The following is a 42,389-nucleotide window of genomic DNA, read 5'->3' as shown; positions in this document are numbered from 1 at the left end:
ATTAAATACAATTATACTATAATCCTTTTTAACTATATTTTTCAATGAGAAATTATCAGATTTAAAGTTTTTAACAAGATTTTTTAATAAATCTGTATGTAAAATACGATTTATGGATTATAATATACTGGTATAATAATCTTTATGTTTTTATAAATAGACTATACTATAATAGAAAGGAAACTTCAATGAATATTACAGGAATAATAGCAGAATATAATCCATTTCACAATGGACATAGATATCATATTGAAAAGACAAGATCTGCAACTAAATGCGATGGAATAATAGCAGTACTGAGCGGAAATTTTGTCCAAAGAGGTACTCCATCCATTATAGACAAATGGACTAAAACCAATCTGGCACTTTTAAACGGTGTGGACTTAGTCATAGAACTTCCTGTACTTTACAGTTTATCTTCTGCAGAATTTTTTGCATTTGGTGCTGTAAGTCTTCTTGAAAATCTTGGTGTAGTAAAAAAACTGTGCTTTGGAAGTGAATGTGACAATATTCAGCTTTTAAAATCAATAGGTAAGATATTGTGTCAGGAACCTGATGAATTCAAGCATGCTCTAAAAAAGAATTTATTCTCAGGAATATCCTATCCTCAGGCTAGAAGCAGGGCATTAATCGAATTTTTACACAACAGAAACGATCCCGACTTCAAAGATTATGATCTGAAAAAAATACTGTCTTCTCCCAACAACATTCTTGCAGTAGAATACTGCAAAAGCTTATCAAAAATGGGAAGCAGCATTGTTCCTCTATGTATAAAAAGAGTTGGCAGTTCCTATGATAATTTAGAGATACAGAACAATTTTTCCAGTGCATCTTCTATAAGAAATTTTATAAAAAAGAAGGGTAATTTCGATGATTTAAAAAATAATTTACCTTCCAGTACATTCTCTATTTTAAAAAAGCTGCAGAATTCAGGATATAATTTCACTTTTGAGGATTCTCTAGTGCCCTATTTAAAATACAAGAACTTTTTCTATAATAAAAAGTTAAAAGAGCTTCCCGATGTATCTGAAGGTATTGAAAATAGAATATTCAATGCCATAAAAAATAATTTCTCCTACCAGAGTATTATAGAGGCATCCAAAACCAAAAGATACACTTACAGCAGAATAAGCAGAATATTGTGTCAATTCTTTTTGGGATTTGAAAATTTGGATACAGGAATCTTGAGAAAAAATACTTGCCCCTATGCAAGAATACTTGGTTTTAATGATACAGGCAAAAAAATTCTCAGAGAAGTCAAAAAAAAATCTCACCTTCCCATCTATATAAAAATTCCTCAAAAAACAAGTAAAATTCTAAGACTGGATATATTAGCTACTAATGCCTACAGTCTTTTAAACAAAAACGCACCTTTTAATAGCGATTATATTAAAAGTCCCATTATATATAATAGATAAAACTTAGAATAAGCATCCTACTTTATAAATATAATTTACTAAGGCACAGATCTTAGGTAAAAGTTTTTAGAAAGTAGGTAACTGCTGTTGATTGTTTTATTTTATCTTTTAATATTTACAATACTGTTTATTTTATGTGTTTCCATAAAAAATACAAATATTTTAATTACTATAGTGTGCACTATTTTAATAGGACAGATTATATTAGCCCCTAAAATATGTATAGACGGAGTGATATCTGGTGCTTTATTATTTTTTTATAAAGTATTTCCATCTCTATTTTCCTTTTTGGTTGTATCAAATATAATTTTGTCCTATGATGGGGTATACATATACTCTAGAGTAATAGGTAAACTTCTCTGCAGACCCCTTAAGCTTCCTGTTAATTGCAGTTTTGTATTGATAATAAGCATGCTCTGCGGATATCCTCTAGGTGCAAAATATGCCTGCGAATTATACGAAAAAAATTTAATAGATCTTTCCACCTGTGAAAGGCTTTTAAATATAGCTTCCAATGCCAGTCCTCTATTTGTACTGGGTTCCGTTGGCATATCGATGTTTAATAACTCCACTATTGGATACACACTATTATTATCTAATTTATTGTCATGTATATTCATGGGATTTTTAATGCCCTCTAAAAAAACATATAGAGCTCCCCTTCAGGAAAAAAGGCATATATATGTTCACGAAAATATTGGAAAATCACTTAAAAATAGTATTGAAAATGCTATAAAAAACTGTATGTCTATAGGAGGATTTGTTATCATATTCTCCGTAGTAAATAATATTTTAAAAAGTAATTTTTTATTTAATTCATTAATACATTGGGTTTCAAAATTCACAGGAATTTCTTATGACATAATAGAAGGAACTTTTCTCGGAACAATAGAGATGACCAATGGATGCAATTTGATATCCTCTTCTACTGCTTCACTCACTTTAAAAATCATTATTGTAAGCTTTTTATTTACTTTTAGCGGTGCCTCAATTATATCACAGGTTTATTCTTTTACTTATAAATTCAAAATATCCATGAAAAAATATGTCATCGGCAAAATATTTCAGGGAATTATATGTTCTGTACTGAGTTTTTCAATTTACACTTTATTTTTCAATAGATTATCAGAGGAAACATTTTTACCTTATTACAAAATCACGGGAGATTTAAGCGGTATACTTATATTCACTCTAACTCTACTTATACTTCCCTGGCTGCTGTTTAAAATGGTGAAACTATTTCATATCCCTTAATTCCTTTATATTTGCTCTTATGGAACTGGTTTTCAAATCTATATTGCCCTCTACATCATTTAAAAGTTTTTGAAATTCCAGTTTTAAATTTGTAAGCAGTTCATTACTTTTATCTGTTATCTCATTGTCTAACTGGCTCAACATTTCATCTGCATAATCTCTGGCTCCCAACCTTATAGCTTTGGCATTTTTCTGTGCAGATGAAATTATCTCCTGTGCTCTGATATTCGCTTCTTTGGTGATGTCATGATTCTCTATCTGTCTTCTCAGTAAATTTAAATTTTCTTTCTTTATATTATCTGCTTCCTGCACAGCCTCAGTTAAAATTCTATCCTTTTCTTCAACTATCCACTGTGCTTTTTTTAATTCACCAGGAAGGCAATTGACTATCTTGTCCAATATTTCTTGAATCTCTTTCTTATTTACCATAACCTTTCCCGTCATAGGAACTTTAGCGGAAGTATCCATAATTTCTTGAAGATATTCCAACAGCTTAATAGTATCCATAACTTTCTCCTCCCAAAGCTAATTAATAATTTTTATACATTCCATTAATTTTTTCTATAATATCAGGTATTATTTCTTCGGGAACCAGACCTTTAATGCATCCACCAAACATAGCAACCTGTTTTACCGATGAGGAGCTTAAAAACGAATTCATGGCACTGGACATCATAAATACAGTTTCTATATCTGGATCAAGTTTTTTATTCATCACTGACATTTGAAATTCATACTCAAAATCCGATACTGCTCTAAGCCCCTTCACTATAACTTTAATATGCTTTTTTTTCATAAAATCTATCAATAACCCACTAAAGCTTTCAACTCTTACATTAGGTATGTTTTTCACTACCTTTTTAATCAATTCAACTCTCTCATCTACATTAAAAAGTCCCTTTTTTTCAGGATTAATAAGTACTCCAACTACTACCTCATCAAATACCTTAGCTGATCTATTTATTATATCTAAATGTCCATTCGTTATAGGATCAAAACTTCCTGGGCATATTGCTGTGTTCATTTTAATTAATCCTCCTTGTATTTATAAAAACATAGAGTTGTGTTGCCATATTTTCTGTGATCTGTCAAAATTATATTGCTGGTTCCAATATATATTTTCTCACTGGTATCAATTTTGGTAACTATAATTCCATCTGGAATCAATAGATTTTCCCTTTCAATTATCTTCACTGACGGTGGAATCATATTCTTTTTATAGGGAGGATCAATAAATATTATATCAAATGCCTCTCTTTTTATACCCAATTCCTCAAGAGCCTTATAAGAATCCATATTCATAGCACTACACCTGGATAAAAACTTTAAATTTTCTATATTTTTTTCGAGACTAGAAAATGTATCACTGTCCCTGTCAACTAAAAAACACTTACTAGCTCCTCTGCTTACAGCTTCAAGTCCAAGGCTTCCTGTTCCTGCAAACAGATCCAACACAGTAGAACCATAAATTCTACTTTGAATTATGTTAAACATGGATTCCTTAACTCTATCCAAAGTAGGTCTTGTAGTATCATATCCATTTGGGGACAATATTTTTCTTCCTCTAGCAAGGCCTGAAATTATCCTCATAGACTTTCCTCCTATTTTAACTTTTTCATATACGTTATTTATTCTCTAATATTTTAACATATATATTTGCATTATTCAAAATCCACTTATATATTTGCCACGAGTTAATTAAAACTTATAAATTTTGATGTTCTCTTTAATTTTTTTTGTATTTCTTCTTTAATTCTTACATCCTCTGGATCTGTGCTTTTCAAGAGCCTTTTAGCCTCTAAATTGGCCTTTTTAAATATTTCTAAGTCTTCCACTAAATTTGACAAAATCAGCTCATCTTCTCCATGCTGCCTAAATCCGAAGATTTCACCTGCTCCTCTCAGTTTCAGATCCTGTTCTGAAATGTAGAATCCATCATTGCTGCACTTCATTATCTCCATTCTCTTCCTTATTATATCATTTTTAATATCTGCAATTAAAATACAATAGGCTTTATCCTCACCTCGTCCAACCCTTCCTCTAAGTTGATGAAGCTGTGCAAGCCCAAATCTTTCTGCATTTTCAACTATCATCACTGTGGCATTTGGTACATTTATCCCCACTTCTATAACAGTAGTGGATACCATTACTTTAATTTCACCTCTTTTAAACCTATCCATTATATCTTCTTTATCTTTAGAAGACATTTTTCCATGGAGCATCTCAATTTGGACATTCTTAAAATATTTTTCTTTAAGTTCCCTGTAGACATCCTCTACCGAGCTCAAATTTAACTGTTCATTTTCCTCCACCAGCGGACATACCACATACACTTGTTTACCTTTTTTTATTTCATCAAGGGCAAATCTATATACATTATCTCTGGAGTTTTTATCTCTATAATAGGTAGCTATTTTTTTTCTTCCCGGTGGGAGTTCATCTATGGTAGATACATCTAAATCCCCATATAAATACAAGCTCAGAGTTCTTGGAATAGGTGTAGCTGTCATAATGAGTACATCAACATTTTCCCCTTTGTTGGTAAGCTTGCTCCTCTGCATAACTCCAAACCTATGCTGTTCATCCGTAACTACCATCCCTAAGTTTTTAAATTGTACATCTTCCTGAATCAAAGCATGAGTACCTATCAATATATCTATTTTTCCCAGCTTCAGCTCCTGCTTTATCCCTTCCTTGTTTTTAGCAGTAGTACTCCCACAAAGTAATTTCACATTCACGCTGAATTTTTCTAAAAGTTTTTTAGCTTCTATATAGTGCTGAGTAGCCAGTATCTCGGTTGGAGCCATCAAAACCGCCTGGTACCCATTTTTTACCACATTAAAAATGGCTATGAGACCCACTATAGTCTTTCCACTTCCCACATCTCCCTGCAGTAATCTGTTCATTGGAACCTGTCTTTTTTCATCTATCAATATCTCTCTCATGACCTTTTTTTGAGCTCCAGTAAGTTCGTAGGGAATCATCTTTTTTAGCTTTATCAATTCCGGAGAAATTTTAAAGGCTATGCCTCTTTCATTGATAAAGCTATATTTGAGCATTAATATCTTCAAGGAATATATAAAAAGTTCTTGAAATTTAAGTCTTCTTTTGCTCTGGTTTAACTCCTTCAAATTAGCAGGATTATGTATTATTCGTATCGCCCTGTCTAGACTGTAAAATTTATATTTGTCAATTATCCATCCAGGGAGATTTTCCTCTATTTTTACTCCACGAAGTACCTCGGATATAAGCTTCATAAATGTATTATTTGTTATTCCTGATTTCAAAGGATATATTGGTATTATTTTTTCTTCTGTTTTATCCAATTTATGATCATTTACCATAACAGGATTTGTCATGTAACTTTGTCCTTTAAATTTCTGAACTTTTCCCATTATCCTATACTCATTATTCACTCTAAATTTATTTTTTATATAAGGCTGATTAAACCATCTCCCTTTAAAAACTGTGTTTTTGTTTTGAAATACTATAGTGGAAATAATCTTTCCGCTTTTAGTTCTGATATCCCTGCATATGTTTTTAACCCTACAGTCTATTATAACCTTTCCAACATTTTCATCCTTTAAATCTGAACAGCTAGAAATCACCTCATAATCTCTCGGAAAATACAAAAGTAAATCCAGTATATTGAATATAAAACATTTATTTAGAACTCCAGCCGTTACATCTCCAACTCCCTTTATACACTTTACATCATCATATGCATTCATAAATTTTCACCTACTTTTTCACTTAAAATATTATACTATATCTGAGCGAATTAAAAGTAACTAATAAAAGCCTATTCAAATAAAAAAAGCCCAAAGGCTTTTTTTACTCAACAGACACTATGAAATAATAAAGAGGCTGTTTCCCATTGTAGCACTGTATATCCATATCTTCATATTTTTTTTCAAGTTTCTTTATAAAGTCATTTACTTCCTCCTCATTACATCCATCGCCATAATATATGCTTATGAGTTCGCTATTTCCCCCTGTCATCTCATCTATTATGTCACCACATACCTGGAATTTATCCTTTCCAACCTGTTTTATACTGCCTTCGATAAGTCCCAATATATCTCCCTGTCTTATATCTTTTCCATCCACTTCCGTATCTCTAACTGCATAAGTCACTTGCCCCGTAGCCACTGTAGTTATAGCTTTCTCCATGGCACTTATATTTTCATCTAAATCCATATCTGAATTAAATGCTGTTATTGCAGTAATTCCTTGAGGTATAGTTTTAGTTGATATTACTTTTACTAATTTATCTGACAGCTCCGCAGCTTGATTAGCTGCCATAATTACATTTTTATTGTTGGGCAATACAAATATATTTTCTGCATTTATTTTTTCTATACAATTTAATATATCTTCAGTACTCGGGTTCATAGTCTGACCACCTTCTATCACGTAGTCTACTCCCAGATCCTTAAATATACCATTGATACCTTCTCCTATGGATACTGAAATAAAGGCGTATTTTTTTCGTTCAGTTTGATTTTCTCCACTCTCATGAGCTTTTTCTTCAGAAGAATCTTCTTTAAAATCATCTATATTTAAAATATGTCTATGCTGTTCTCTCATATTATCTATTTTTATTTTGGACAATTCCCCCAATTTAACCGCCTTCGATAGAACCCATCCCGGATCATTGGTGTGTATGTGAACTTTTATTATATCCTCGTCTTTCACTACCACCATGGAATCTCCTATTTTCTTCAATTCTTTTCTAAAATTCTCTATATCCGGCACCTGAGAATGAATCAGAAATTCTGTACAATATCCATATTTTATATTCTGTTCCCCTAAATTCTTAGCTGCAGGTTGAATTTTTGCGTTGTCGGCTTCTTTTAAATGCAGTTTTTCCATATGATCTTTTAAAGCCTCATACATTCCCTGAAGTATAATCAAAAGTCCCATGCCGCCGGCATCTACTACTTTTGCTTTTTTTAACACAGGAAGCATATCAGGAGTTTTGTCAAGCACAGTTTTACTGTAATCACACACTTCTTCCAAAAGCTCAGTTATATCTTTTTTATCAGACTTTACGGCACTTTCACCTGCAGCTTTTATAATAGTCAATATAGTACCTTCCGTAGGACGCATAACTGCTTTATAGGCAAATCTTGCTCCTTCTTCCAGTGCACTTCCAAGTTCCGATGAATCCACCTGTTTTTTGCCTTCAATTCCATTAGCTATACCTCTGAATATCTGTGAAAGTATAACTCCGGAATTTCCCCTGGCTCCCATAAGTGCACCCTTGGCCAGCTGTTTTCCTATTGCATCTATGGATTTCTCACCTGCATCGGCTATCTCCAACACTGCATTTCTAAGTGTCATAGACATATTTGTACCCGTGTCTCCATCAGGTACTGGAAATACATTTAGTGAATTTACAAAATTCTTCTGTTCCTCTAGTTTATTACTGGCATTTACAACCATATTGTAAAAAATCTGCCCGTCTATATTTAAGTATCCCATTTTTACAAATTACCTCCCTAGACCCTAACACCTTGAACGTTTACCGTAATAGTTGAGACCTTAAGTCCTGTGTAGTTCTCTATATTGTATTTTATCTTCTGTATTATATTATTTGCAATTACAGATATCTTTGTTCCATATTCCACAATTATGTGTAATTCTATAATCAATTCATTATTTTTAGAACGAACCTTTACTCCCTTACTTAAATTTTCACTTTTTATTAATTTCCAAAAACCATCTTTGGCGCTTTTAGAAGCCATTCCCACTACGCCATAGCATTCCATAGTAGATAATCCAGCTATATTGGCAACCACTTCTTCCGAATAATCTATATACCCGTTTTCCTCAACAATACTGCCTATCATACAAAAACCTCCTCATTCAATATCATATTCTATAATACCATAAAGACATTTTATTATTCAAGTTACATCAAAATTTTTCCAAGTCAATCTCTAATTTAAATATAGGGGTTCAGATTTGATATTTATGCTTTGAACTTTAACTTAGCCTTGCATATACCACACCTTCTGTGGTAAAATAATTTATGTTTGAGTTGTATAAAACTCTTAAGGGAGGTGTTTTACAGTGTCAAAAAAATGTGAAATATGTGGTAAATCCGTTGTATTTGGTGTACAGTACAGTCATTCACATCGCCAATCTAAAAGAACCTGGTCTCCAAATATAAGAAAAATTAAAGCCATAGTCAATGGCACACCAAAAACTATACATGTTTGTTCGAGATGTCTTCGTTCCGGAAAGGTTCAACGTGCCATATAAAAATAAAAATGCAGTTGTTTAGTTACAATTGCATTTTTGTGTTTATATGATTATTTTTTCTTGGTAAAAAACTTTATAATTGCAGACAGGACACCTGGAAGCTTAAATGCAATAATTTTCATTAAATTACCTCCTTATTTATGACGTTCTATTAGATACCATCCACAATAAATCAATCCTGCACCTGCAGCTATTATCCATCCCCATATAGGGATAATAACTGTCAGTAGAAATCCTACACCTATAGATAAAGCCACTAATCCAATTTTTCTTTTTGTTCTTCTTCTGAATCCTCTTTTTTTCACGTTATTATCCCTTAAAAATTGCTCTACACTATTATATGCATAAAGATGTAATATTGTTACCACTTTTTTTAATATCATCATCAATTGTGCATTGGATAATCAATCTCTACTCTTCATTAAAAGTAATTTACCGCTGTCAAATATTATACTCACACTTCTATTTAAAAATTCATTCGATATCGTTCTTCCATCCCCCAACTTCAGATCGTAATTGTCAAGCTTATACCTCGCACCTATTATACTCAAATTTCTAACTATATCACAGTAGGCATGAAGGGAAAATGTTTCTCCCTCTCTGCCTTTTATTGTAACGGGTTTACTTATTAGTTCAATAGTATTGTGCTCATCTTTTATAAAAGCTCTAATTCCCTTTGAATTACACTTTAAAAGCATTCCCAGATTACCCAAAAGATGATCTACCCTGCTTCCCGTAACTCCAAGCAGCACTATTTCATCTGCTCTCAGACTCAGAGCCTTATCAATTACAATTTCAGTATCTGTACAGTTTTTAGCCTTAGGATATTTTTCTATAATACAGTTCTTTTCCCTGAAAAATTTTAGAGGCTCTTCATCTATAGAATCGAAATCTCCCATAAGATACATGGGTACAATATTATATCTGTAAAGACAATTTGCGCCACTGTCGGCACATATTAAAATTGAATCTCCATAAAGTTCCTCTTTAATTAATTTTTCGGAAGGAGCATTTCCCCCTGACACTATAACTACCCTCATACTAAATTCCCTCTCTCAGCATCTTTATATTGTCCTCTATCTTTCCATCTTTAAATACAGCAGAACCAGCCACTATTACATTTGCTCCATTTTTCACTGCACTACCTATATTATGCTTTGAAATACCTCCATCCACCTCTATCATCAGATTCTCATTGTATTTATAACTTAAATTTTTAACTTCCTCTATTTTTCTTGAACAGTAATCTATGTATTTTTGCCCTCCAAATCCAGGGTTTACAGACATTATAAGAACCATATCTAAATCAGGTATCAGATATTTTATGTTATCTACCAATGTAGCGGGATTTAATGCCACTGCAGCTTTTACGCCTAGACTTCTTATATAATTTAAAGTTCTATCCAGATGGTTGTCAGCTTCAAAATGAACCGTTATGATATCTGCCCCAGCTTTTACAAAACTCTCTATGTACCTTGCAGGCTCCTTTATCATCAAATGTACATCAAAAGGCAATTTAGTGTATTTCCGTACACTTTGTATAACAGGTACTCCAAAACTTATATTTGGTACAAAACTTCCATCCATAACATCTATATGGATTAAATCTGCTCCATATTTATCCAGAGATTTTATCTCTTCCCCCAATTTTGAAAAATCTGCCGATAATATGGAAGGTGCTATTTTTATCATTGTGTATTATCTCCTTTTCAATAATTAAGCGTAATTAGCCATCAATATCTCTCCCGGGAAGAAACTTCCTTTAAAACCTTAATATAAAAATCATATCTTTCTCTACTTATGGTCCCTTTTTCCACAGCAGCTTTAATAGCACATTTAGGTTCTCTATAGTGAATACATCCCGTAAATTTACACTCTCCTATAAAACCCATAAATTCAGGGAAACAATATTGAAGTTTTTCTATAGGTATATCACTTGTATCCAGTGAAGAAAACCCTGGAGTATCTACCACAAAACCTCCCTCAAGTTCTATCAATTGACTGTACCTTGTAGTATGTTTCCCTTTATTTAATTTTTTACTTATTTTACCCGTTTCCATGAGTTTTTCCCCACAGAGAGAATTTAAAATAGTAGATTTTCCTACGCCTGAGGGTCCGCATAAAACCGTAACATTTCCCCGGAGTTTTTCTCTTATGGTATCAATGCCATATCCTTCTTTTGCTTTTAACTGCAGTACTTCATAACCTATACTGCTTATTCTATCTATAATCTCTATTTCTCCACTTTCCTTAGGCAAATCCATTTTATTAAAGCATACAATTACTTCTAAATTACTGTACTCACAGCTTATGAGGATTCTGTTTAATAGATCTTCATTTATTTTAGGATGATTGAACGCAAAAATCACTAATACTTGAGTTATATTCGCTACTGTAGGACGTTTTAGCTGACTTATTCTAGGGTAAATTTTATCAATAACCCCCTGGTTCTTTTCAACATTTATATTAACATTATCTCCGACCATAGGGGAAAGTCCATCATACCTGAACTTTCCCCTAGCCCTGCATTCAATTACCCCATATTCAGTTTTTATATAATAGAATCCTCCTATACCCTTTACTATAATTCCCCTCATAATTCCTCCTAATTCACATTTAACGCTGTTTCATCCTGTGTTTTATTTTCCCGAATTATTGGAATTTGAGTTGTTGCCCTCTCCTGAATTACCGCCTCCAGTATTGCCATTTTGTTGTCCGCCACCATTTTGCTGTCCATCGCCATTTTGCTGTCCACTGGTATTTTGTCCGCTGCTGTTTTCATTACCATTATTTCCTCCATTATTTCCATCTTGAGGTATCTGATTACTACCCTGTTCTCCTTCAGGCTGCTTATATACATAATAAGTTAAAGTTACAGTAGTGCCTTCTTTAACCTGACGTGAAGCTCCTATGCTCTGATTTGTAATACCCAGGTTTTCTTGAGTCTTATCAGATGTTTCCACCGGGTTCTCAGCAACCCTTAATCCTGCATTCTGCATTATGGCTCTTGCCTCACTTATGCTTTTTCCTGAAACATCCGGAACCGTTACATATTTTGCTTCTGGTCCCTTGCTGACCACAAGATTTACTTTTGACCCATCTTTTACTTTAGAGTCTGCCTCCGGATCCTGACTTATAACCTGACCCTGGGATACGGTATCACTGTATTTGTAAGATATATCCCCAACATCTAATCCACTGCTGGTAATAATACTTTTGGCAGTACTTAAATCAATGCCAACTACATTTGGAACCCCCATAGTATCAGTACCTCCACTTATGATTACCCTTACATCTGAATTTGCTTTTACTTTTGTACCAACTTTAGGAAAACATTCAAGTACTGTGCCTTCAGGTTTATCACTTTTTTCCTTAGCTCCAACTACAAAATTGAGTTTTTTACTTTCCACTAATTTTTTGGCTTCAGCCTGTTTCATTCCAATTATATTGGGGACTGCAACCTCCGCAGAAGTCCTGTTGAAAGCAAAGTATCCTGAAACTGCACCTATTACTGTCACCAACACAAATAATGCTATTATAAGTATAGTCTTCTTTTTCTTTGGATCCAGGGTGGGTTTATTTTTTTTATCCTCAGGTTCACCTTCATAATCATTATCACTATAACCTTCTTCATCCTTATAATTGTCATTTACATCTACAGGATCCATTATCCGCGTCATATCATCATTTAGATCATCTTCTATTAAATTTAATTTCTGGTTATTTTCTATCTTTTTTAAATCCACAAGCATATCTTCCATAGTCTGATATCTTTTTATAGGCTCTTTTTCTACAGCCTTCAAAATCAATTTATTTAAACTTTCCGGTACATTTTCATTTAGTTTAATTGGAGGAACCACAGGTTCCTGTATATGCTTCAGTGCTATGGATACGGGGCTCTCCGCATCATAGGGCACCCGTCCTGTAACCATTTCATACATAACTATTCCCATAGAATAGATATCCGTCCTAAAATCTACAAAACTTCCCCTTGCCTGCTCAGGAGAAAAATAATGTGCGGATCCCATTATCTTATTTGAATTGGTTATAGTAACTGAATTAGAAGCTTTCGCAATTCCGAAATCCGTTACCTTTACTATCCCATCCTCTGTTACAAGAATATTATGAGGCTTTATATCTCTATGTATAATATTATTCTTATGTGCACATTTGAGGGCTTTGGCTATCTGAATAGCTATTTCTACCGATCTTTCCGGTGGTATCCTGACCTCTTCCTTTATTATCTGTTTCAGTGTCTTTCCTGAAACATATTCCATGACTATATAATTTATGTCATCCTGGGTACCTACATCATATATATTAACTATATTATTATCCGACAGACTTGCTGCTGCCGTAGCTTCTCTCTTAAATTTTTCGACAAACTCCTTATCACTGGAAAATTGTTCTTTAAGAACTTTCACAGCCACATTTCTATTTAATAGGTGATCTTTAGCCTTATAAACGACTGCCATTCCACCTTCTCCTATTTTTTCTAACGGCTCATACCTATTTCCTAGCATGGTCCCTATCATCTTTACCCTCTCCTTCAAATACAATAACTGATATATTATCTTTTCCACCTCTAAGATTGCTGAGTTCTATCAATTGTCTACAGGCATCTTCATTGTTATTGCTCATTATAATATCATACATCTCATCAGTGCTCACCCCATTAGATAAACCATCGGTACAAAGCATTACCCTATTAACGTCTTTTAAATTCACTTCAAAGGTGTCTATTTTTACGGATAAATTAGTTCCAAGTGCCCTGGTTATTATATTTTTATTGGGATGAATTGCAGCTTCCTCTTCAGTTATGCTGCCTTCGTCAACTAATTGCTGTACAAGGGAATGATCTTTAGTGATTTTAACTACACCGTCGTATCTTATAGTATAACATCCACTATCACCTACATTAGCTACTACCATATTCATATCTTTAACTAAACAAGCTGTTATAGTTGTCCCCATTCCACCAAATTCATCATTACTTGTTGATAATTTATAGATCTTTTCATTTGCTAAATTTATGGCTTCTAACAGGTCCTTTTTCATATCTACTGTGTTCTTAGCTTTTATACTAGAAATGGTCGTTTCCACTGCAATTCTACTTGCAACCTCTCCTGCATTATGACCGCCCATTCCATCTGCTATTACATATAGATCTAAATCTTTTCCATTATAGAAATCTGCAAAATCTTCATTTAGTTTTCTTACTCTGCCCACATCTGACAAGATCCCCACCATTTTCTACACCCTTTCTATACCTTTTTGATTCTAAATAACTTCTCCTCAGCTGTCCACAAGCAGCATTTATGTCTGAACCCATTTCTCTTCTTATAGTAACTTCTATTTTATTTTCAACAAGTTTATTATAAAAACCTTTTATATTGTCTAGAGAAGATTTCTTAAAATCATTTTCTTTAACTTCATTGACAGGTATTAAATTCACATGGCATAGAAGACCCCTTAGCAGCCTTGTTAAACCTTCAGCACATTTCAGGCTGTCATTAACACCTCTTACCAAAGCGTATTCAAAGGATATTCTTCTACCTGTTTTATCTATATAATATCTGCATGAATCAATTATCTCTTTTATAGAGTATTTATTTGCAATGGGCATAATTTTTATTCTATTTATATCATCTGGTGAATGTAACGATATAGCTAATGTTATCTGCAAATTTTCACCTGCAAGTTGTCTTATTTTAGGTACTATACCGCAGGTAGAAAGAGTTATATGTCTTTGACCTATATTGAGGCTGTAGTCACAACTTATCATCTTTAAAAATTTCAACACATTGTCATAATTGTCGAGAGGTTCTCCACTTCCCATTAAAACTACATTTGATATCCTCTCATCTATTTCACTCTGAGATCTTAGTACTTGAGCCAATATTTCTCCACTGCTTAAATTTCTCACCATTCCACCTACAGTAGATGCACAGAATTTACACCCCATTCTGCATCCAACTTGTGTTGAAACACATATAGAATTCCCGTGTTTATATTTCATAACCACTGTCTCTATAATATTTCCATCCCTGTATTTATATAAAAATTTAGTAGTATCCTTTAACTTTGATTGATAACTTTTAACTAGTTCCGGAATTTCAATATAAAAATTTGTTTTTAATTTTTTTACTAAAGATTTAGGTATATTGGTCATACAATCAAAATTCCACTGACCATTCTTATATAACCAATCCATTATTTGACTTGCTCTAAATTGACTTTCACCGTTATTTTTCATCCAATTTCTTAAGTCTTCCATATTAAAGTCAAAAATATTATACATACATTTATTGCACCTACCTATATTTTATCATTTTTGCAATAAAAAACCCATCCATATTATCATTGGGAAGTACAGTTATATACCCTTTTTCATCATAAATTATATTTTCAAAATCTCCAAAATTTATTTTCTCCAATTTGAATTGCGGATTTTTTTGAATAAACCAATTTATATTCTCATTATTTTCCACTTTATTTAAAGTACAGGTGGAGTATATAAGTTTTCCCTCTTGTTTTACATACTTTGAAGCATTTAACATGATGTTTCTCTGTATTTTTACCAAATTATCCATAGAATCTTTATTTTTAGTCCACTTGATCTCCGGCTTTTTTCTTATTATTCCAAGTCCTGAGCAGGGCACATCAATGAGAACCCTATCTGCTGCATTTTCAAATTGCCCTATATATTTTTCAGCGTCAAACACATTATAAATTAAATTTTCAACTCCCAATCTACTGGCATTTTCCTTTACAAGTGACATCTTATTTGCATGCAGATCACAAGCATATACCTTTCCTGTATTTTTCATCAGCTCTGCTATATGACAGGATTTACCTCCCGGTGCACTGCAGAGATCCAACACAGTCATATTTTCTTCCAGATCCATAACATGGGCTACAAGCATTGAACTTTCATCTTGAACTGTAATATACCCCTTCTTAAAAAGGGGATTCAATTCTATATTACTTCCTTTTTTTATAATCAGCGCTTCTTTGCATATAGTTCCTTCTTTTACATCATATCCATTTTTTATAAGTTCATTCCACACCTGTTCATATTTTATTTTTAACGTATTCACCCTCACTGTAACTTTAGGAACTATATTGGAATTTTTCAATATGCTCTCTCCCGTTTTTTCACCATATTGTGTAATAAAAAGTTCAGCCATCCATCGGGAAAAAGAATATTTAAAACACCACCTACTCATTTTATCGCCCTTATGCTCACAAGTTAGAGTATCTTTATTTCTCAAATAATTCCTCAAAACACCATTTACCAGCTTAGATAACTTAACTGACTTCCTTTTAGAAAGTTCTACAGCCTCATTCACTACTGCAAATTCAGGAATCTTACTCAGGTATCTCAATTGATATACAGACATTCTGAGTATATTCAATATGTCCCCATCCATTTTCCCAATATCACTTTTTATAAAACTGTCTAATATACTGTCAATTGTATATTTATACCTTAAAGTACCATATACTAGCTCCGTGACCAGTGCTCTATCTTTTCTATCCAAATTTTCCTTATTTAAATACATACTCAAAACTACATTGGAATATGCATTGTTATCCAATACCTGTTTAAGTACTTTAACGGCTGTACCCCTGGGATTTATCATGATTCTACCTCTAATCAAAAAATATCTTCATCCATTAATTTCTATCTCTACTTATATATATGAGTCTGAGCAAATTGGCTATAGCAGTTAATACAGCAGCCACATAGGTCATGGCAGCAGCACTTAAAACCGATCTGGCCCCATCAAGCTCATCCGAATAGAGTATATTTCTTCCTTCCAGTATCTTTAAGGCTCTTCTGGAGGCATTTAATTCTACAGGAAGAGTTATTATTTGAAATAAAACTACTAAAGCAAATAAAATTATACCTAAATTTACAAGTCCCTTAATTCCTAAAACAAATCCAGCCAAAAACAATATCCATGAAACATTGGATCCAAAGTTAACTACAGGTACAATGGAATTTCTGATAACAAGTGGAACATATCCATTTTTATGCTGAATGGCATGACCAGTTTCATGGGCCGCCACACCTATTGAGGCCACGGAATTTCCGTAATAAACATCCTCCGAAAGTCTCATGACTCTCCTGGAAGGATCGTAATGATCGCTGAGTTTTCCGGGTATCAGTTCTACTGGTACGTCGTAAAGACCGCTGCCATCCAAAAGCATTCTGGCCACCTGGGCGCCTGTATACCCATTGTGGCTCCTATACCTAGAATATTTATTAAAAGTGGAAGATACTTTATATTGAGCCCAAATTGCTACTAAAAGTGCTGGAATTAGTATAATAAAACTGCTATCAAAGTAAAACATCAATTACACCTCCACGTAGATTATTCTCCTAATATAACACCTGTTTTTATCAAATGCCCCTTTATATATTCACTCACTTCCATAGGTCTTCCTCCTGGAAATTGTATATTTTTTATCAAGACAATCCCTCTGCCGCAGGATACCTTGATACCATATTTGGAAACTTCAAGTATATATCCGGCTTCCCTTGGGGACATTTCATCCAGTGCCTCCACCCGGTATATTTTCATATTCTCTCCCTTATACTGAGTATATGCAATAGGCCATGGATTTAAACCTCTGACAAAATTTTTTATTTTAATACTATCCAGATTCCAATCTATTTCTGCCATGTTCCTACACAACATCTTTGCATAGGCAGTTGTAGTTTCTCCCTGTTTTTTCCTTTTAATTACACCTGTTTCCAGTCCTCTAAGGGTTCTTGCCAATAAATCAGCTCCATCTTCCTTCAATATATCTGTAAGTTCTCCTGCAGTCATATCTTCTGGAATCTCAACATTGCTGCTTAAAAGCATATCTCCTGTATCAAGTCCAGTATTCATGAACATAGTAGTGTTTCCCGTTTTCTTTTCTCCATTTATAATACACCAGTTTATAGGTGCTGCTCCCCTGTACTTTGGCAAAAGTGATGCATGCAGATTGATGCATCCATTTTTAGGTATATCCAGCACCTCTTTTGTCAGTATCTGACCATAAGCTACTACTACTATAAAATCAGGTTTCATTTCCTTTAGTTTACCCAATGACCGGGTATCCTTTTTTAGACTTACAGGCTGATAAACCGGTATATTGTACTTAATAGCTTCTTCTTTAACAGGAGAAAAAACTACTTTTTTCCCCCTACCTTTCGGTCTGTCAGGTTGAGTAAATACAGCTGTTACATTATGTTCCTCTATCAATCTCTTTAAAGAGGGCACCGAAAAATCAGGAGTTCCCATAAAAACTATATTCATATATTATTTTCACCTTCTTTTTTTATGACCTTATCTATAAAGAGTATGCCATTTAAATGATCTATTTCATGGCAAAATGCCCTTGCCAGTAAATTTTCTCCCTCTACTATTATCTCTTCTCCCTTTTCATTTAAAGCTTTCACTTTAACCTTATTAGGCCTTTTTACTTCACCCTGCACTCCAGGTATGCTCAAACATCCTTCCTTATCTATATAGCTTCCTTCACTATATATAATTTCTGGATTTATAAGTTTATATATACCTTCTCCTATATCAACTACTATGGCTCTCTTCAAAACACCTACTTGAGGTGCTGCAAGTCCTATACCATCCTCTTCATACAATGTCTCTTCCATATCTTTAAGCAATGTTATAATCCTATTATTTATAACATCCACTTTCTTGCTTTTTTTTCTCAATATGTCATCGCCGTATTTTCTAATATTTCTTAAAGCCATCTATTTGACCTTCCCCTCTCAATTTAAACTGTATACCCTAATAAATTCTACATCATGTTAATAGGATTTATATCTATACTGACCTTTACATCATTATAAACATCTTTTAACAAATCATAAACTATTTTTCTTATATTTTGTGCTATATTTAGACTTATCTTTCCCTTTATCATTATCTTCCACCTGTATGATTCCTTTATTTTCGATATTTCACAAGGGCATGGTCCCAGCATTTCAATTTTATCATTTTTTATGAGAATATTTCTTAAAAATATACCAACATTTTGTATACTTTTTATTAATATATCTTCATTTTTACTGCTCATATTGATGAGAAGAATATCTGAAAAAGGCGGATAATTCATACGCTCTCTTATACTGATCTCTCTATTATAAAAATCCCTATACCTATTCTCTGCAGCACATCTTAAGCTGTAATTTTCAGGATTATATGTCTGAACAATTACCTCTCCTGGCTTTTCACCTCTACCTGCTCTTCCTGAAACCTGGGTTATAAGTTCATAAGTCTTTTCTGAAGATCTAAAGTCCGGAAGATTAATAGACAGATCCGCTGCTATTACCCCCACTAAAGTCACATTTTTAAAATCCAACCCCTTAGCTATCATCTGTGTTCCTATCAATATATCAGCCCTGCCTTCTTTGAAGGTATTATATATGCTTTCATAAGAATTTTTTTTCCTGGTAGTATCAAAATCCATCCTGAGGATTTTTGCCTGGTGGAATTCATTTTTTATCAACTGTTCTATTTTTTCAGTACCAACTCCAAAATACTTTACATATCTGCTTCCGCATTTAGGGCAAGTCTTTGGTACATCAATTTTACTTCCACAGTAATGACATACGAGCTTTCCAATATTATGATGATAGGTATAAGATATATCGCAATTGCTGCATTTAAATACATAACCACATTTTCTGCAGGATACAAAAGTAGAATATCCCCTTCTATTCAAAAACAATATTATCTGTTCCCTTTTGTTTAATCTATCACAAATTGATTTATATAATATTTTACTAAACATGGATTTATTATTATTTACAAGTTCTTCCCTCATATCTATAATTCTAATTTTGGGCATAGCTGCCCCATCGGCTCTATTTTTCAAAGTTATAAGTTGAATTTCACCTCTTGTACACCTATGATAAGTCTCTATGGAAGGAGTAGCTGAACCCAATACCATCTTACAGCCATACTGACTGCATTTTATTTCTCCAACTTCTCTAGCATTGTACTTAGGATTGCTATCCGATTTATAGCTCCATTCCTGTTCCTCATCTATTATTATAAATCCCAAATTTCTAAAAGGTAAAAAGATGGCAGATCTAGCTCCTATAGCAACTTTTACCTGGCCTCGTTTTACTCTCATCCATTCGTCATATCTCTCTCCATCAGATAATTTACTGTGAAATACGCTTACATCTTTCCCAAATCTACCTTTAAATCTTTCTACCATTTGAGGAGTAAGAGCAATTTCAGGAACCAATATTATGGATTCCTTCCCGCTTTTCATAGCCTTTTCCACAAGCCGCATATAGATTTCAGTTTTGCCGCTTCCTGTAACTCCATGAATTAAAAATATCTTTTTATCTGAATTAATTATTTTATTTACTGCAAACTGCTGCTCTTCATTCAAGGTTTTTTTTGAATAAATATCATATTTCCTTTCATCATATCTATTCACTGTACTTCTTCCTGTAATAAGAAATCCATGCTTTATCATAGTATTTATAGAAGATAGTGATAGATTATATTTTTTACTTATAAAATTTTTAGTGTATTTTCCATTTTCGCCTTCCACCAATTCATATATACTTTTATATGGATTCCTGTCAAAATTTTTTTCCAGTTTTTTACCTGTATACACCAGATTCTGCTTTTTGTCTTTCACTCCCTTGAAAATACCTCTTGGAATAAATACCTTTATGCAATCAAGGTAAGTGCACAGATACCTCTCTCTCATCTTCTCTATAAGTTCCAGATCCTTTGCCGTAAAAAGGGGAAAATCATCACAAAAATTAATTATTTCCTTAATTTTTTTATCATGCAGTACATTTTCATAAAGCTTTACTATAAATCCATCCAATTTTTTATTTCCCATTCCAAAAGGAACTTTAACTCTAAAACCTATTTCTATTTTGTCCTTTAACTTTTCTGGCACCTTATAGGTAAAAATTTTATCTAATTTTACAGAGCTATTGTTTACAATAATTCCTGCATATGTATACACCTGATCACCCTTTTACAATAAACATTAAATAAGAGAGGCATTTAAATTTTAACCCCTCTTAAACATAAATAAACTCATAATTTAGATGCCAATATATCAAATAATTTTCGCGCTACTTCTCTCTTTGTCATCTTATCTAAATCGATTTTATTCCCATCCTTGAATATTATAGTAACTTTATTATTATTTGAGGCAAATCCAGTATCTACACCTGTTATATCATTGGCAATTATATAGTCCAAATTTTTGCTTTCCAATTTTTTTGCAGCATTTTCAATTAGATCATTGCTTTCTGCAGCAAAACCTACTAAAATTTGATTACTTTTTAGTTTACCTAGCTCTTTCAATATATCAATATCCCTGGTAAATGGAAGTGAAAGCTCATCTCCGTCTTTTTTTATCTTTTTCTGAGAATACACTTTGGGTTTATAATCAGAAACTGCAGCTGCCTTTACTACTATATCCTGTTTTTCAAATTTCTCAAGTACTGCATTGAGCATCTCCTCATTTGTCCTCACACTCACAAATTGTACTCCAAAGGGTATATTTAAGTTAGTGGGCCCGGAAACAAGGGTTACTTCCGCTCCCCTATCTCTGGCTTCTTCAGCTATGGAATATCCCATTTTGCCAGTGGATCTATTGGTTATATACCTCACAGGATCTATATCCTCCCTGGTAGGTCCAGCAGTAACAAGCACCTTTTTACCCTTCAGGTCTTTTTTATCATACAACATACTTTCAATTATCTGGGCTATAAAACCCGTATCCTCAAGTTTTCCCTCTCCACTGTCACCACAGGCCAGCCTTCCTGATGCAGGTCTTATAAATTCATATCCAAATTTCATGAGTTTATTGATATTGTCCTGTACAATGGGGTTGTTGTACATATTTGTGTTCATGGCAGGAGCAAAAACCACAGGAGCTTTGGTTGCCATAATTGTAGTAGTTAAGAGATCATCTGCTATGCCACTTGACACTTTTCCTATTATATCCGCAGTTGCCGGAATAACCGCCAGTAAGTCTGCCTTCTTTGCAAGGGAGATATGCTGTATTTCCCAAGCTCTCGGTTCCTGAAACATATCAACATTTACTATATTCTGGCTCATAGTCTGAAAACTAAGCGGCGTTACAAATTTCACTGCGGATTTTGTCATTATGACATTTACCTCAAAGTTTCTTTTTTTTAGCCTGCTTACCACATCCAGCGCCTTATAAGCTGCTATTCCACCAGTTACTCCTATAACTACCGTTTTCCTATCACTTACATTCAACATTACTTAATACCTTCTTTTACAGTTTCGTAAGTAATCAAATTTTGATATATTTCATTAATAGCTATAGTAACTGGTTTAGTTGAATCTATATTCACCAAAGGTTCAGATCCATCAATCAATTGCCTTGCTCTCTTAGATGTCACAGCAACTAATGTATATCTATTGTCCACTCTTTTTAATAGATCTACAATAGATGGATTTATCATCGAGTTGTTCATATGTAATTCCCTCCTTAGGATCTAATATTTCATCTTTAACTCTATCCACTCTGCATTTTTCCGCCGCAATTATACTCTCTATATTTCTTACGGCATTATCTACAGTATCATTTATAACCACATAGTTATATTTTGATACATAATTTATTTCCTTATAGGCCGAACTGAATCTAGTCATGAAGGATTCTGGTGTTTCACTGCCTCTACTTATAATTCTCTTCTTAAGTTCTTCCATTGAAGGAGGAAGTATAAATATAAATACGCCTTCAGGATAGGTCTCTTTTACCATCAAAGCCCCCTGAATATCAATCTCGAGTACTACGTCATTTCCCTCTTTTATAGCTTTTAAAACCTGGGACCTAGGAGTTCCATAATAATTCCCATATACTTTTGCATATTCCAAAAAATTATTGTTTTTTATTTTATTTTTAAAATCTTCTTCAGTCAAAAAATAATAATTCACTCCATCTACTTCACCTTTTCGTGGAGATCTTGTGGTAGCTGAAACAGAAATCCAAAATTTATCCTTTTTTATCAGGGCTTTGCATACTGTACTTTTTCCTGTTCCAGAAGGCCCCGATATTACAATTAGAAGACCTTTTTTTCGCATTATTCCTCAACCTCACTGATTTCATCTTCTCCATCTTTAGACGACAATCTATGTGCTACAGTCTCAGGTTGAACCGCTGAAAGTATTACATGATCACTGTCAGTTATTATAACAGCTCTTGTTCTTCTTCCATAAGTGGCATCGATGAGCATTCCCCTATCTCTTGCCTCCTGAATTATTCTCTTTATCGGTGCAGACTCTGGACTCACTATAGCCACCAATCTATTTGCTGAAACAATATTTCCAAAGCCTATATTTATTAACTTAATACCCATACATTTCCTCCTGTTTACTCTACATTTTGTATCTGTTCTCTTATTTTTTCTATCTCATTCTTTACATTTAATATCAGCCGCGTTACTTCTAAATTTGTCGATTTAGATGCAATGGTATTTGCCTCTCTATTCATCTCCTGTAATATAAAATCAAGCTTTCTTCCTACAGGTTCATCAACATTTAAAGTATCTTTAAACTGAATTATATGACTATTTAACCTTACAATTTCCTCATCAATACAGGACTTATCTGCAAATAGTGCAATTTCCATTGCCAGCCTATTTTCATCTACCGGATATTTTCCCAATAGATCTTTTAATCTATCTGAAAGTTTTTCTCTATACTCTTCAGGTATCTTAAAAGATTGCTTTTCTATATCATCCATTAAAGCTTGAATATGGCTGCATTTCTCAATCATATTTTCCTTTAACTTTTCTCCTTCTTTCTCTCTCATGTCCATGAGCATGGAAATAGCATCATTTAGAGCCTGTAATAAATATTCCCAAGCGCTTTCAAGATCATCCTCTTCCTTTTTCAATGTTATCACATCCGGGAATCTAGCAATTAAATCAAGAGATACACCCTCTTTTATATCATATTTTTCTCTTATCCTATTTAAACACTCTACATAGCTGTCCGCTAATTCTTCATCTAGTACAGCCCTTGTAGAGCAATTGCCAAAATCCGCCTGAGTTATAAATATATCTACTTTACCTCTATTTATTTTTTGTTGAACTACTTTTCTTATTCTGTCTTCTAACGGCATAAAGCTTTTTGGCATTTTAATATTTAAATCACAGTATCTGTGATTTACACTTTTTATTTCTACTGTAAAACTCTGTCCATCACTTTCTACTGTGCCCCTCCCATATCCTGTCATGCTTTTAATCATTATAATTTCATCCTTCCACAAAACCACATAAGTCTACAACTAATTATACATAAATACATATAATAATTTCAAGATAAATTTTATATTTCAGAGCTGATAAATCCATATTAAAACTTTCTCTAAATTGTAGTTTAAAACGATTATATCACAAAACATCTCTAATAGACATATTTATAGTAATTTTATACATTTATTTGATAAAATAAACTTAAAGCTTCAGACAATTAAATACAACTGCCTGAAGCCGTAGATCTGAAAATATAATTCTAAAATAGTAATATATATTAGACAAAATCACAATAAAATGTATTTTTAAAACTTAAAGTATAATGCATATCAAGCCGCCATTGCCTTCATTTATAATTTTCTGAAGTGTTTTTTGTATTTTAATCTGAATATCCTCTGGCATCTTATAGAGTTTGTTTTGAAGTCCCTCTTTCACCAATATTTCCAGTGACTTGCCAAACATATTGCTCTGCCATATTTTAGAAGGATCGCTTTCAAATTGCTCCAGCAGGGATTTGACCATTTCCTCACTTTCCCTTTCTGTACCCATTATAGGTGAAATCTCCGTTTCAATATCTGCGCGTATGAAGTGCAGGGATGGAGCACTTGCTTTTAATTTTACTCCAAATTTATTTCCCTGTTTTACTATCTGCGGTTCCTCCAGCTTCATTTCTGAAAGCTGAGGTGCTACTAGACCATAACCGGTTTCTCTAACATCTTTCAAAGCCGTTGAAATCTTGTCATATTCCACTTTTGCACTGTGCATTTCTCTTACTATATTCAGCAGATCATTTTCTCCTTGAATTTCCTTTCCGCATACCTCTCCTAATACCTTATAGTAAAGATCTTTTTTAGGTTTTAAATCAATGCTGGCAGTGCCCTCTCCCATATTAATTTCTTTTACCTCAGATTCTCCCACAAATTCTACATCTGAAAATCCATCTACAGATTTTACTATATCCCTTATTTTATACACGCTGCCGCACATATCCTTTACCAAATTTATGAAATCTAATTTCAGCCAATGAGAGGGCTCCATTTTTTCTATCCATTCAGGCATATCAATATTTATTTCCTTAATTGGGAATTCTTTAAGTATTCTTTGAAATACATTTGTTATGTCATCTTCTTTCATATTAAGTACATCCATACATTGAACAGGTACATCATATTTGTTCTCCAATTCTTTCTTTAAAGCCATGGTATCAGGCTCATAAGGATGTTGTGAATTTAAGATTACCATAAAAGGCTTATTTATTGACTTGAGTTCATTTACCACTCTTTCTTCAGCGTCAACATAATCATCCCTGCTTATATCTGTTATAGAACCATCCGTAGTCACTAAAAGCCCTATAGTTGAATGTTCATTTATTACCTTTTTAGTTCCAATTTCAGCAGCTTCTTCAAAAGGTATTTCATAGTCATACCATGGAGTGGTAACCATTTTAGCTTCTTCTCCCTCCATGTATCCCAATGCGCTCTTAACTATATACCCAACGCAATCCACCATTCTCACTTTAAACTTAGTACTTTCATTTAAACTTATCTCTATAGCTTCATTGGGAACAAATTTAGGCTCAGTAGTATGAATTGATTTTCCTGAAGAACTTTGGGGCAATTCATCTTTAGCCCTCTGTTTTTTATAAGAATTATCTATGTTGGGAAGTACCATTATTTCCATGAATTTTTTTATGAAAGTGGATTTTCCAGTTCTAACAGGGCCCACAACTCCCACATATATATCTCCCTGAGTTCTCTCTGCGATATCCTTGTATATATTAAAGTTTTCCAAAATATACCCTCCAATAATCTAATATTAACAGTATATATATATTTTGGTGGAGCATATTTTATTACATATTATTTCACTTACAGCTCAAATTAATTTTCAATATGTTTCGCTTTTTTTGGCTCTTGTCATCAATTCATATACAGTATATCTTGGATCTTTTCCTTTGAAAAGTATCTCATAAAGAGCCTCCGTTATAGGCATTTCTACATTTAGCTTATTTTTAAGCTTATAAAAAGCTCTACAAGCTGATATACCTTCGACTACCATATTAACTTCCTTAATTGCCTCTTCTACTGATTTGCCCTGACCTATAAGTATTCCAGCTCTTCTGTTTCTACTGTGCATGCTGGTACAGGTAACTATAAGATCTCCTATGCCCGAAAGTCCTGAAAATGTTTCTCTTTTACCTCCAAGCCTTTCTCCAATTCTCACCACTTCTGCAATCCCTCTGGTCATAAGAGCTGCCTTTGAGTTATCACCATAACCTATTCCATCTGAGATTCCTGCTGCCAGTGCAATTATATTTTTAACAGCACCTCCAATTTCAACTCCCACTATATCTTTATTGGTATACACTCTAAATTTGCTTGTTGTAAAAAGGTTTTGGATTTTTTTACTGCAGTTGACATCTTTTGAAGATACCACTACCGTTGTAGGTATATCAAGAGCTACCTCTTCTGCATGACTTGGTCCTGAAAGCACTACCACTTTATTTTCAGGTAGTTCCTCTTCAATAACTTCAGAAAGTCTTTTGCCCGTTTTTTCTTCTATTCCCTTGGCTATATTTACAATTATCTGATCTTTGCTTATAAACTGCTTAAAATTTTTACACACTTCCCTTACGGCCTGAGACGGAACTGCTAAAACCAAAATACCGCTTTCTTTAATTACCTGTTCCGCATTTATAGATGCTTTTACGTTATTGGGAATCAATACTTTGTGAAGGTATTTAATATTTTCCCTTCTTTCATTTATGTCCTGAACTATGGAATTTTTTCTATCCCACAAATTCACTTCAATTCCCTTTTTAGCAAGCATTATAGAAAGGGCTGTTCCGAAACTTCCCCCTCCTAAAAAAGATACAGATAAACCCACAGCTAACCCTTCCTTTCTCTAAATTCAAGTTTTATTCCAGTGCCTGTAAAATCAAAGCTGTCTCTCAATTGATTTTCTATATATCTCTCATAAGAAAAATGAATACAAGTAGGATCATTTACAAAAAACACGAAAGTAGGGGGTTTATTTCCCGTTTGGGTGACATAGTATATTTTCAATCTCTTAGTTCCAATAACCGGTGGTTCCTTCATCATAACTGCCCTGCTTATAACGTCATTTAACACCCCTGTCTTTATTTTTTTACAGTAGTTTTCATAACACAGTTTTACTGTTTCCAATACTTTGTGTATTCTCTGTCCTGTTTTTGCAGATATGAAAAGATAGGGTGCATAAGTCATAAAAGAAAGACCTCTATTTATATTATTCTTATAAATATTTGTTGTCTTTGCATCCTTCTCTATCAGATCCCATTTATTGATCACAACCATGATGGATTTATTCAATTCATGGGCATAGCCTATTATCTTTTCATCCTGCTCGCTTATACCCTGGGTGGCATCAAGCATAAGTACACATACATCTGCTCTTTCCACTGCTGTATAAGTTCTTATAACACTATATTTTTCCACTTCCCTTTTAACCTTGCTCTTCCTCCTAATACCTGCCGTATCTATCAATAAAAATTTGCCTTCTTCTGTGTCTAGATAGCTGTCTACAGCATCTCTTGTAGTACCGGGAATTTCACTTACAATAACTCTTTCCTCACCCAGTAATTTATTTATAAGAGATGACTTTCCAACATTTGGCCTACCTATAAAAGCTATCTTTATATAATCTCCATTTTCATCTTCACCGCTGTTATCTTGAAAATTCTCCACTACCTTATCCAACATATCACCCAGACCCAATCCCTGAGAAGCTGAGATAGCTATAGGATCACCTATACCTAGATTATAAAACTCATAAGTAGAAACCTCTTGTTTTGCACTGTCTATTTTATTTACTACAAGCACCACTGATTTTTTACTCTTTCTAAGCATCTGGGCCACTTCTCTATCAGAATCAACAAGCCCTTCTTTTCCGTCAACTATAAATATTATCACGTCAGCAATTTCAACTGCCATCTGAGCCTGCCTTCTCATCTGAAGGTATATTATATCATTATTTTCTGGTTCAATTCCTCCTGTATCAATTATAGTAAAGTTATATTTTAACCACTCTGCCTCCGCATATACTCTATCTCTAGTAACTCCAGGAGTATCTTCTACTATGGATATTCTCTTGCCTGCTAATTTATTAAACAAAGTGGACTTCCCTACATTTGGCCTTCCCACTATGGCTACTATTGGCTTTCCCATTGATCATTTCACCTCACTGTTTTCATTTATAATCCGTATTAGATCCTTTCCCGTATAATCACATACAAATATTTTTCTCTTTAAAATTTTCTCCAAATCCGTTAAAGTTACATCATCTAAAAATACCATGCCTTTTGACTTTGAAAGTTCATATCCTTTTCTAAACATACATTCCGGTATAATTACATACTTTCCCAGATTGTCATTCTGAATTTGTTCTACTATATCACTTGCTGTAACAAGCCCCGCCACAGTTATAGTATTGCCAAAGAAATTATTTATTATCTTTTTTACATAAATCACTATATCCTGATTCTCTTTTGATATCTTATCAGCAGCAGCCTTTACATCATCATATGCTAAATCTCCTGTTAAAAAAGTAAAAGATCCTTTTATGTCCTTTCTTAAACATGTGATCTCTCTGTCTATATTATCTCTAAAAAGTCTTACGATGCCAACACCGTCTTCCAACTGCTTATAGTTTTCATAAAACTTTGAATTTGGAATTTTCCTGCGGGAAATAAGATAAAACTCATCAGAAAGCCTTACAAAGGGAGATCCTATTTCCATCAGATATTTACTTTGAAGTTCTTCTGCAATATGTAATTGTTCTCCAGCAGAAATTCTATCATACTGCTTAAGCTTAAAAAGTCCATGTCTGTATTTCGTAATTCCCACTGGCACTACTGCCACATTTTCAATTTCCGGATACAATTTATATAAGTCCTCTACAGTTTTTCGAAACTCTATTCCATCGTTTATACCAGGGCATAGTACTATCTGACAATTTATCTTTATTTCATTTTCAGTCAGTTTCTTCAGGCGTTCATATATATTTCCTGCAAATCTGTTGTTGAGCATCTTCATTCTAAGTTCAGGATTAGTAGTATGAACAGATACATTTATAGGACTGATTCTATACTTAATTATTCTATCTATATCCCCTTCAGTCATGTTAGTAAGAGTGACAAAATTTCCCTGAAAAAAAGCCAGTCTTGAATCATCATCCTTAAAATAAAGAGTATCTCTCATTCCTGAAGGGAGCTGATCTATAAAGCAAAAAATACATTTATTATGACAGTTTTTAGGTCTATCCAAAATTGTCTCCTCAAACTCCACCCCCAGTTCCTCATCGTATTCCTTCTCTATTTCAAGTTCCCACATCTCTCTATTTTCTTTTTCTATTTCTATTTTTACATATTCATCACTTATTAAAAATTTATAATCTATTATATCTTTGATTTCAACACCATTAATTGATAAAAGACAGTCACCCTTTTCTATTCCCATCTCTTCTGCAATACTTCCAGGTTTCACTGTCTTAATTTTATTTTTCATATGTATTAGACTCCTATTTAAATTAAATATTTACTACAACCCATTAAAATAAACTCAATAAAAATATAAGAATTCCTGAAATTGCAGCACAACTAGGTATAGTAAATATCCACGTTGTGACTATGTCTTTGACTACGGCCCACCTCACTGCAGAAAATCTCTTAGCAGAACTAACTCCCATTATGGATGTGGTTATTATATGAGTTGTACTGACAGGTGCATCAAACATAGTAGCCGTAAATATTACCGCCGAAGCTCCCATTTCTGCTGAAAATCCATTTACCGGCGTCATTCTGGCCATTTTGGATCCCATCGTTTTTATTATCTTTTTTCCTCCTAAAGCAGTACCCAGTGCCATGGATAATGCACAGCATACCTTAACCCATAGAGGTACTGAAAATTTATCAAGAAATCCAGCACTCACCAACGTCATAGTTATTATTCCCATAGTCTTTTGAGCATCATTTCCACCATGATTTAAAGCTATTAACATAGCTGAAAATATTTGAGCCTTTGAAAAAATCCTCGTAACCGTACGCGGTCTTGTATTTTTCAGTATCATATTCATCACATTCATAAATACAAATCCTGCTATAAATCCTATTATTGGTGACAATACCAGCCAGACAATAACTTTCCAAAAAAGTCCCGGCCAATTGATTATTAGAAATGAGCTCTTATAGACAATGGCAGATCCTACTAGTCCGCCTATAAGGGCATGAGAAGAACTACTTGGTATGCCGAAATACCAGGTTATCAGATTCCAGATTATAGCTCCCATCAGTGCAGCTATAATTACACTTTGCGTAACATCGTTTGGATCCACTATACCATTGCCTATTGTTTGGGCAACCTTCACACTCATAAAAGCGCCGACAAAATTTAGAGAAGCTGACATTATAACCGCTTCTCTCATAGTCATTACCCTGGTAGACACAACACAAGCTATAGCATTGGCACTATCGTGAAAACCGTTTATAACATCAAATATTATTGCAATCACAACTATTATTACAGTTAAAGTCAAAGCGCTAGGCATTTTTCATTACTACTCCTTCGACAACATTTGCTAAATCCTCACAGGCATCCAGCGTATTTTCAAGATATTGATATATTTCCCTCCACTTCATAACATCTATAACTTTCATACTTGATCTAAATATATCCCCAATAGCTTTTCTCGAAAGTACATCTCCCTGTTCCTCTATCCTATTTACATCTATTATAACACGTGAAAGTTTTTTACTCGTTTTCATATTTTTCAACTCTTCCATCAAAACTATTATCTGCTTGCAGGATTCCACTATCATACTGCTTAATTGAAAGGCCTCTTTAGTACATTCATTTACATTTAACATGACAAACCTGCTGGCAGTAGATTCTATTAAATCAATAATATCATCCATATCCTTTGCAATTACATATATATCCTCTCTGTCAAAGGGAGTAATAAATGTCTTATTTAACTGTTCCAGTATTTCATGCTGTTTTCTGTCTCCCTCATGTTCTACTTCCTTTATCTTTTTTAAATTTTCTTCTGAATTTTTCAGATCATACATAAAATCCCACAGTAATTTCGAAGCCTTGTAAGCAATATCAGCTGTCTGTGTAAAAAACATATAAAACTTGTCTTCCTTGGGAGTAAAAGTAAACATCACATACCTCCTGATCATTGAGAATGTTCATTTCGACCTAATAAAGTATACCATAAAATTACTAAAAATTAAACAAAAAAAGTTTTAAGCATCGAAATACTTAAAACTTAAGAAATTCTATATACTTATTCTATTCATTTAAATCTTTCTGTTCTCCTGTAACTAGATATATTGTTCCCTCACATATATTTGTAGCACGATCCGCTATCCTTTCCAGATACTTGCATACAAGTACCAATTGGATCATCTGATTTACCTTGCTTTCATCCTTTTCCGCAATCTTAATCATGTCAGTAAACACCTTTTTAAATAGCGCATCTATTTTATCATCCATTTTACAAGCTTCATAGGCCTTTTCAAGATCCCTCTGCACATAGGAATCCAGGGATGTCTTTATCATGCCATTAACTATACTCGACATCTCAGGTATATCTATAAGCCTCTTTACATATTTCTCATTTTTGAGTCTTAAGGTTATTTTCGCTATATCCACCGCATGATCCGCTATTCTTTCAAGGTCCATGATAAGTTTAGAATTTGTAAATACTGTTCTCAGATCTATAGCAAGAGGCTGTTCCTTCGCAGTGACCTTTATACATTTATCCTCTATTTCCCTCTGAAGCTCATCTACTAGATCATCATTTTTTATAGTTTGCTCTGCCAACTCTTCATCTTGATTTACCAGTGATTCTATGCATTGATGAATTTGCTTTTCAACTATACTGCCCATTCTAAGCACATCATTGTGAATTTCTTTTAATGCATTGTCAAATGCTTTTCTTGTCATAATCCGTCACCTCTCTTAAATTATTGATTATTTTATCATTTTGCATAAACCCATAATTTTATCCAAATCTTCCCGTAATGTAATCCTCTGTCCTCTTATCCTTAGGTTTATAAAAAATATTTTCGGTCTTATCATTTTCCACAACTTCGCCATTTAAGAAAAAAGCTGTATAATCGGATATTCTTCCAGCCTGCTGCATATTATGGGTTACTATTATTATAGTATATTTTTTCTTTAAAATGTCCATAAGTTCTTCTATTTTAAGAGTGGATATTGGATCAAGTGCAGATGTGGGCTCATCCATTAAAAGCACATCTGGTTCTACTGCAAGAGTCCTGGCTATACAGAGTCTTTGCTGCTGACCTCCTGAAAGCCCCAATGCATTTTTATTTAACCTATCCTTTACTTCATCCCATATAGCTGCACCTTTTAAACTCTTTTCCACGATTTCATTTAATTTATTCTTATCCTTTATTCCATGTATTCTAGGTCCATAGGCCACATTATTGTATATGGACATTGGAAAAGGATTTGGCGCCTGAAATACCATTCCAATTCTCTTTCTCAAATCTATTACGTCATATTCGCTATATACATCTTTGTTTTCAAATAAAACTTTGCCTTGAATTTTAACTGAATCTATTAAGTCGTTCATTCTGTTTAAAGTCCTCAAAAATGTCGATTTTCCACATCCAGAAGGCCCTATCAGTGCCGTAACTGAATTTTTTTCTACATTTAAATTTACTTTTTCAAGAGCTTGAACCGCCCCATAGTACAAATCAAGATCCTCAGTTTGCATTATATACATTAGTTCCCCTCCCTATTTCTTACCTGTATAGGATTCATATATTTTTTTACCTATTATTCTCGCTAAAAAGTTAAATAACAATACCATAATGACTAAGACTGCAGATGCCTTATTAGCTATCTGCGACGCATCGGGCACCATACCCTCTGAATTGAGTTTCCATATATAAACTGCTAAACTCTCCGCCGGTCTCATTACGCTAAATGCCGAACCGCTGTTTGTCAAACTAAAAAATGAGAAATTCAATTTAGGTGCAGTCATTCCAGCAGTATACAACAGTGCTGCTGCTTCACCAAATATCCTTCCTGCCGCGAGTATTACACCCGTCAAAATTTGAGGTATAGCTGATGGAAGAACAATCTTTGATATAGTCTGCCACCTAGTTGCGCCAAGTCCAAGACTTGCTTCCTTTACCGGAGCCGATGCTGCAGTTATAGCATTTTCGCTTACCCTGGTTAAAGCTGGCAGATTCAACACCGATATAGCAAGAGCTCCCGATAGGAGCGTAAATCCCCACTGAGTGGCATTTACAAATATGAGAAGCCCGAATAACCCAACCACAATAGATGGAAGAGAAGCCATTGTTTCTATACATAACCTTATGGTATTTAAAAACACACCTCTTTTGGCATATTCAGCTAGATATATGCCAGCTCCTACTCCAAAGGGCACGCTTATAATCAATGAAACCACAAGCATATAAAATGAATTAAAAAGTTGGGGACCTATACCTCCTCCTGCCTCTCCGAATTTAGCGTCTCCAAACAAAAAAGACGGTTTAAAAAAACCTATACCCTTAAATAATATATAACCTATTAAAGCAACCAAAAGGGTTACTATAAAAACCGTTACTCCATAAAGAACTCCAGTCCAAATTTTATCTTTTGTCTTGGCATCTATCATTTAATTTCACTTCCCTTTCCTATTGCTCTTATTATCAAAATAAATATAAAAGAAATTATTAAAAGAAATAGCGCCAATGACCAGAGTGCATCATTCCATGCAGTCCCATTTACAGTGTTCCCCATATCCATGGTCAAAATACTGGTAAGTGTAGACGTAGGACTCAAAATGTTCTCAGGAAATTTTATTGTATTTCCTATTACCATCTGTACTGCCAGTGCTTCACCAAAAGCTCTTGCAAGTCCAAGTACTATTCCAGTAAGTATTCCATTTTTAGCTGACGGGATTATTACTTTGGATATAGTCTGCCATCTGGTCGCCCCAAGCCCATAGGAAGCTTCCATATATCCTTTCGGAATGGTTTTTACGGCATCTGCTGAAATGCTCGCTATAGTAGGCAATATCATAACGCTAAGTACTAATATTCCCGCAATCACACTAAATCCTATACCGCCAAAATGTGTTTTTAAAAAGGGAATCAATACGCTGAATCCAACCCAGCCATATACAACAGAAGGTATACCTACGAATAATTCCAGAGAAGGTTGTAATATTCTGGAGCCTATTTTAGGAGATATATAATTCATAAATACAGCCAACGCTACACTTACAGGTGCACTCAATATGACAGCTCCTATGGAAACCAATGTAGAACCTACAAAAAATATAGCAGCACCAAGCTTAGGCGTGCTAGTATCAGGAACCCAACTTGATGTAAATAAAAATTGCATTAGAGGATATCCTCTCTTTACAAATGTATTCATACCCTTTGAGGCTATAAAAATTATTATACTAAGGGTGAGAATTATAATCATAACACCACAAAGTGTCGCAAATCCCCTTCCCATATATTCGTCTTTGAGTTTATTCCTAAATGATTTTTTTTTCATACTCACCAACCCCAACATTAATTTTGCTGGCCAGCCACTCACAGCCAGCCAGCAAAATATTTAAAAATGACTTTTATTTCAACTCACTCATTGGTATATATCCAAGTTTCTTTACTGTATCTGTATTTTCATCACTGAGTACGTAATCTATAAACGCTTTTGCAACACCTTTTGCTTCTCCCTTTGTATACATGTGTTCATATGACCAGAATGGATATTTCTTCGCAATTATGTTCTCTGAAGTAGCTTCCACTCCTTCTATTTTTAAGGCCTTCACATTTGACTTAACTGCATCAGTTAAATATGAAAGTGCAAGATAACTTATAGAACCCTGTGTTGTCTTAATGGCATTTTCAACATTTCCATTTGAATCCTGGGTTGTACCAAGACCTTCCTTTTCATCTTTACCGCCCATTACTGTGTCTTTAAATGTAGCCCTTGTTCCGGATGACTTAGTTCTGTTTATTACATTTATCTTCATATCATCTCCGCCTACATCTTTCCAATTGGTGATCTCTCCGGTAAATATCTTCTGTATCTGCTCTTTAGTCAAATTGTCAACCTTGACACTAGGGTTGACCACTACTGCAAAACCTATAGCACAGACTTTATGGTCAACAAGTTCTTTTGCCTTAGCTGCATCTAATTTTGACTCTGCTGTCACATCAGAATTTCCTATATCTGCAGTTCCCTGAAGAGCCAAATTCAATCCCGTACCGCTTCCTCCGCCTTGAACGTTAACTGTTGCTTTAGGATTTTTTTCTGCGAATGTCTTTCCAATTTGTTCTGCCAATGGCTGAAGAGCTGTGGATCCTGCAAGTGTTATTGAACCCGATATCTCCTCTTTTTTAGTATCGTTTGTACTATTTTCTGTACTGCTACTGCCACTATTTCCACCACAACCTGCCAGAACCCCTATTGCCAAAACAACAGACATGATCAGCATAAGGCCTTTTAAACCTTTTTTTTTCATAATTCCATAGACCTCCTTAAAATACTTATATGTAATATTTACAAAATTAATTACTACATTGTTTATAATATCCCATCAAGGTTAATATATTATTATACGAATGTTAATTAAAATTAACATTTATACTAAAAAATAGACAGTTCCAATTCAACTGTCTATTCTCAATCATGTACTTAGGTTTTTATTTAAATCTATGGGAATTTTAACTGTAAACTTACTGCCTTCACCAATTTCACTTTTAAGTTCTATAGTTCCATTAAATGCTAAAACTATATGTTTTACTATGGCAAGCCCAAGTCCCGTTCCCCCTGCGCTTCTGGATCTGGCTTTATCCACCCTATAAAACCTTTCAAATAATTTTTTCTGATGTACTTTTGAAATTCCAACTCCGTTGTCCTCTACAGAAATTAAATAATTGTTGTCTCTAACGTCTGTATTAATGCTAACCCTTCCGCCATTATCGGTATATTTTATTGCATTGTCCACCAAATTTATGATCATCTGCTTAAATCTATCTGGATCACCCCATATACCCGGTGGCTTACAGAGTTGTTTTTTTATAACTATATGTTTTTTATCAGCTGAAGCCTCCACCATGCAACATATATCTTCTATTATGTTGTTTGTTTCTATTATTTCAGATTTATCCATTTTACTGTTTTCTATATGCGACAATGTCAAAATATCATTTATCAGTCTTGTCAATCTATTTGCCTCATCATTTATTATATTTAAAAACTTGTTCTTATCTTCCTCGTCTTCCACATATTTTAATGTCTCTGCAAAACCTTTTATAGATGTAAGAGGCGTCTTTAATTCGTGAGAAACATTGGCCACAAATTGGGATCTCATATTCTCCAATTTCTTTATATCTGTTATATCCTGAACTACAGCTACTTTCCCTATTTTTTCCCTGCCGTTAATGATAAAAGCTCTTTTTATTCTCAGTATTCTTTCCCTTGGCCAGAGTATTTTTATTTCCCTGTAATCATCCTCTTCATCTTTAAATATGTCTTCCAGTTCAAAATCCCTTATTCCATCCAGAAGATCTTTTCCTATTATGTTCTTATGAACTCCAAATATCCTCTCTGCATATGGATTTATCATTATTATCTTGTAATCCATGTCTACAGCTATTACGCCATTATCCATACTCTTTAATATGGCCTCTAGTTTATTGCGTTTATCCACCAAATCCTCCAATGTAATCTGAAGCTTATCTGCCATATTGTTAAAAGTAATAGCAAGCTGGCCTATTTCATCATCGGAATTAATTTTGACCCTGTTGTCAAAATTTCCACCTGCTATGCTGGAAGTAGTACGTTGAAGTTTTTCAATAGGACTGACTATAGACTTTGAAAGTTTTTCGGAAAACATCATGGACACCAATACAGAAAAAAACATTATGAGTACGTAATATTTAAAATAATTTCCCTCAAGTCCCTTAATTGTCTGCATGGTAAGAGCACTCCGCATTATATAGCCGTCACCAAATGCAGTGGCAAAATACAGCGTCTTTTTACCTGTAGTATCACTTAGCCTTACGTCGTAGCCGGTCCCATTTTTTCTGGCCTCCTGTACTTCTTTTCTGGAATTGTGATTACCCATGCTTTCCTTTGAAGCTACAGAATCGCTGAGCACTTTTCCTTTTTTATCTATAAATGTTTCCCTTATAATAGCATTTTTAAAATTCTTTGTAGAAAAACTGCTTATATCTTCTGGGAGCTTATTTTGTATCACATTTATTATAATCTGGTTATTCAATTTTAAAGTCTGTTTCATATTTTCAATATATTCACGATTTTCGATGATTATAAATAATAAAGTAGTTATAAGCATGCTAAATATAAGTGTTACCAACATGGAAAGCATCAATTTTCTCTTCATTTTATCACCAGCTACCCCTCCGAATTGAATCTATAGCCAATTCCTCTGATGGTTTCTATATATTTGGGAGCTTTATTTCCATCTTCTATCTTTTGCCTCAAATGTCTTATATGCACATCTATAGTTCTGGTTTCTCCAGCATATTCATAACCCCACACTTTATCCAATAGAAAATCTCTAGTCATGACTCTCCCTCTGTTTTCTATGAGTATCTTTAAAAGTTCAAATTCCTTCAATGTCAATTCAACTTTATGTTCACCTTTAATTACCTCATGTTTGTCAAAATCCACACTTATATCTCCAAAACTATAAGTTTTGCTTATGCTTCTCTCTTCTAAACGTCTCAGTACAGCTTTTACTCTAGCTACCATTTCCCTTATGGAAAAAGGTTTTGTTATATAATCATCTGCCCCAAGTTCAAGTCCTAATACTCTGTCAAATTCTTCTCCTTTAGCTGTTATCATTATTACAGGGGTAGAAGAAATTTCACTGTCTTTTCTTATCTCTTTACAGACCTCATAACCATCTAACTCTGGCAGCATAACATCTAGTAAGATGAGATCAGGTTTTTCTTCTCTTGCTATCTTAAGTCCATTTAAACCATCAGCTGCTACAATAGTTCTGTATCCATTTTTTCTAAGATTGAATCCAATAAGTTCACAAATATGTTCTTCATCATCTACTATCAATATTTTTTTCTGTAACATAATATTTATCCTCCTTATAGACCTAAAATTAACAGCTATAACCTAATAATTAAGAAAATCAGAAATACATAATTTTAACCTTCTTCAGCGAGTGTATCCAAATAAACAAATGAAAACATTCTTCCAGTACCTCTATCTTTTCTATAAGAATATAATTTAAACTCCCTATTACATGCTGTACAAATATCCAAATAGTTTATATTTTGCCTGTTTACTCCTTTTTCTAACAATTGATATAATATACACTTTTTTAAATCTAAATTTCTTCCATTGAATATGTGGTCTTTATTCCTGTAGAAAGAATCATCTTTAAATTTATTCTTAAATTCTTCTCCCACCTCATAGCAGCAGCTGTGAATATGTGGTCCCACACACACCTGTAAATTTTCAGGTTTACTGCTGTATTCTTTTTCAAGTTTTTCAATAGCTTTAGAAACAACGCAGGCCAGTGTCCCCTTCCATCCGCTGTGAACTGCAGCTATTACCTTTTTCTCTCTATCATATATAATAACAGGAACGCAATCCGCATTAAAAACTCCTACAGCTGTACAGGATCTATTGGTAATTATGCCATCTCCATCTTTCACTTTATCGTCGGGATTATATATGACAATTTCACATCCGTGTACCTGGTTTAAAAATCCCACATTTTCTAATTTAAACCATTTCTTTAAATTTTCAATGTTTTTTTTTCCTTCATCCTCTGCTTTATTAAAATTTAAATTACTCCTAGCCGTTGAAAATACTGCTTTTGCCCCTTTAAGATCCACAGTTATAAATTCATATGGATCGATTATAAGTTTTTCCATATTGACTATCATCCCCTCCTTAAGGCATCCAAAATCATTATATCACGAATCAATTATTATACTATATTTATAATTGGGTTTACCAATTGAAAGTTTTGATTGATTCCCACACCATTAACTATTATTTATCAATTATAATATAACAATTCTCATTAAATATAAAAAGGATTGTCCTAAAATAAATTTTAGAGCAATCCTTTTTATATTATATAACATCAAATCAAGTGATCCTTAACTTAATTTATGAGAATAGTTTATAGATATCGAACTTATTGTCATAAGCAATCCTGCCACACAGAAAATAACAAAGGTAGCTGTAAATCCTCCACTGAATGCAGCAATCCAACCTATCAAAATTGGAATTATAATTCCCGTTACATTTCCTGCGAAATTCATTGCTCCTGACAGTCTTCCTACATGTTGCTTATCCACTAACATTTGTGGTACACTCCAATACAATCCACCCCAACGCAAAAAGAAATTGGCGATACTTATCAATAAAACAGCAGCAGTTGCATTTTGGACAAAATTAACCATCAATACAGAAATTGCTACTGCAATACCCGCAAATCCAAGCATTGTCTTCATGACAACATTCGTAGAAGCACCTGGATGTCTCCTCCATCGATCTGACAATTGCCCTGCAATAATTTCACCTATAAACCCGCATCCAAAAATAAGCATTGTCCATACCCCTGTCATTCCGAAAGAAATATGCCTAACTTTTTGTATATAATAAGGAATCCAAGTCAACAGTCCATATACAACAGCATCATAAGAAGCAAATCCCAGCAATAACATCCATGGACTAGCATGTTTAAAATACAGAAGAATATTTCCTCCTGTAATTTTATTATCTTCTTCCCCAGTTTCATTTTTGCTGAGATATTCAACTTCCTCTTCAGTTATCATTGGATGTTCTGAAGGATTGTCTCTCATAAACAAATATGCGACAATGCCAATTAATATAGTTAGCACACCTAATATTGCAAATGCTATCCTCCAAGTACCCAGCCACATTATGAGACCTGTGACTACTATTCCGCCCAGTGCAGCACCAAGCTGGCCTCCACTGTCTACCAATGTACTTCCCCTTCCGCGCTCATATGGAAGAAGCCAGCTAACAAGAGATGTATTACAACCAACTTGAACAGGGCCCTCAAATACTCCAAGAAATAACCTTATAATTATCAAAGACATAAAGCTGTTTGCAAGACCCGTTAGACTCTCAGCTAAACCCCAGCCTATCAATGCACAGGTCACAATTCTTCTGGGTTTAAATTTATCTACCAACCATCCTCCCGGCAACTGCATAAGTGTATAACTCCAGAAAAAAGCACTCAGCACTATTCCCGTAAACATTGTTCCTATATGCAATTGCTTGCCTATCAATGACATTGGAATGGACAATGAAATTCTATCCATGTAATTAAATATGCCTATAATTAAGAAGAATACAAACATCCACCAACGTAATCCACGAATCTTTAATTTACCTGATCTAGTCTTTTCAGATTGCATATCTTCCTTTCCCTCCTTAATTTTACAAATCTTAGTTATACCTATCCAATTTTTATAAATATTATTTATTATTTTTAGTCTCCAAACTATATTTGAGCTGCTAATTTCTATTTTCTTTTATAATAGTAGGGAGCTTTATAACTGCATTGAAAAAACATCCTATCAATAAAACGATGGCTAATATATACATTCCAATATCTGAACTATTTGTATATGTCATAACGAGCCCTACCAAATAAGGCCCTATAAATCCGCCTAAACAGCCTATTCCATTTATAAATCCACGTGCAGCTCCGCTGACATCAGATTCAAATAACATAGGTGGTAAAGACCAGAAACTGCTGTAATAATCATGAATGAACACGCCCGCCAACGCCAAGAAGACATAGGAGGTCCATATATTAGCTTTAAATTTAACTGAAAACGTAAGTGACAATGCAAAAAATATCATTGGAATTATTGCAAATAATTTTCTCTTCTGAGTTTTATCCGATAAATATGAAAATATCCATATACCAAAGATCAGCCCTACATAGGGAACCGCTGAAAGTAATCCTACTATTCCTATACCCGTTTTTGTCAATTCTTTAATCAACGTTGGCAGCCATAAAGAGTACCCATAGATACCTACTTGATAACAGAAATACGTAATAGTCAACAGCCATAAACTAGAAGACGCATAAATGTTTTGCTTTTTCTCAGAAGATCTAGTAGCCTTTTTTAATTCACTCTGTTCTTTTTTCAGTCTTTCAACAAGCCATTCTCTTTCTTCGCATGATATCCATTTGGCCTCTTCGGGAGAATCACTGATCATCGGATACCAGATGAATATCAGCATAAATGCTATTATGCCTTCAATAATAAAAACCCATCGCCAATTAGAAAAAGAAATTATCCATCCTGAAAGAGGAGCAGTAATAACGCTTGCTATTGCAAAATTGAACGCAAAGAATCCATTTGCCATTCCTCTTTCTTCATTTGGAAACCAGTGAGTTATCAAAACCAGAATAGCCGGCATGACTCCTCCCTCTGCCACTCCTAATGCAAAACGCAATGCCAACAGTTCCCATGTTTGATTTACAAAGCCAGTTATTATTGAAATCAAACCCCACGCCATTATGGATTTCAATATAAATTTCTTAGCGCTTTTGTGTTCTGCATAATTTCCTCCTGGTATTTGAAGTATAACGTACCCCACATAAAATATACCGGCAGCTATTCCAGCTACAGTTGAACCTATACCCAAAGTCCTGTTCATTCCCCCGGCAATCGCAAAAGATATATTTTGCCTATCCATATACGCAATTATATAAACAAGTATACAGGGAGGAATAATTCGAAACCATCTGCTTTTAGGTATATTTTTCACTTCTATATTTTCCATAATACATTTCCCCTTTTATATGCCAGTAGATATTTCAACCACAAATCTTAATTATTTGATATCTGGTATATTGTAATTTATAATCACCGGTTGCTGGTGTATAAATTAAATCATTTTGTGGACATCATATCTACTTTTAAGCACTAACATACTCTTATCTCCATATATCTACAGGTTCGCCCTTTTTAAATTCAATCTCTTTAGTGCCAGTTAAAATTTCAAGCTTGGGATTTTTTTCAACTTCGGGCAGCAGAGGTTCGCTTACCAATATTTTCCCCAGCT

At 33.9% G+C, this 42,389-nt stretch carries 42 protein-coding genes; 3 read left to right on the top strand and 39 right to left on the bottom strand.

Features of this window, described 5'->3' with window-relative positions; translation table 11 throughout:
- Positions 1-188: 188 nt before the first annotated feature.
- Positions 189-1,418 (top strand): nucleotidyltransferase, encoded by a 1,230-nt coding sequence (locus J5G60_RS02310; RefSeq protein ID WP_150355880.1) that lies wholly within the window; start codon positions 189-191, stop codon positions 1,416-1,418.
- A gap of 87 nt (positions 1,419-1,505) precedes the next feature.
- Positions 1,506-2,672, top strand: coding sequence for a sporulation integral membrane protein YlbJ (gene ylbJ / locus J5G60_RS02305; RefSeq protein WP_150355879.1), 1,167 nt, complete (start codon positions 1,506-1,508; stop codon positions 2,670-2,672).
- Here ylbJ and J5G60_RS02300 read toward each other — a convergent pair.
- The 6 genes from J5G60_RS02300 to J5G60_RS02275 form a co-directional block, all read right to left on the bottom strand.
- On the bottom strand, positions 2,655-3,179 hold the full coding sequence (locus J5G60_RS02300) for an ATPase (RefSeq protein WP_150355878.1): 525 nt from the start codon (positions 3,177-3,179) through the stop codon (positions 2,655-2,657). The two genes, ylbJ and J5G60_RS02300, sit on opposite strands and share 18 nt — an antisense overlap.
- 22 nt (positions 3,180-3,201) lie before the next feature.
- Positions 3,202-3,696 carry a pantetheine-phosphate adenylyltransferase gene (gene coaD / locus J5G60_RS02295; RefSeq protein ID WP_150355877.1) on the bottom strand — a complete coding sequence of 165 codons (495 nt, stop codon included), beginning with the start codon at positions 3,694-3,696 and terminating at the stop codon, positions 3,202-3,204.
- A gap of 5 nt (positions 3,697-3,701) precedes the next feature.
- Positions 3,702-4,262, bottom strand: coding sequence for a 16S rRNA (guanine(966)-N(2))-methyltransferase RsmD (rsmD, locus tag J5G60_RS02290; RefSeq protein WP_150355876.1), 561 nt, complete (start codon positions 4,260-4,262; stop codon positions 3,702-3,704).
- A gap of 104 nt (positions 4,263-4,366) precedes the next feature.
- Entirely contained in the window at positions 4,367-6,403 is a 2,037-nt protein-coding gene (recG, locus tag J5G60_RS02285; protein WP_150355875.1) for an ATP-dependent DNA helicase RecG, read from the bottom strand.
- Between the two features lie 103 nt (positions 6,404-6,506).
- Positions 6,507-8,159 (bottom strand): DAK2 domain-containing protein, encoded by a 1,653-nt coding sequence (locus J5G60_RS02280; protein ID WP_150355874.1) that lies wholly within the window; start codon positions 8,157-8,159, stop codon positions 6,507-6,509.
- Positions 8,160-8,176: 17 nt separating this feature from the next.
- Entirely contained in the window at positions 8,177-8,527 is a 351-nt protein-coding gene (locus J5G60_RS02275; RefSeq protein ID WP_150355873.1) for an Asp23/Gls24 family envelope stress response protein, read from the bottom strand.
- 223 nt (positions 8,528-8,750) lie between these two features.
- Here J5G60_RS02275 and rpmB point away from each other — a divergent pair, with 223 nt between their 5' ends.
- The gene (gene rpmB, locus J5G60_RS02270; protein WP_150355872.1) at positions 8,751-8,942 is read left to right on the top strand and encodes a 50S ribosomal protein L28; all 192 of its coding nucleotides are present in this window, start codon (positions 8,751-8,753) and stop codon (positions 8,940-8,942) included.
- Positions 8,943-9,076: 134 nt separating this feature from the next.
- Here the strand turns inward: rpmB and J5G60_RS02265 are convergent, their stop codons facing one another.
- The 33 genes from J5G60_RS02265 to J5G60_RS02105 form a co-directional block, all read right to left on the bottom strand.
- On the bottom strand, positions 9,077-9,247 hold the full coding sequence (locus J5G60_RS02265; protein ID WP_179977231.1) for a hypothetical protein: 171 nt from the start codon (positions 9,245-9,247) through the stop codon (positions 9,077-9,079).
- 99 nt (positions 9,248-9,346) lie between these two features.
- On the bottom strand, positions 9,347-9,982 hold the full coding sequence (locus tag J5G60_RS02260) for a thiamine diphosphokinase (RefSeq protein ID WP_150355871.1): 636 nt from the start codon (positions 9,980-9,982) through the stop codon (positions 9,347-9,349).
- A 1-nt stretch (position 9,983) separates the two neighbouring features.
- Positions 9,984-10,634 carry a ribulose-phosphate 3-epimerase gene (gene rpe / locus J5G60_RS02255; RefSeq protein ID WP_150355870.1) on the bottom strand — a complete coding sequence of 217 codons (651 nt, stop codon included), beginning with the start codon at positions 10,632-10,634 and terminating at the stop codon, positions 9,984-9,986.
- Between the two features lie 41 nt (positions 10,635-10,675).
- On the bottom strand, positions 10,676-11,539 hold the full coding sequence (gene rsgA / locus J5G60_RS02250; protein WP_150355869.1) for a ribosome small subunit-dependent GTPase A: 864 nt from the start codon (positions 11,537-11,539) through the stop codon (positions 10,676-10,678).
- 42 nt (positions 11,540-11,581) lie between these two features.
- On the bottom strand, positions 11,582-13,477 hold the full coding sequence (pknB, locus tag J5G60_RS02245) for a Stk1 family PASTA domain-containing Ser/Thr kinase (RefSeq protein ID WP_150355868.1): 1,896 nt from the start codon (positions 13,475-13,477) through the stop codon (positions 11,582-11,584).
- Complete coding sequence (locus J5G60_RS02240) at positions 13,452-14,192, bottom strand: Stp1/IreP family PP2C-type Ser/Thr phosphatase (protein ID WP_150355867.1); 741 nt, start codon at positions 14,190-14,192, stop codon at positions 13,452-13,454. Before J5G60_RS02240 ends, pknB begins: the two co-directional genes overlap by 26 nt.
- Positions 14,146-15,243: a 23S rRNA (adenine(2503)-C(2))-methyltransferase RlmN gene (gene rlmN / locus J5G60_RS02235; protein ID WP_150355866.1), complete on the bottom strand. Its 1,098-nt coding sequence runs from the start codon at positions 15,241-15,243 to the stop codon at positions 14,146-14,148. Before rlmN ends, J5G60_RS02240 begins: the two co-directional genes overlap by 47 nt.
- Positions 15,244-15,256: 13 nt before the next feature.
- Positions 15,257-16,588: a 16S rRNA (cytosine(967)-C(5))-methyltransferase RsmB gene (rsmB, locus tag J5G60_RS02230; RefSeq protein ID WP_150355865.1), complete on the bottom strand. Its 1,332-nt coding sequence runs from the start codon at positions 16,586-16,588 to the stop codon at positions 15,257-15,259.
- Between the two features lie 34 nt (positions 16,589-16,622).
- Positions 16,623-17,303, bottom strand: coding sequence for a zinc metallopeptidase (locus tag J5G60_RS02225; protein WP_150355864.1), 681 nt, complete (start codon positions 17,301-17,303; stop codon positions 16,623-16,625).
- Between the two features lie 20 nt (positions 17,304-17,323).
- On the bottom strand, positions 17,324-18,256 hold the full coding sequence (gene fmt / locus J5G60_RS02220; RefSeq protein ID WP_150355863.1) for a methionyl-tRNA formyltransferase: 933 nt from the start codon (positions 18,254-18,256) through the stop codon (positions 17,324-17,326).
- On the bottom strand, positions 18,253-18,714 hold the full coding sequence (gene def, locus J5G60_RS02215) for a peptide deformylase (protein WP_150355862.1): 462 nt from the start codon (positions 18,712-18,714) through the stop codon (positions 18,253-18,255). The genes fmt and def overlap by 4 nt, the downstream gene beginning before the upstream one ends.
- A gap of 47 nt (positions 18,715-18,761) precedes the next feature.
- The gene (priA, locus tag J5G60_RS02210; protein ID WP_150355861.1) at positions 18,762-20,963 is read right to left on the bottom strand and encodes a primosomal protein N'; all 2,202 of its coding nucleotides are present in this window, start codon (positions 20,961-20,963) and stop codon (positions 18,762-18,764) included.
- A 74-nt stretch (positions 20,964-21,037) separates the two neighbouring features.
- Positions 21,038-22,237 carry a bifunctional phosphopantothenoylcysteine decarboxylase/phosphopantothenate--cysteine ligase CoaBC gene (gene coaBC, locus J5G60_RS02205; RefSeq protein ID WP_150355860.1) on the bottom strand — a complete coding sequence of 400 codons (1,200 nt, stop codon included), beginning with the start codon at positions 22,235-22,237 and terminating at the stop codon, positions 21,038-21,040.
- Positions 22,237-22,455 carry a DNA-directed RNA polymerase subunit omega gene (gene rpoZ / locus J5G60_RS02200; protein ID WP_150355859.1) on the bottom strand — a complete coding sequence of 73 codons (219 nt, stop codon included), beginning with the start codon at positions 22,453-22,455 and terminating at the stop codon, positions 22,237-22,239. The genes coaBC and rpoZ overlap by 1 nt, the downstream gene beginning before the upstream one ends.
- Positions 22,397-23,065 carry a guanylate kinase gene (gmk, locus tag J5G60_RS02195; RefSeq protein WP_150355858.1) on the bottom strand — a complete coding sequence of 223 codons (669 nt, stop codon included), beginning with the start codon at positions 23,063-23,065 and terminating at the stop codon, positions 22,397-22,399. Before gmk ends, rpoZ begins: the two co-directional genes overlap by 59 nt.
- The gene (gene remA, locus J5G60_RS02190) at positions 23,065-23,340 is read right to left on the bottom strand and encodes an extracellular matrix/biofilm regulator RemA (RefSeq protein WP_150355857.1); all 276 of its coding nucleotides are present in this window, start codon (positions 23,338-23,340) and stop codon (positions 23,065-23,067) included. The genes gmk and remA overlap by 1 nt, the downstream gene beginning before the upstream one ends.
- 14 nt (positions 23,341-23,354) lie before the next feature.
- Entirely contained in the window at positions 23,355-24,233 is an 879-nt protein-coding gene (locus J5G60_RS02185; RefSeq protein WP_150355856.1) for a YicC/YloC family endoribonuclease, read from the bottom strand.
- 319 nt (positions 24,234-24,552) lie between these two features.
- The gene (gene spoIVA, locus J5G60_RS02180) at positions 24,553-26,031 is read right to left on the bottom strand and encodes a stage IV sporulation protein A (RefSeq protein WP_150355855.1); all 1,479 of its coding nucleotides are present in this window, start codon (positions 26,029-26,031) and stop codon (positions 24,553-24,555) included.
- Positions 26,032-26,127: 96 nt separating this feature from the next.
- On the bottom strand, positions 26,128-27,126 hold the full coding sequence (locus J5G60_RS02175; protein ID WP_150355854.1) for an NAD(P)H-dependent glycerol-3-phosphate dehydrogenase: 999 nt from the start codon (positions 27,124-27,126) through the stop codon (positions 26,128-26,130).
- 2 nt (positions 27,127-27,128) lie between these two features.
- Positions 27,129-28,445: a ribosome biogenesis GTPase Der gene (der, locus tag J5G60_RS02170; protein ID WP_150355853.1), complete on the bottom strand. Its 1,317-nt coding sequence runs from the start codon at positions 28,443-28,445 to the stop codon at positions 27,129-27,131.
- A gap of 3 nt (positions 28,446-28,448) precedes the next feature.
- Positions 28,449-29,783 carry a DUF512 domain-containing protein gene (locus J5G60_RS02165; protein WP_150355852.1) on the bottom strand — a complete coding sequence of 445 codons (1,335 nt, stop codon included), beginning with the start codon at positions 29,781-29,783 and terminating at the stop codon, positions 28,449-28,451.
- Positions 29,784-29,826: 43 nt separating this feature from the next.
- A complete protein-coding gene (locus J5G60_RS02160; RefSeq protein ID WP_150355851.1) occupies positions 29,827-30,822 on the bottom strand; it encodes an inorganic phosphate transporter in 996 nt (331 codons plus the stop codon).
- Positions 30,815-31,438 carry a DUF47 domain-containing protein gene (locus tag J5G60_RS02155; RefSeq protein ID WP_150355850.1) on the bottom strand — a complete coding sequence of 208 codons (624 nt, stop codon included), beginning with the start codon at positions 31,436-31,438 and terminating at the stop codon, positions 30,815-30,817. The genes J5G60_RS02160 and J5G60_RS02155 overlap by 8 nt, the downstream gene beginning before the upstream one ends.
- Positions 31,439-31,568: 130 nt before the next feature.
- On the bottom strand, positions 31,569-32,225 hold the full coding sequence (phoU, locus tag J5G60_RS02150) for a phosphate signaling complex protein PhoU (protein ID WP_150355849.1): 657 nt from the start codon (positions 32,223-32,225) through the stop codon (positions 31,569-31,571).
- 58 nt (positions 32,226-32,283) lie between these two features.
- Positions 32,284-33,033 (bottom strand): phosphate ABC transporter ATP-binding protein PstB, encoded by a 750-nt coding sequence (pstB, locus tag J5G60_RS02145; RefSeq protein WP_150355848.1) that lies wholly within the window; start codon positions 33,031-33,033, stop codon positions 32,284-32,286.
- A 12-nt stretch (positions 33,034-33,045) separates the two neighbouring features.
- On the bottom strand, positions 33,046-33,936 hold the full coding sequence (pstA, locus tag J5G60_RS02140; RefSeq protein WP_378061254.1) for a phosphate ABC transporter permease PstA: 891 nt from the start codon (positions 33,934-33,936) through the stop codon (positions 33,046-33,048).
- On the bottom strand, positions 33,933-34,826 hold the full coding sequence (gene pstC / locus J5G60_RS02135; protein ID WP_150355847.1) for a phosphate ABC transporter permease subunit PstC: 894 nt from the start codon (positions 34,824-34,826) through the stop codon (positions 33,933-33,935). Before pstC ends, pstA begins: the two co-directional genes overlap by 4 nt.
- Positions 34,827-34,899: 73 nt before the next feature.
- Entirely contained in the window at positions 34,900-35,799 is a 900-nt protein-coding gene (locus tag J5G60_RS02130) for a phosphate ABC transporter substrate-binding protein (RefSeq protein ID WP_150355846.1), read from the bottom strand.
- Between the two features lie 165 nt (positions 35,800-35,964).
- Positions 35,965-37,686: a two-component system histidine kinase PnpS gene (gene pnpS, locus J5G60_RS02125; RefSeq protein ID WP_150355845.1), complete on the bottom strand. Its 1,722-nt coding sequence runs from the start codon at positions 37,684-37,686 to the stop codon at positions 35,965-35,967.
- Between the two features lie 11 nt (positions 37,687-37,697).
- Complete coding sequence (locus J5G60_RS02120; RefSeq protein WP_150355844.1) at positions 37,698-38,393, bottom strand: response regulator transcription factor; 696 nt, start codon at positions 38,391-38,393, stop codon at positions 37,698-37,700.
- Between the two features lie 74 nt (positions 38,394-38,467).
- Positions 38,468-39,202 (bottom strand): peptidoglycan editing factor PgeF, encoded by a 735-nt coding sequence (gene pgeF, locus J5G60_RS02115; protein ID WP_150355904.1) that lies wholly within the window; start codon positions 39,200-39,202, stop codon positions 38,468-38,470.
- A gap of 231 nt (positions 39,203-39,433) precedes the next feature.
- On the bottom strand, positions 39,434-40,723 hold the full coding sequence (locus J5G60_RS02110) for an MFS transporter (protein ID WP_150355843.1): 1,290 nt from the start codon (positions 40,721-40,723) through the stop codon (positions 39,434-39,436).
- Positions 40,724-40,823: 100 nt separating this feature from the next.
- Complete coding sequence (locus J5G60_RS02105; RefSeq protein ID WP_150355842.1) at positions 40,824-42,107, bottom strand: MFS transporter; 1,284 nt, start codon at positions 42,105-42,107, stop codon at positions 40,824-40,826.
- Positions 42,108-42,389: the final 282 nt, after the last annotated feature.

This window comes from Clostridium sp. HV4-5-A1G (genome assembly GCF_900184915.1).
GTDB lineage: Bacteria > Bacillota > Clostridia > Clostridiales > Clostridiaceae > Clostridium_B > Clostridium_B aromativorans.
The sequence above is the reverse complement of the archived record's forward strand: the minus strand, read 5'-3'. Positions and strand labels throughout refer to the sequence as shown.

What these genes read in the sequence shown, in the direction of transcription:
- J5G60_RS02310 (WP_150355880.1), top strand. Translation starts at nt 189, where the DNA reads ATGAATATTACAGGAATAATAGCAGAATATAATCCATTTCACAATGGA.
- J5G60_RS02300 (WP_150355878.1), bottom strand. Translation starts at nt 3,179, where the DNA reads ATGGATACTATTAAGCTGTTGGAATATCTTCAAGAAATTATGGATACT.
- coaD (WP_150355877.1), bottom strand. Translation starts at nt 3,696, where the DNA reads ATGAACACAGCAATATGCCCAGGAAGTTTTGATCCTATAACGAATGGA.
- rsmD (WP_150355876.1), bottom strand. Translation starts at nt 4,262, where the DNA reads ATGAGGATAATTTCAGGCCTTGCTAGAGGAAGAAAAATATTGTCCCCA.
- recG (WP_150355875.1), bottom strand. Translation starts at nt 6,403, where the DNA reads ATGAATGCATATGATGATGTAAAGTGTATAAAGGGAGTTGGAGATGTA.
- J5G60_RS02280 (WP_150355874.1), bottom strand. Translation starts at nt 8,159, where the DNA reads ATGGGATACTTAAATATAGACGGGCAGATTTTTTACAATATGGTTGTA.
- J5G60_RS02275 (WP_150355873.1), bottom strand. Translation starts at nt 8,527, where the DNA reads ATGATAGGCAGTATTGTTGAGGAAAACGGGTATATAGATTATTCGGAA.
- J5G60_RS02260 (WP_150355871.1), bottom strand. Translation starts at nt 9,982, where the DNA reads ATGAGGGTAGTTATAGTGTCAGGGGGAAATGCTCCTTCCGAAAAATTA.
- rpe (WP_150355870.1), bottom strand. Translation starts at nt 10,634, where the DNA reads ATGATAAAAATAGCACCTTCCATATTATCGGCAGATTTTTCAAAATTG.
- rsgA (WP_150355869.1), bottom strand. Translation starts at nt 11,539, where the DNA reads ATGAGGGGAATTATAGTAAAGGGTATAGGAGGATTCTATTATATAAAA.
- pknB (WP_150355868.1), bottom strand. Translation starts at nt 13,477, where the DNA reads ATGATAGGGACCATGCTAGGAAATAGGTATGAGCCGTTAGAAAAAATA.
- J5G60_RS02240 (WP_150355867.1), bottom strand. Translation starts at nt 14,192, where the DNA reads ATGGTGGGGATCTTGTCAGATGTGGGCAGAGTAAGAAAACTAAATGAA.
- rlmN (WP_150355866.1), bottom strand. Translation starts at nt 15,243, where the DNA reads ATGTATAATATTTTTGACTTTAATATGGAAGACTTAAGAAATTGGATG.
- rsmB (WP_150355865.1), bottom strand. Translation starts at nt 16,588, where the DNA reads ATGATAAATCCCAGGGGTACAGCCGTTAAAGTACTTAAACAGGTATTG.
- J5G60_RS02225 (WP_150355864.1), bottom strand. Translation starts at nt 17,303, where the DNA reads ATGTTTTACTTTGATAGCAGTTTTATTATACTAATTCCAGCACTTTTA.
- fmt (WP_150355863.1), bottom strand. Translation starts at nt 18,256, where the DNA reads ATGAATATAGTTTTTATGGGAACTCCTGATTTTTCGGTGCCCTCTTTA.
- def (WP_150355862.1), bottom strand. Translation starts at nt 18,714, where the DNA reads ATGGCTTTAAGAAATATTAGAAAATACGGCGATGACATATTGAGAAAA.
- coaBC (WP_150355860.1), bottom strand. Translation starts at nt 22,237, where the DNA reads ATGTTGAATGTAAGTGATAGGAAAACGGTAGTTATAGGAGTAACTGGT.
- rpoZ (WP_150355859.1), bottom strand. Translation starts at nt 22,455, where the DNA reads ATGAACAACTCGATGATAAATCCATCTATTGTAGATCTATTAAAAAGA.
- gmk (WP_150355858.1), bottom strand. Translation starts at nt 23,065, where the DNA reads ATGCGAAAAAAAGGTCTTCTAATTGTAATATCGGGGCCTTCTGGAACA.
- remA (WP_150355857.1), bottom strand. Translation starts at nt 23,340, where the DNA reads ATGGGTATTAAGTTAATAAATATAGGCTTTGGAAATATTGTTTCAGCA.
- J5G60_RS02185 (WP_150355856.1), bottom strand. Translation starts at nt 24,233, where the DNA reads ATGATTAAAAGCATGACAGGATATGGGAGGGGCACAGTAGAAAGTGAT.
- der (WP_150355853.1), bottom strand. Translation starts at nt 28,445, where the DNA reads ATGGGAAAGCCAATAGTAGCCATAGTGGGAAGGCCAAATGTAGGGAAG.
- J5G60_RS02165 (WP_150355852.1), bottom strand. Translation starts at nt 29,783, where the DNA reads ATGAAAAATAAAATTAAGACAGTGAAACCTGGAAGTATTGCAGAAGAG.
- J5G60_RS02160 (WP_150355851.1), bottom strand. Translation starts at nt 30,822, where the DNA reads ATGCCTAGCGCTTTGACTTTAACTGTAATAATAGTTGTGATTGCAATA.
- J5G60_RS02155 (WP_150355850.1), bottom strand. Translation starts at nt 31,438, where the DNA reads ATGTTTACTTTTACTCCCAAGGAAGACAAGTTTTATATGTTTTTTACA.
- phoU (WP_150355849.1), bottom strand. Translation starts at nt 32,225, where the DNA reads ATGACAAGAAAAGCATTTGACAATGCATTAAAAGAAATTCACAATGAT.
- pstB (WP_150355848.1), bottom strand. Translation starts at nt 33,033, where the DNA reads ATGTATATAATGCAAACTGAGGATCTTGATTTGTACTATGGGGCGGTT.
- pstA (WP_378061254.1), bottom strand. Translation starts at nt 33,936, where the DNA reads ATGATAGATGCCAAGACAAAAGATAAAATTTGGACTGGAGTTCTTTAT.
- pstC (WP_150355847.1), bottom strand. Translation starts at nt 34,826, where the DNA reads ATGAAAAAAAAATCATTTAGGAATAAACTCAAAGACGAATATATGGGA.
- J5G60_RS02130 (WP_150355846.1), bottom strand. Translation starts at nt 35,799, where the DNA reads ATGAAAAAAAAAGGTTTAAAAGGCCTTATGCTGATCATGTCTGTTGTT.
- pnpS (WP_150355845.1), bottom strand. Translation starts at nt 37,686, where the DNA reads ATGAAGAGAAAATTGATGCTTTCCATGTTGGTAACACTTATATTTAGC.
- J5G60_RS02120 (WP_150355844.1), bottom strand. Translation starts at nt 38,393, where the DNA reads ATGTTACAGAAAAAAATATTGATAGTAGATGATGAAGAACATATTTGT.
- pgeF (WP_150355904.1), bottom strand. Translation starts at nt 39,202, where the DNA reads ATGGAAAAACTTATAATCGATCCATATGAATTTATAACTGTGGATCTT.
- J5G60_RS02110 (WP_150355843.1), bottom strand. Translation starts at nt 40,723, where the DNA reads ATGCAATCTGAAAAGACTAGATCAGGTAAATTAAAGATTCGTGGATTA.
- J5G60_RS02105 (WP_150355842.1), bottom strand. Translation starts at nt 42,107, where the DNA reads ATGGAAAATATAGAAGTGAAAAATATACCTAAAAGCAGATGGTTTCGA.